Genomic DNA, 55,191 nt, shown 5'->3' on the forward strand with positions numbered 1-55,191 from the left:
AGCGATACGCTGCAGATCCTGTTGCAGACTTTCGCCATCATGGGCAAAAGCATCAACCAGTTCGAGCTCAAGGAGGCCGACGTGGTGGTACGGCCCTCGCTCACGGGCCTGAAGAGTGCCGATTTTTCGGCCCGCCAGCGCGCCATCGATTCCGGCCGGGCCGCCATGCTGGCGGCGTTGCCCGCGCTCAAGGCCAGGCTGGAGGCCGGGGTGGCGTCAGCCCATTAGCAGGCGCTCCTGTTTTGATAGCTGTTTGCGCCCGCACTGCCTGGGCTGCAGGCCAATTGAAGCAAAAAAAAGCCCGGTCTTGCGAGCGGGCTTTGAACGGATCCGTGAAACTGAATTTCTGGAAGGATCCGAGGAGACAAGGGTTGCGACACCTCTTTACAGAGGTTGTCAGGGAAAGACGCCCTCAACGCGCTGGCGCCGGGCGTCCCTCCATCAGCGTTTCTTGGTTGCGGTCTTGGTGGCGTTCACGGCCGTTGCCGCCACGTTGTTGAAGTTGGCTTCGGCGATGTCACCGGCTTGCTTCACAGCCTTTTGCACCGAGTCGAAAGCGGTGTTGGCCGCAGCCACGGCGCTCTTCAGGGCGGCCACAGCGGTTTCAGAGCCGGCGGGTGCGTTCTTGGCGGCGCTGTCTACCAGGCCGGCAAATTTCTTCTGGGCTTCAGCGGCCTGATCTTCAAAGGTCTTGCCCAGTTCGGCGCCGGCAGCCGAAGCGATGTCATACAGGTGACGGCTGTAAGCGGCGGTTTTCTCGGCCAGGGGTTGGACCAGACCGGCTTGCAGGGCCAGCAGTTCCTGGGCATCTTTCGCGCCCAGAACGGCTTGCGTGTGGTTGGCGGTTTCAGCCAGGGCGGCCTTGGTGGCTTGCACGTTCAGTTCGACCAGTTTTTCAACGCCTTCAAAGGCTTTGTGGGTCAGACCAAACAGGGTTTCGATGTTGGCTTTGTGGGAGGCCATGATTTGTTCAGCGGTCAGCATTGAGAATCTCCAGATAGGAATAGGGGGTGGATCACGAAAAATGTTGCTTTGCCCTGAATTGCTGCACTGCAACATAATTCCAAGTATAGGGATTGCGCGCGCCATTGCAAGTGTTTTTTGTTGCACTGCACCATTTTTAGAGGTGAAGCCCTAGCCGGGACGCTTCGGATCACAATCCCTGGTGGCCTGCGGCTGGCCGCAGGCGCTGGTTTTTTTGGTTTTTTCGTAGGTATGGTACTTCCACGGTAATTTCTCTTGCAAGCTTTTTACGCCGACAACTTCGTTCTGCCATTGCCCCCCGGGCACCGCTTTCCCATGGGCAAATACAGGCTGCTGCGCGATCGCGTGGTGAATGAGCTGCCGCAGGTAAGCCTGGCCCAGGCGCCGGCCGCCAGCGATGGCGAACTGGCCCTGGTGCATACCCCCGAGTACATTGACGCCATTGCCCACGGCACCTTGCCCGCGCCAGCCCAGCACGAGATCGGGTTCCCGTGGAGCCCGGGCATGGCCGAGCGCGCACGCCGTTCGGCCGGGGCCACGGTGGCTGCGGCGCGGGCGGCGCTGGGCCTGAGCGCAGCGGCCCGGCCAGCGGGCATCGCCGCCAACATGGCGGGCGGCACGCATCACGCCTATGCGCACAAGGGCGGGGGATTTTGTGTGTTCAATGACGCGGCCGTGGCGGCCCGGCTGATGCAGGCGGAATGGGCCAGGGCCCACCGCCATGAGCGCAGGCCGCTGCAGGTGGCGGTGATTGATCTGGACGTGCACCAGGGCAACGGCACGGCCAGCATCTTCGCCAATGACCCGAGCGTGTTCACGCTGTCGCTGCACGGGCAAAAGAATTTCCCGTTCCGCAAGGAGGCCAGTGACCTGGACGTGGAGCTTCCCGACGGCTGCAGCGATGCGCCCTATCTGCAGGCGCTGGAGCATGCGCTGGACGAACTCGAGCGGCGCTTTGAACCGGGACTGATACTGTTCCTGGCGGGCGCCGATCCCTTCAAAGGCGATCGCCTCGGGCGTCTTTCGTTGAGCTTCGACGGCCTCGAAGCGCGTGACCGGCGCGTGTTTGACTGGGCCTGGCAGCGCCGCATCCCGCTGGCCTTTTCGATGGCCGGCGGCTACGGCGTGAACATCGATGAAACCGTGCAGGTGCAGATGAACACCTATCGCGTGGCGCTGGAATATTGGAAACGATGGAATCCCTGAAGGCTCATAGGCCTGACTGGCAAAATAGCGACCCATGACGTCATCGACCCGCCCGCAAGCCGAGCCCCGCAGCGCCTACAAGGTTTTCCGCGACATCGGCACACGCTGGTCCGACAACGATGTTTATGGCCATGTCAACAACGTCGTGTACTACGGCTGGTTCGACACCGCCGTCAACGGCCTGCTGATCGAGCGCGGCGCGCTGGACATCCATTGCGGCGGCGTGATTGGTCTGGTGGTGGAAACCGGGTGCAACTACTTTGCACCGCTGGCCTTTCCCGAGCCGGTGGTGGCGGGCATTCGGGTGGCGCACATCGGCGCGTCCAGCGTGCGCTACGAGGTGGCGCTATTCCCGGGCGACGAAAAGCAGCCGTGCGCGGCCAAGGGCCATTTCATCCATGTCTATGTCGACCGCGCCACGCACCGCCCGGCGCCCTTGCCCCCTCAATTACTTTGTGTACTGGAGACCTTGACATGAAGCCAGCTGGTATTTCTTCCACCCCGGTTGTTGCCGGCGACTTTGCCGCCGTGGATGCCTCGGGCAGCGTGTTTGCCCATCCCGTCAATCCGGTGGACCACGCGATAGAAAGCCGCCAGTCCATGCGCGAGTTCCTGCCGGCGCCGGTACCCCGCGCCACCATAGAGCATCTGCTGGAAGTCGCCAGCCGCGCGCCCTCGGGCACCAACACCCAGCCCTGGAAGGCCTATGTGCTGCAGGGCGCCAGCAAGGAGCGCCTGGTCGAAAAAGTCTGCCGGGCCCACGATGCCTTGCGCGCCAACCCCGAACTGGCCGCCGAGTACAAAGAGGAATACGACTATTACCCTGAAAAATGGGTATCCCCCTACATAGACCGGCGCCGTGAAAACGGCTGGGGCCTGTACGGCCTGCTGGGCATCACCAAAGGCGACAAGGACAAGATGCATGCGCAGCACCAGCGCAATTTCCGCTTCTTCGATGCGCCGGTGGGCCTGATGTTCACGCTGGACCGGGTCATGGGCCGCGGCAGCCTGCTGGACTACGGCGCCTTCCTGCAAAACTTTATGGTCGCCGCGCGCGGCCATGGCCTGCACACCTGCCCGCAGGCGGCGTGGAACGGCTTTGCCAAAATCATCCTGCCGCATATCGGCGCCGCCGGCAACGAGATGCTGGTCTGCGGCATGTCGCTGGGTTATGCCGACGAAGCAGCGCTGGTCAACACCTTTCGCACGCCGCGTATAGCGGCTTCCGAATTCACGACCTGGCTAGATTGAACGCGTGACCTTTTCCCTTGTCCAGCTTCTGGGCGGGCTGTCTTACGCCACCACGCTGTTCCTGATGGCGGCGGGGCTGACGCTGATCTTCGGTGTCACGCGCATCGTCAATTTCGCGCATGGCAGTTTCTTCATGCTGGGCGCGCTGTTCACGGCGCACTGGGTCACCGACTGGTTTCCGGCCTGGGGCGAGAGCGGGCCGTTGTACCTGCTTGCTATTTTTTTGGGAGCTGTCTGCGCAGGACTGGCGGGCGCTGTGGCCGAATTCTTTCTGCTGCGGCGAATGGCCGGCGCGCCCGAGCTGTACCAGCTGGTGGCGACCTTCGGTCTGACCCTGGCGATGCATGACGCGATGCAGTGGGGCTTTGGCCCCGACGAGGTGTTTGCGCCGCGTTTTCCGGGGCTCAAGGGCTCGCTGCCTGTCGGTGACGAGTTCTTTCCGGTCTACCAGCTGGTGATGATCGGGCTGGGCCCGCTGGTCTGGCTGGGGCTGCACCTGCTGCTGCGCAAGTCTCTGTTTGGCCGGCGCCTGCGCGCCGCCACGCAAGACCGCGGCATGCTGGCGGCGCTGGGCGTGAATCCCAAGCCGCTGATGCTGGGCGCCGTGGTGCTGGGCTGCGCGCTGGCGGGTCTGGGCGGTGCCTTGCAGTTGCCGCGCGAGCCGGCGCATCTGCAGATGGACATGAATGTAATCGTGGAGACCTTTGTGGTGGTCGTCACGGGCGGTTTGGGCAGCATAGGCGGCGCCTTTGTCGCGGCCTTGCTGATAGGCCTGGTCCATGCCTTTGGCATCAGCCTGTTTCCACAGGCCACCCTGGTGCTGGTGTTTCTGACCATGGCGGTGGTGCTGGTGTTCAGGCCGCAGGGGCTCAATGGCCTGCCCGCCGCCGCACTGCAAGGTCCGCGCGAAGCGGCGCAGAAATTTCGTGGCCTGCGCCTGGGCTGGGCGTGGCTCGCCTGCATGGCCCTGGCGATGCTGCTGCTGGCCGGCGCGGCCTGGTGGGGCGGGCCTTACTGGCAAACGCTGGCGGCCGACGCGCTGATCTTGATGCTCTTCGGCATCAGCCTGCAGGCCATGATGGCTTTGGGGGGCCTGGTCAGTTTTGGCCATGCGGCTTTTTTTGCGCTGGGCGGCTACGGCGCCGCGCTGTCGCACAGCCTGTGGGGCGCCTCGCTGCCGCTCGCGCTGGCCGCGGGTTGCGCGGCCGCGCTGGCGGTGGCGGCGGTGTTTGGCGCGGCGGTGGTGCGCAGCAGCGGGGTCTACCTGGCCATGCTGTCGCTGGCCCTGGCGCAGGTGATCTGGGCCGGTGCGACCCAGTGGGTCAGCCTCACGGGCGGCGACAACGGCCTGATTGGCCTCACGCTGGTGAGCGAGGAGGGCCGGCCGCTTTTTTATGCGCTGCTGGTGCTGCTGGCGCTGCTGGCCGTGCTGGCGCTGCGCTGGCTGGGCCGCTCGGTCCTGGGCGCGGCCTTGCAGGCCGGGCGTGACGCGCCCCTGCGTGCGGCGGCTTCCGGCCTGTCAGTGGGCTGGCTCAAGTACCGGGTTTTTGTCGAAAGTGCGGTGCTGGCTGGGCTGGCGGGCGGCCTGTTTGCCGCGCACAAGGGCAATGTCTTTCCGTCCATGGCGGCCGTCTCGACTTCTGTGGATGCCTTGCTGGTGGTGCTGCTCGGCGGCGTGCACCAGCTCTGGGGGGCGGTGGTGGGCAGCGCCGTGCTGAGCTATCTGGGGGCCGAACTGGGCCGCGAGGTGACTTACTGGCGCGGCCTGCTGGGCCTGTTCATCATGCTCATCATGGTGGCTTCGCCGTCCGGTCTGCTGGGCCTGCTGTCCCGCGTCGGCCGGTCGCGCCCGGCGGCCCCTGGCGCCGCTGCGCCACAGGGAGGGCGCTGATGCTGAAGGTTCAGGAGGTGGTCAAGCATTTCGGCGGCATCCACGCGGTGGATGGCGTGAGCTTTGAGGTCTCGCCAGGCGAGTGCGTGGCGCTGATAGGCCCCAACGGTGCCGGCAAGTCCACCTGCTTTGCCTGCATTGCGGGCCAGTATCCGCTCACGGCCGGCCATATTCTGTGGCAGGGCCAGCCCCTGGAAAAGCTGGCGCCGGCAGCCCATTTGCGGCACGGCGTGGCACGTACCTTTCAGGTGGCGCAAGTCTTTGAGGCGCTCACGGTGCTACAAAATGTGCAGCTGGCGGCGCAGGCCAGCCGGGGGCTACGGGCTATTTCAGCCTTTAAATTGCTGGATGCGCAGGCGCGCGAGCCGGCCCATGCGCTGCTCGAGAAAACCGGCTTGCAGGCGCTGGCGGATCAAGACGCGCTGAGCTTGCCCTATGGCGCCAAGAAGCGGCTGGAGCTGGCCATGGCCCTGGCGGCCAGCCCGCAGTTGCTGCTGCTGGACGAACCGGCGGCCGGGCTGGCCGAGCAGGAGCGCGCCAGCCTGATGCAGCTGGTCAGGCAGCTGGCAGGGCAGGGCATGGCCGTGCTCTACACCGAACACAACATGGACGCCGTGGCCGGCGTGGCCGACCGCGTGCTGGTGCTGATTGAAGGGCGGCTGGCGGCGCAGGGCTCGTTTGAAGCCATCTCGCGCGACGCCACGGTGCGCAGGCGCTATCTGGGCGAAGGGGCGGCGCATGCTTGAAGTCGAAAAGCTCAACGCCTTTTACGGCCCGGCGCAGGCCTTGTTCGACGTGTCGCTGCGAATCGGGCCGGGCGAACTGGTGGTGCTGCAAGGCCTGAACGGCGCCGGCAAGTCCACCCTGCTCAAGGCGCTGATGGGGCTGGAGCTGCGCGCCGAAGGCCGCATCCGCTACCAGGCCGCGGGCGGCGCAGCGGCCATTGAACACTGGGAAACCCACCGGCGCGCGCGCGCCGGCCTGGGCTATGTGGCCGAAGACCGCCGGCTGTTCAGCGCGCTCACGGTGCGCGAAAACCTGCTGGTGGCGGCCGGCCGGGATGCCGCGCAGCGCGAGGCCAGGGTGCTGGATATGTTTCCCGTGCTCAAGGCCCTGCTGAAGCGGCCGGCGGCCCACATGAGCGGTGGCGAGCAGCAGATGCTGGCCATTGCCCGCACCTTGATGACCCATCCCCGCGTCCTGCTGCTCGATGAGCCTTGCGAAGGCATTGCGCCGGTGCTGGTGGAGTCCATCCGCGATGCCTTGCTGTCGCTCAAGCGCGAAGGCCTGGCCATGCTGGTGGTCGAGCAAAATCAGACGCTGGCCGCGCGTGCCGACCGCTTGCTGTGGCTGGTTGCGGGTAAAGTCAGGGGTTCGAGAGAAAGCCCGTAATTAATTTTCACGGTGCTGCGTTTTATTCGATTTTCATTTCATTTTCAGAAGGACATTGCCATGACCACCACCACCCCATCCGGACTGCAATACGAAGACACCGTTCTGGGCACGGGTGCCATCGCCAAGGCGGGGCAATATGTCAAGGTGCACTACACGGGCTGGCTGTACAACGACGGCGTGCAGGGCGCCAAGTTTGATTCCAGCAAGGACCGCGGCCAGCCTTTCGAGTTCTCGCTGGGCGCGGGCCAGGTCATCAAGGGCTGGGACGAGGGCGTGCAGGGCATGTCGGTCGGTGGCACGCGCCGCCTGATCATCCCGGCCGCGCTGGGCTACGGCGCCCGCGGCGCGGGCGGCGTGATTCCTCCCAACGCCACCTTGCTGTTCGAAGTGGATTTCCTCGGCACCTGAGCCGCCTGAAAAAGCCAGGCCCGCACGGGGCCTGGGCACCTGATCACCCACCACGGGCCTCAAGCGTTCACCATGATCATCACCAGCCTGCTCGACACCGACCTGTACAAATTCACCATGATGCAGGTGGTGTTGCACCAGTTCCCTGGCGCCGAGGTGGAATACAAATTCAAGTGCCGCAACGCCGGCGCGCCCGGCCTGGGCGACCTGGCGCCCTATGTGAGCGAGATTCGCGAAGAAATCCGCGGCTTGTGCCAATTGCGTTTTCAGGATGCCGAGCTGGCTTACCTGAAGGCCATGCGTTTCATCAAGAGCGACTTTGTCGATTTCCTGGGCATCTTCCGGCTCAATGAAAAGTATGTGAGCATCACGGCCCTGCCTTCGGGCGAGATCGAGGTCTCGATCAAGGGCCCGTGGCTGCACACCATCCTGTTTGAAATCCCGGTGCTGGCGATCATCAACGAGGTCTACTTTCGCAACACGCAAAAGCAGCCCGATGTCACCGAGGGCCGCAAACGCCTGGATACCAAAATCCTTGAACTGCAGGCCGCTGGGCTGGGGGAACTCAAGATCGCCGATTACGGCACGCGCCGGCGTTTTGGCAAGGCCTGGCATGAGGAGGTGCTGCGCACGTTGATTGCGCGCCTTGGTACCGGCGTGACCGGGCAATTGGCCGGCACCAGCAACGTGCTGTTCGCCATGAAGCTGGGCCTGATACCGCTGGGCACCATGGCACACGAGTACCTGCAGGCCTGCCAGGCGTTGGGTCCGCGTCTGCGTGACAGCCAGGTGTACGGTTTCGAATCGTGGGCCAGGGAATACCGGGGCGATCTGGGCATAGCGCTGTCGGATGTGTACGGCATGAGCGCCTTTTTGCGTGATTTCGACATGTATTTCTGCAAGCTGTTTGATGGCGCGCGCCATGACAGCGGCGACCCCTTTCAGTGGGGCGAGCGCATGCTGGCGCACTACGCGAAAAACCGGGTTGACCCGAAAACCAAGACGCTGATTTTTAGCGACGCGCTGACCGTGCCGCGCACCATTGAGCTGTATCAGCAGTTCAGGGGGCGCTGCCAGCTGGCCTTCGGCATAGGCACCAACCTGACCAACGACCTGGGCTACGAGCCGCTGCAGATCGTGATCAAGATGGTCCGCTGCAATGGCCAGCCGGTGGCCAAGCTGTCGGACACACCATCGAAAAACATGTGCGACGACGAGAAATACCTCGCCTACCTGCGCCAGGTATTTGAGATTGCATGAGCCGCCTCATGACGGTCCCGGCCTGGGGCCGCTTCAAACAGGAGCGGAAACATTCGTGAGGTCTGTACGACGGGCCGCCGCACTGGCGCTGCTTTTTTTATCGCCCGGCCTGGCCCTGGCGGCTGACTTTGACGGCAGCCGCCTGTCGGCCGCGTGGGGCGTTCCCTTTGCCGGCATCCTGCTGTCGATTGCCGTCATGCCCTTGCTGGCACCGTCTTTCTGGCACCACCACTATGGCAAGGTGGCCGCCGGCTGGGCGCTGGCTTTCTTTGTGCCGTTCGCGGTGATTTACGGCGGCGCTGCGGCCTCCGCCAGCCTGGTGCATGCCCTGCTGGCCGAATACATTCCCTTCATTGTCCTGCTGACCGCGCTTTTTACGGTGGCGGGCGGCATTCATATCCGCGGCAACCTGCACGGCAGCCCGGCCCTGAATACCGGCATTCTGGCCCTGGGCGCGGTGCTGGCGAGTTTCATGGGCACCACGGGGGCATCGGTGCTGATGCTGCGCCCCCTCATCCGGGCCAATGACAACCGGCTGCACAAGGCCCATGTCATCGTGTTCTTCATATTTATCGTCTCCAACGCCGGCGGCTCGCTCACGCCGCTGGGCGACCCGCCGCTGTTTCTCGGCTTCCTCCTGGGCGTGGATTTTTTCTGGACCGTCGGGCACATCCTTCCGGAAACGCTTTTTTTGCTTGGCAGCCTGCTGCTTGTTTTCTTTGCGCTCGACAGCTGGTTTTTCCGCCGCGAGGGCGTGCTGCCTGTCGATCCGACCCCGGATACCCGCCGTCTGGGGTTTGACGGCGCCGTCAACTTTGCGCTGCTGGCGGCGGCAGTGGCCTTGGTGCTGCTCAGCGGCTTCTGGAAGTCGCCACTCGGCTTCGAGCTGATGGGCACCGAGGTCGGGCTGCCGGGCCTGGTGCGCGATGTGGGCCTGGTGGCGGTCACGCTGCTCTCGCTCAGGATCACGGCCGCCAAGGTGCATGCGGACAACCAGTTCTCATGGGGGCCCATGGTCGAGGTGGCCAAGCTCTTTGCCGGCATCTTCCTGACCATCGTCCCGGTGATTGCCATGCTCAAGGCCGGCGTCAACGGCCCGTTTGGCGCGGTGGTGTCCGCCGTGACCCGGCCCGATGGCCAGCCCGACCCGGCCATGTATTTCTGGGCCTGCGGCCTTTTGAGTTCCTTTCTCGACAACGCGCCGACTTACCTGGTGTTCTTCAACACCGCGGGGGGCGATTCGGCCACGCTCATGACGACGCTGGCGCCGACGCTGGCGGCGATTTCGGCCGGCGCGGTGTTCATGGGCGCCAACACCTATATCGGCAACGCGCCCAACCTCATGGTCAAGGCGATTGCCGAAGACCGCGGCATCAGGATGCCTGGATTTTTTGGCTATATGGCCTGGTCCTGTGCCATTCTGGTGCCGCTTTTCATTTTCATGACCTTTATCTGGTTTTAATAACGCTGTTTCACATAACGTCTGGACATTTATGAGCAAACCTAAAATTCTGATCGCACGTGCCATCTTCCCGGAGGTGATTGCACGCCTTGAGCAATATTTCGAAGTGGAATCCAACCAGAACGATGAGAGCTGGTCCAGGGCGCAACTGATGGAGCGCCTCAAGGACAAGGACGGCGTGTTCACCACCGGCACCGACCGGATCGATGGCGAGGTGCTGGCGGTGGCGCCCAGGCTCAAAATCTGCGCCAACATGGCGGTGGGCTACAACAATTTCGACATCGATGCCATGACGGCTGCCGGTGTCCTGGGCACCAATGCGCCCGATGTGCTGACCGAAACCACGGCCGATTTCGGCTTTGCCCTGTTGATGGCCACGGCCCGCCGGGTGACCGAGAGCGAACACTACCTGCGCGCCGGCAAATGGACGCGCTGGAGCTACGACATGTTTGCCGGTTCCGACATTCATGGCGCCACCCTGGGCATTCTGGGCATGGGCCGCATCGGCCAGGGCATTGCCAGGCGCGGCGCGCATGGTTTTGGCATGAAGGTGATTTACCACAACCGCTCGCGCCTGGAGGCCGGCCTGGAAGCCGAGTGCAGGGCCAGCTACGTCAGCAAGGACGAGCTGCTCAAGACCTCCGACCATCTGGTGCTGGTGCTGCCCTATTCGCCGGCGTCTCACCACACCATAGGCGCGGCCGAGCTGGCGCTGATGAAGCCCACCGCCACCCTGATCAACATCGCGCGCGGCGGCATTGTGGATGACGCGGCGCTGGCCGCGGCCCTGCGCAACAAGACGATTGCGGCGGCGGGCCTGGATGTGTTCGAGGGCGAGCCCAAGGTTCATCCCGATCTGCTGACGGTGCCCAATGTGGTGCTGACCCCTCACATCGCCAGCGCCACGATGCCGACGCGCCTGGCCATGGCCAGCCTGGCGGCCGACAACCTGATCGCATTTTTCACGGGAAAAAGTCCTCTGACGCCCCTGAATCCTGCGGTATTAGCTAGCAAATAAATAGCAAATTAAATAGCAAAGCATTCATGGATTTCTGGTTGATGATGGCCATGCTGGTGGCCAACCTGTTGTTGCTGGTCTGGCTGCTGCTGCGCAAACCGCCTGAACCTGCCGAATCCCCCGAGAAGGGGCGCATGGAGTTGCTGGCCGGCATGGCGGCGGGCCACGACAAGGTGGAGCGCGAGTTGCGGCGCGAGATCGGCGAGAACTCGCGCAGCAGCCGGCAGGAGTTGGCCGGCACGTTTGCCACCTTCCAGCAAACGCTGGTGCAGCAGAGTGCCGAGGCCATTCGCACGCAAAACACGCAGATCGATGCGTTTTCACAGCAACTCACGCTGCTGCAGAAAACCCTGTCGGACACCCTGACCACGCAGCTGCAATCGGTCAGCGAATCCAATGCGCGCCGCATGGGCGAGGTGCGGGAAACGCTGGAAAAGCAGCTGGCGCAGTTGCAGCAAACCAATTCGGCCAAGCTTGACGAGATGCGCAAGACGGTTGACGAGAAGCTGCAAACCACGCTGGAAACCCGTCTGGGCCAGAGCTTCAAGCAGGTGGCTGACCGGCTGGAGCAGGTGCACAAGGGCCTGGGCGAGATGCAAACGCTGGCACAAGGCGTGGGCGACCTCAAGCATTTGCTGACCAACGTGAAGACGCGCGGCATTTTTGGCGAGGCGCAGCTGTCGGCCCTGCTGGAGCAGGTGTTCACCGTCGACCAGTATGCGGCGCAGGTGGCGACGCGGCGTGGCAGCAAGAGCCTGGTGGATTTCGCCATCAAGCTGCCGGGCCGCTCCGATGCGGGCGAGCCGCTGTGGCTGCCTATCGATGCGAAATTTCCCAATGAAGATTACGAGCGCCTGCTGGATGCGCAGCAGCGCGCCGACGTGCCGGGCGCTGAAGCGGCGGGCAAGGCGCTGGAAATGCGCATCCGCCTGGAGGCCAGATCGATCTCCGAAAAATACATAGAGCCGCCTTACACCACGGACTTCGCCATCCTGTTTTTGCCGACGGAAGGCCTGTACGCGGAAGTGCTGCGCCGCCCCGGCCTGATGGAGAGCCTGCAGCGCGACCACCGTGTCACGCTGGCGGGGCCGACGACCTTGCTGGCCATGCTGACTTCCCTGCAGATGGGTTTCAGGACGCTGGCGCTGGAAAAACGTTCCAGCGAAGTCTGGCAGGTGCTGGGTGCGGTGAAGACCGAGTTTGGCAAGTTCGGCGACGTGCTGGCCAAGGTCAAGTCGCAGACCGAGACCGTGCTCAATACGCTGAGCAGCGCCGAGCAGCGCAGCCGCGTGATGGGCAAGGCCTTGCGCGATGTCGAGGCATTGCCGGAAGCCGATTCCGCACTCCTGATTCCTATGGACAAAGAACTGGACTGAACTTGAACCGCGCCGCATGACCCGTGAATTGGCCCGCCTGATCCTGGCGCAGATCTGTCTGCATGCCTGCATGGCCGGCACGCGCATGACAGCGCCCTTGCTGGCGCTTCGCGAGGGCTACAGCCCGGCGGCCGTCGGGGTGCTGCTGGCGCTCTTCGCGCTGACCCAGGTCTTTCTGGCCTTGCCGGCCGGCCGCTTTGCGGACCGGAACGGCCTGCGGCGGCCCATCAGCTACAGCGTGGTGGCGGCGGTGGCGGGCGCGGGCGCGGCGGTGGTCTTCCCGGTGTTTCCGGTGCTGTGCCTGGCCGCGTTGCTGACGGGCGGCGCCACGGGCGCGGCCGTCATTGCCCTGCAACGGCATGTCGGGCGTGCGGCGGTCGGGGCGCTGCAGCTCAAGCGGGTGTTCAGCTGGCTGTCGATTGGCCCGGCGATTTCCAACTTTATCGGGCCGTTCACGGCCGGGCTGCTGATTGACCACGCCGGCGCCACCTGGGGCAGCCTCTGGGGTTACCGGGCGGCTTTTCTGCTGATGGCGGTGTTGCCCCTGGCCAGCTGGTTTCTGGTCCGGCGAACCCGTGAGCTGCCACCCGTGATTGCCGCCAACGGCAGCCATGCGCCCAAGGCCTGGGACCTGTTGCGCCAGCCGACCTTTCGCCGGCTGATGCTGGTGAACTGGTTTTTGTCGTCCTGCTGGGATGTGCACACCTTTGTGGTGCCGGTGCTGGGCTTTGAGCGGGGCATCAGCGCGTCGGTCATCGGTTTCATACTGGGCGCCTTTGCCATGGCGGCGGCCGTCATCCGCATGCTGATGCCGCTGGTGGCGGCGCATCTGCGCGAGTGGAAGGTGCTGGCCGGTGCCATGCTGTCTACCGCGGCGCTTTTCGCGGTCTACCCTTTCATGCCCTCCGCGCTGACCATGGGCATGTGCTCCGTGCTGCTGGGGTTTGCACTGGGCACGGTGCAGCCCATGATCATGAGCATGCTGCACCAGATCACGCCCGAAGCGCGTCATGGCGAAGCGCTGGGGCTGCGGCTGATGGCGATCAATGCATCCAGCGTCATCATGCCGATGCTGTTCGGCTCGGCTGGCGCACTGGTGGGTATTGCGGGCGTCTTCTGGGCGACAGGCGCTCTGGTCGGCGTCGGCTCGCGCGCGGCATGGCTGCTCAAGGACAGCCTGTCATCCCATGGCGGGCACGCAGAGCCGCACTCGCCTCATTAGTGATCAGCGGAAGGCCACAATTTTCCGCCGGGCCGCCCCAAGGAAAATTAGCCCCCTCGGGGGGCAGAGAGCTCGCGCGTTGTGGGCGAACGTGGGGGCCATTTCAGCGCCGGGCCGCCCCAAGGAAAATTAGCCCCCTCGGGGGCAGAGAGCTCGCGCGTTGTGGGCGAACGTGGGGGCCATTTCAGCGCCGGGCCGCCCCAAGGAAAATTAGCCCCCTCGGGGGCAGAGAGCTCGCGCGTTGTGGGCGAACGTGGGGGCACCAGTTCTTAGAGTTGGTAAAACTTCCGGATGGCATCCCAGGCCGACTGGGGGTCGTCGACATATTCGAACAGCTTGAGATCACCAGGCGATATCGCGCCTTCTTCGATCAGCACGTCAAAGTTGACCAGGCGTTTCCAGTAGTCGGAGCCAAAGAGAATGATGGGCACGGGCCTGGCCTTGCCGGTCTGCACCAGCGTGATGACTTCAAACAGCTCGTCAAGCGTGCCAAATCCCCCCGGAAAGGCCACCAGCGCCTTGGCACGCATCATGAAGTGCATTTTGCGCAATGCGAAGTAGTGGAACTTGAAGTTCACCGATGGCGAGACATAGGGATTGGCCGACTGTTCGTGCGGCAGTGCAATGTTGAGTCCTACGGTGAGGGCGCCCATCTCGTACGCACCACGGTTGGCCGCTTCCATGATGCCGGGGCCGCCTCCGGTGCAGATGAACAGCTGCTCGGCCGTTGGGCGCGGCTTGCTGTAGGTGGCCACCAGGCGCGCAAACGCTCTGGCCTGCTCGTAATACCGGGCGTTGCGCATGTGGCGGCGGGCCAGCGCCAGCGCCGCTTCATCGCCGCTTTCCTCCGCGGCTTTGAGCGTTGCTGCGGCCTGCTCGGGTGCGGGAAAGCGTGCGCTGCCAAACACCACGACGGTGTTTTCGATGCCCTGCTCGTGCTGGTCAATCTCGGGTTTGAGCATCTCCAGCTGGAAGCGGATGCCGCGTGTCTCACGGCGGAGCAGGAACTCCGGATCGGCGAAGGCGAGCCGATAGGCATCTGCCTGTAACGGCGATCCGTTGCTGGAGTGGGATTGCAGTTCCGCCCATGCATCTGCCAGGCGGTTGGTGGATAGGTCTTGAGTTTGGTCCATGCGCCATTGTCAACCATGGACGGGCTGCGTGGCACAGCGGGATGCGCTTCAGCCGGCATCCCGCAACAGCAGGTAACAGCCATGCCGTGTGTACGGCAAGGGGTACGGCAGCAGGGAGCCCCAGAACAAAAAAAGCCCCCTCGGGAGGGAGCTTTTTTCGGGGGGCAGGGCGCGCCTGAGCGGGCCCTTTGAGGGGCGCCTAGACGCGCTTGCGGTATTCGCCGGTGCGGGTGTCGATTTCAACGACATCGCCTTGGGCCACGAAAATAGGCACACCGATTTCAAAGCCGGTGGCAATCTTGGCGGGCTTGAGGACCTTGCCGGAGGTGTCGCCCTTGACGGCAGGCTCGGTCCAGGTGATTTCGCGCTGCACGCTGGTGGGCACTTCAACCGAGATGGCCTTGCCGTCATAAAACACGACTTCCAGTTCCATGCCGTCTTGCAGGTAGTTCAGCGAGTCGCCCATGTTTTCGGCTTCGACTTCGTACTGGTTGTACTCGGTGTCCATGCAGATGTACATCGGGTCGGCAAAGTAGGAATAGGTGCATTCCTTCTTGTCCAGAATGACCTGGTCCATCTTGTCGTCGGCCTTGAACACGACTTCGGTGTTGAAGTTGGCGATCAGGCTCTTGAGCTTCATGCGCACGGTGGCGGAGTTGCGCCCGCCGCGGCTGTATTCGGTCTTGAGCACGACCATGGGGTCTTTGCCGTTCATGATGACGTTACCGGCGCGGATTTCTTGAGCGATTTTCATAGCAGTTTTGACTAGGGTGGACCGCTAAACGGGTGCAGGGATGTGCAGGTTCTGCGGCGGGTTGTGTGAGCGGGTATGCGCTTTGTCAGGCAGGCAAATCCGCTGAGCTCTTGATTTTAGCGTTTTTTTGCCACAAAGCCGAGCAGGCGGGTACTCAGGTCGTCCTGGGCCATCAGGCGGGAGCGGGCTGCCAGTGCGCAGGCCTGCCAGGCGGCCAGGTCGAGGGCCGTTGCGGGGCTTGGTTCCGGGGCAGGGGCCGGCGCTGGCCCGGTGTTCCAGCGGGTGTGAAAGACCCTGAGCGAGGGCGGGGCATCCAGCATGTCCAGAAAGGCCTGCAGCTTGGCCAGATGGGCTTCGTCCTCTTGCGGGTAGATGTGCCAGACAAAGGGCTTGCCGGCCCAAAGCGCCCGCAGCACCGAATCCTCACCCCGCACGAAATTGAGGTCGCAAGCCCACAGCAAATGGTCAAACTCCTGCTGCGTCAGCAGGTTCAGGTATGAAATTGATAGCTGCTTGCGTCCGTCCAATAAGGGCTGGAGGCCTTTTTCATTATTTAAAACGGCTTTCACCGCCTTTTCGGCCCGTCCGGCCGCCACCAGCAGGCGCACGGGCTCGCCATCCAGCCCGTGCGCGGCCCATTGCGCCAGGAGTTCGGACAATGCCGCGGGCTCGTAGCAAAACAGCGAGACCAGCTTTTCGCCGTTCCAGGGGATGTGTTGCGCGGCCAGCCAGCCGGCGCGGTCAAAGCGCGCCTGCCGTCCGGCCAGGCCGGGCTCGCGCAGCAGGCCGCCGGTGGCGGCCGTGAAGCCGGGGTAGAAAAACCACTTGGTCCAGCCGGCGGCGGGGCCGCTCATCACGGGCGAGGGCATGGCATGGCAGCGCTCGACATAGGGCTCGGCCGACAGGTATTCGAGGTTGATCCACACGGGTTTTATGCCTGCAGCCCATTCCTTGCGGGCGCAAAATGCTATGAATTCAGGAGCAATTTCACAGCCGAAGGCCTCCACCATCACGTCCGGCGCCTGTTGCTCCAGGCCCGCGGCAACCAGGTCCAGCGGCCCGGTCCAGGGCAGGACGCGCACGCCTTCGCAGCCGGCAGGGGCCATCCAGCCCAGCGCCGACGCGTCATCGACCCACAACCGCACCTGCTGGCCGCGCCCGGCGAGGTCGGCGGCCAGGCGCCAGCACACGCCGATGTCCCCGAAGTTGTCGATAACCTTGCAAAAAATGTCCCAAACGCGCACGGCAGCCATGCGGATATTGTGACGCCAGCACGGCGGGCGCCATGGCGCCGCCGGTTTCCATACTCTGTCTGCCGGTGAATATTGCCCGAACCACCGCTACCCCTTCGAATGGGCATTGGTGAACGGCTTGCCCGTGGCTATGCTGTAGGCCCCACGCCATGCCCGGTGCGGCAGGAGAGGCCCATGACACCCAGGCAACTGATCGTTTGCTGCGACGGCACCAACAACAACCTGACCGGCGGCAGCCACGACACCAACGTGACCAAGCTTTGCGATTTGCTGGCGCCGGAGGCCAGCGGCCAGCTTCTTTACTACGACCCAGGCGTGGGCAACCCGGGCCAGCTGCCCGGGGCGACGGCGTCGGACAACTTCAGCCGCCGCTATGAGCGGCTCTACGGGTTGGCTTTTGGCAAGGGTATTTACGAAAACATCGCCGAGGCCTACCTGTTTCTCATGCGCCACTACCAGGCCGGTGACCAGATTTTCCTGTATGGCTTTTCGCGCGGCGCCTTCACCGCGCGCAGCATTGGCGGCCTGGTTACGCAGTTCGGCCTGCTGCGGCCCGAAATGGAGAGCATGGTGCCCACGCTCCTGCATGTCTATTTCTCCGACAGGGAAAAGGGCAAGGGCGAATACCAGCGAATCCGGGCCCAGATCAGCGAGCTGTTTTGCGCCAGCGACGCGAGGCTGGCCCCGATCTGGTTTGTCGGCGTGTGGGATACGGTGGCGTCCGTGGGCGCGCCTTTCCTCAGCCGCACCATCACCGCCTCGCCCACCATCGTGGGCAAGCGCTTCCACCATGTGCGCCAGGCCCTGGCGCTGGACGAATACCGGCGCTCTTTCGAGCCCCGTCCCTATTACATCGACCCGGCTTTCGACTACGCGGCGCATGGCCAGAGCATCCGGCAGCTGTGGTTTTCAGGCGCGCACTGCGACGTGGGCGGCGGCTACATCACGTCGGCCGCGCGGCTGTCCAATGAATCGCTGCAATGGATGCTGGAAGAGTCCGTGGCATGCGGGTTGCGCCTGCCGGCGAACTTCCTGGCGGCCTCCGGCGGGGTGGATGCCCAGGCCGTTCTGAAAGTGCAGCGGGCGGCCGGTTTGCCTTCCTTCATGGCCGTGCCCCGGGTGCACAGCGAAACCTTCGAGACACCCCTGTGGGCACTTGCGGGGCTCAGGCTGCGGGATACTCATGCGGTGGGTGACCCGGGCGGCCCCATGCTGCCTGCGCACCCGGTGGAGCACCCCTGCGTGGCACAGCTGGGTCTTTCCTTTCCGGCCGACACGGTGTGGGCCAAATCCCGTTCACCCTTGCCGCTTGTCGTCGCGGCGGTGTTCCTGCTGGTTTTCTGGTCGGCCGCAGGCGGGCTTTTGAGCGGCGCCATCGACCCGGGCACGATGTCCCTGTGGCAGTGCCTGCTGGCGCTGGTCACCGCGCTGCCCGAGGCGGCCGTCGCCAACCTGGTGCTCGCGCACTGGCAACTCGGGTGGTGGCTGTCATGGGCTTACCCCACAGAGGCGCTACCGGCTTTTGGGCGTGTGGCAGGCGCACTGCTGGCTGACCTGGGCCTGATCGCCGCGTATGGCTACATCATCTCGCGCGGGATCACCTGGGCATTTGCGCGCGTGGCCGGGCTGCGCCGGGCCTCACAGCGGCCTTCGCTCGCGCTCAACCTGCTGGGAATGAGTGGCCTGTTCACGGTGGCCGCCGACCTCACGGAAAACATGCTCACGCTGCTGCTCGTCAGCGGCTTTCCCAGCACCCTGCTTCCGCAGGCGGAACTGCTGGTGGGGCTGGCCATGACGGCCGCGGCGCTGGCCAAGTGGACCGGGCTTGCAGCTTGCGGCGCTCTGTGGGCATGGGGTGTGGGGAAGCGCCGGCGCACCTGGCAAGCCGCGACGGTAAGAGGGTAAAGCCCGGCCTCAGGCGGGCAGCGGGCACGCCGTATCGGGGCGCGCGGCAAAATAGGGCTTATGTCCCAAAACCTGAGCACCGTACATACGCCCGAGCTGCTGGCCGAAGTGGCAGCGTTGCCCGCACTGCCGGGGGTCTACCGCTATTTCGACGCCGAAGGCGGTGTGCTCTACGTCGGCAAGGCGCGCAACCTCAAAAAGCGGGTGACCAGCTACTTCCAGAAAAACCACGGCGGCACGCGCATTGGCCACATGGTGAGCAAGATAGCCCGCATGGAAACCACGGTGGTGCGCTCGGAGGCCGAGGCGCTGCTGCTGGAAAACAACCTGATCAAGGCGCTGAATCCGAAATACAACATCCTGTTTCGGGACGACAAGAGCTATCCCTACCTCAAGTTGACGGGCACCAGCACCGCGCAGGCGGAGGGCCCGCCGGCGCAGGTCTTCCCGCGCATCGCCTACTACCGTGGTGCGGTGGAGAAGAAGCACCGCTACTTCGGCCCCTATCCCAGCGCTTGGGCGGTGAAGGACACCATCTTGCTGCTGCAGAAAGTCTTCAAGCTGCGCACCTGCGAAGACACGGTGTTCAACAACCGCACCCGGCCCTGCCTGCTGTACCAGATCAAGCGCTGCTCCGCGCCCTGCGTGGGCCATGTGTCGGCCGAGCAGTATGCGTTGGACACCGCCAATGCCGAGCGCTTTTTGCAAGGCCAGGCGCAGGACATCCTGACCGAGCTTGAAAAGAAGATGCTGGCGCACGCCGACAAGCTGGAGTTCGAGCAGGCCGCCGAACTGCGCAACCAGATGGCCGCGTTGTCCAAGGTGCTGCACCAGCAGTCCATGGAAATTGGCGGCGACAAGGACGTGGACATCCTGGCGGTGAAAGTGCAGGGCGGCAAGGCCTGCGTCAACCTGGCCATGGTGCGCGGCGGCCGGCATTTGGGCGACAGGGCTTACTTCCCCACGCATGTCGAAAATGCCACCGATGCCGCGACACTGGATCTGGAGATTGAGGAAGCGGGCACAGGCGAGGGCACGCCTGCCAGGCCGCAGCCAGGCGGCAAGTCCCTGGAGGCCCTGGTGCTGGAAGCCTTCATCGCCCAGCACTACATCGACGTGCCCGTGCCGCCCACCCTGGTGTGCAGCGAGCCGGTGGACAAGGCGTTGATCGATGCCCTGGCCGCCCAGGCCGGCAGCAGGGTCACGGCCCTTCACCAGCCGCACGAACAGCGCCGCATCTGGCTGGAAATGGCGCAAAAGAATGCCGGCCTGCAGCTGGCGCGGCTGCTGGCCGAGCAGGGCTCGCAACAGGCGCGCACGCGTGCGCTGGCCGAAGCGCTGGACCTGTCCCTGGACAACCTGGATGCCCTGCGCATCGAGTGTTTCGACATCTCGCACACGGCGGGCGAGTCCACCCAGGCCTCCTGCGTGGTGTTTCACGGCCACAAGATGGTCAACAGCGAATACCGTCGCTACAACATCGAAGGCATCACGCCCGGCGACGATTACGCGGCCATGCGCCAGGTGCTGACGCGCCGCTACACCAGGCTGGCCGAGGCCGCACGCAATGGCGACGCCAGGTTGCCCGACCTGGTGCTGGTCGATGGCGGCAAGGGGCAGGTTTCCATGGCGCGCGAAGTGTTCAGCGAGCTGGGCCTGGACCTGGGGCTGATTGCCGGTGTTGAAAAAGGCGAGGGCCGCAAGGTCGGGCTGGAGGAACTGGTGTTTGCCGACGGCCGCGACAAGGCCTACCTGGGCCGGGACTCGGCCGCGCTGATGCTGATTGCGCAGATCCGCGATGAGGCCCACCGCTTTGCCATCACCGGCATGCGCGCCAAGCGCGCCAAGGTGCGTGTGGGTGGCAGCAAGCTGGAAGATATTCCGGGCATAGGCCCCAAGCGGCGCGCCAGCCTGCTGCAGCGCTTTGGCGGCATTCGCGGCATCGCGTCGGCCAGCGCCGAAGACATCGCCATGGTCGACGGCATTTCCAAAGACCTGGCCGAAGAAATTTACCGGGCCCTGCATTGAGTGTGCAGACGCTCGCCGGCTCGGTCAGGCGAGACGTTTTTGTACAACGAACCCAGGCATTTTGGCCTGCGCGGACAGGGCAGGGGACGGCTCATGCCAAAATCGCGCTCATGTTTCTGACCATCCCCACCTTGATGACCTGGACCCGCATTGTTGCGATTCCGTTGATCGTGGGGGTTTTCTATCTGAATATCGCCCCGGCCGAACGCAACCTGATTGCCACGCTGATGTTCGTGGTCTTCGCCGCGACCGATTGGCTGGACGGTTTTCTGGCGCGCAAGCTGAACCAGACCTCCTCGTTTGGCGCCTTTCTCGATCCGGTGGCCGACAAATTCCTCGTGTGTGCCTCCCTGCTGGTGCTGGTGCATTTGCAGCGCGCCGATGTGTTTGTGGCGCTCATCATCATTGGCCGCGAGATTGCGATTTCGGCGCTGCGCGAATGGATGGCGCAGATCGGCGCCGCCAAGAGCGTGGCCGTGCACATGATCGGCAAGGTCAAAACCACGGTGCAGATGATTGCGATTCCCTTCCTGCTGTTTGACGGCAGGCTGTTCGGGCTGGTCGACACCCATGTATGGGGCACCTGGCTGATCTGGCTGTCGGCGATTCTGACGGTGTGGTCCATGGTTTATTACCTGCAAAAAGCCATTCCGGAAATTCGCGCGCGGGCCAAATGAATCTTTGCTGAAGTGGTCAGTTCTTGAGTTCCGTACATTCCTCCAGCGCCCCGGTTCCCTTCATGATTCGGGCGATGCCCGCCGTGTTCGTGCTGATCTGGAGCACCGGCTTCATCGTCGCCAAGTTCGGACTGCCTTATGCGCCGCCGCTGACCTTTCTGGCGATTCGCTATTTCTTCTCCATCGTCTGCTTCCTGGTCTGGATCATGCTGGCCCGAGCCTCCTGGCCGCGCGGGCGCGCGCAGTGGCTGCATCTGGTCGTGACAGGGGTGCTGATGCATGGCGGCTATCTGGGCGGTGTCTGGGTGGCCGTCAAGGGCGGCATGGGCTCCGGCCTCACGGCGCTGATCGTGGGCTTGCAGCCGGTGCTGACGGCGCTGTGGATTTCGTGGGCGGCGCCTTCCGGCGGTTCCGGGCAAGCCCAAGTCACCGCACGGCAGTGGACAGGGCTGGTGCTGGGCCTGGGTGGTTTGCTGCTGGTGGTCGCGCGCAAATTTGGCACGGGCAGCGAGGTCACGGCGCTGACCCTGGCTTGCGCGCTGTTTGCGCTGCTCTGCATCACGGTGGGCACGCTTTACCAGAAGCGTTTTGTGCAGCCTGCCGATGTGCGCAGCGCCAATGCCATCCAGCTGGGCGCGGCCCTGTTGTTGACCTTGCCGTTGGCCTTTCTGGAAAGCGAAGCCATTGTCTGGAACGCCCCATTCATCGGCTCCATGGCCTGGTCGGTGCTGGCGCTCACGCTGGGCGGCAGTTCGCTGCTCTATCTGCTGATCCAGCGCGGAGCGGCCACCTCGGTGACCAGCTTGCTCTACCTGGTGCCGCCCACCACGGCCCTGATGGCCTGGCTGCTGTTCGGCGAACCGATCACGGCAGCGACCATCGTGGGCACGGCGCTCACGGCGCTGGGCGTGAGCCTCGTGGTGCGGTCCGCGAAGCCGCGGGTGGCGTAGTCCTCCAGGGCGCGTCCTGAAACTGCGCGAGCAGAAAATCGATGAGCAGGCGGATACGCCGCGGCGAGTCCGTGCGGTAGGGCGCCAGCCAGTGAATGTCGGCGTCGGGCATGGCGTAGCCCGGCAGCACGCGCACCAGTTGGCCTGACGCCAGCTGGGGCGCAATATCCCAGAGGCTGCGCAGCATGATGCCGCGGCCCTCCACGCACCAGTCGCGCACCAGCTCACCGGAGTTGCTCGACAGCGGCCCATGCACGCGCACCCGGGTGGGTGTTTTGTCGCGGTCTTTGTGCAGGGTCCATACATCAAAACGCTGGCCCGCATTGCCGTTTTCACGCACGATCAGGCAGGCGTGCGTCTGCAAGGCTTCCACGCTTGAAGGGGCGCCATGCTGCCTGATGTAGCGGGGTGAGGCCACCAGCACGCGCTGGTTGCGCGCCAGCCGGCGCGACACCCATTGCGCGGCCTGCCGGCCTTCCACCTCCCAGAGCCAGATGGCACCGTCATATCCTTCGAGCACAAGGTCTGGCAGTTGCTCGGTGAGCTGCAACTGGATCTCGATGCGTGGGTAGCGTTCCTGAAAGTTCGCCAGCGCAGGCCCCAGCCACAAGCGCCCGAATCCGAAGGTGGCCGCCAGCCGGATCAAGCCCGTGGGCTCGGCCTTGCGTTCCTGCAACTCGGCTTCCAGCGCGGTAAAGCCCTGCAGCAACACCAGCGCGCGTTCGCACACGGTCTCGCCCTCGGCGGTCGGGCTGACGCGCCGCGTGGTGCGCTGGAACAGACGCTGGCCCAGTTGTGCTTCCAGCGCGGCCAGGCGCTTGGTCACAACGGGCGGGGCCACATCGAGGCTGAGCGCGGCGGCGGACAGGCTGCCGTGATCGCGTACCGCCAGTACAAGCTCCAGGTCGCTGCGTTCCATTCATGCCCTAAAAGAAATAATTGATTGCCGGATTATTGCTTGAATCGAGCTTCTGGGTGCGACAAAATCTGTGAAGAGTACACAGAGGCAAGGGTTCACGTCATGGAAAGAAAAGCAAGGCGGATAAATGTTTGATGGATTTGCGTCATGCGATATCGAAGGTCCCGCCGGTAGGCTGCGCTCCTTGCGTGGCGGGCAGGGCGCGCCGCTGTTACTGCTGCATGGCCATCCGCAATCCCATGTGATGTGGCACGCGGTGGCGCATGAGCTGGCCGAAATGTTTACCGTGGTCATGATGGACTTGCGCGGCTACGGGGATTCAGCCCGGGTCGGCAGCGATGCGGAACACCAGGCCTATTCCAAGCGTGCGATGGCGCTCGATGCCGTGGCCGTGATGCGCCACCATGGATTCGAGCAGTTTCAGGTGCTGGCCCATGACCGCGGTGCACGGGTGGCGCACCGGCTGGCGGCCGACCATCCCGAAGCGGTTCAGCGGTTGATGCTGCTGGACATTGCGCCCACGCTGGCCATGTATGACAACACGTCGGATGCTTTTGCGCGCGCTTACTGGCACTGGTTCTTTTTGATCCAGCCGCCGCCATTGCCGGAAGCCCTGATCGAGTCGGACCCGGTGCGCTATGTACGCAGCGTGATGGGCAAGCGCCATGCGGGGCTGGCGGCCTTTGCCCCGGCGGCGCTGGCGGAGTACGAGCGCTGCGCGCAGATTCCGGGCACAGCCATGAGCATCTGCGAGGACTACCGCGCATCCGCCACGATTGACCTGGTGCACGACCGGGCCGATGTCGCGGCGGGGCATCGCCTGGCACAGCCGCTGCGCGTGTTGTGGGGGCAGCATGGCGCGGTGGGCCAATGCTTTGACGTGCTGGGTCTCTGGCGGGAACGCGCCAGCGACGTGTCGGGGCGCGCCTTGCCCTGCGGCCACTACATTGCGGAAGAAGCGTCAGCGCTGCTGCTTGCCGACGCCCTGAATTTTTTCAAAACCTGAACCAAAGGAACTCAATCATGAGCATGAACACAAGCAAGAACATCGGCAAGAAACGAATTGCAGTCATCGCGGGTGACGGCATTGGCAAGGAAGTGATGCCCGAAGGCATCCGCGTGCTGGAGGCGGCGGCCGACAAATACGGCATCGACCTGCAGTTCGATCATTTTGATTTTTCAAGCTGGGACTATTTTGAAAAGCACGGGCAGATGATGCCCGACAACTGGAAAGACCAGATCGGCGGACACGATGCGATTTACTTCGGCGCGGTGGGCTGGCCCGACAAAATCGCCGACCATGTGTCGCTATGGGGTTCGCTGCTGCTGTTCAGGCGCGAGTTCGACCAGTACATCAATTTGCGTCCCGCACGCCTGATGCCCGGCATCATCGCGCCCGTGGTCAGGCGTGATGGCCGTCCACGCCAGCCGGGTGAAATTGATTTTTACATCGTGCGAGAAAACACAGAGGGCGAGTACTCCAGCATTGGCGGCAAGGCTTTCCCGGGCACGGATCGTGAGTTTGTCTTGCAGGAGTCGGTGTTCACGCGTATCGGTGTGGACCGCGTGCTGAAGTTTGCATTTGAGTTGGCGCAGTCACGGCCTAAGAAGCATCTGACCAGCGCCACAAAATCAAACGGCATTTCCATCTCCATGCCTTACTGGGATGAGCGCGTGGCCGAGATGGCGAAGAACTATCCGGCGATTCAGCTGGACAAGTTTCATATCGACATCCTGACGGCGCACTTCGTCCAGCGCCCCGATTTCTTCGACGTGGTGGTGGCCAGCAATCTGTTTGGCGACATTCTCAGCGACCTCGGGCCCGCCTGCACCGGCACCATTGGCATCGCACCCAGCGCCAACCTGAATCCGGAGCGCAAGTTCCCTTCGCTGTTCGAGCCCGTGCATGGTTCGGCACCGGACATTGCCGGGCGCAATATCGCCAATCCCATCGGCCAGATCTGGTGCGGTGCCATGATGCTGGAGTTCCTCGGACACAAGGAGGCGCACGACGGCATTCTTGCGGCGATTGAGAAGGTATTGCAGCCCGACAGTGGCGCACCACGCACGCCGGATCTGGGCGGCCTGGCTGGCACTGCGGATCTTGGCAAGGCCGTGGCAGCGGCTCTTGCGCAGGGCTGAAGGCATTTGCTGACGCATGAAAAATACATGTCGCGTGAGCGCTCTGGCCGAGAAGCCGCAAAAAAGGGACTAGAATCCGCGTCCGCACGTTGTAAAAACATGCTGCTGTATTGACAGCTAAGACGTCCATGGCTCTAATGGCATCAGCAGAGAACCTGCGCATGCCGCTCCCGCTGACACTTCCATCACTGTGTCCCGGGAGATATTTTTTAGAGACAACCAGATTAACTTTTTATCAACGAGGGGCTCCTTGTGAACAAGACTGAACTAATCGAGCACATTGCCAAACATGCTGACATTTCCAAAGCTGCCGCTACGCGCGCACTGGAGTCAACCATTGGTGCTGTGAAAACCACCCTGAAAAAAGGAGGCTCCGTGTCTCTGGTGGGTTTTGGCACTTTTGCTGTCGGCAAACGCGCTGCCCGTACGGGTCGTAATCCGCGCACCGGCGATGCGATTAAAATCAAGGCTGCCAAGGTTCCAAAGTTCCGTCCGGGCAAAGCACTCAAGGATGCTTTGAACTGATATAAAGGTTTCAGGTGGGGTGCTTAGCTCAGTTGGTAGAGCAGCGCCCTTACACGGCGTAGGTCGGCGGTTCGAGCCCGTCAGCACCCACCACCCACCCATTGAAAAAAGGCGAACAAGGTTCGCCTTTTTTTTTGTTGGGTCCATTCGACAGTCGTACAGGAAATTCGAGATGTTTGATTTCATTCGCAAGCACACCAAAGTCACGATGGGGTTGCTGTTTTTGCTGATTGTCCCGTCCTTTATCCTGGTTGGCCTTAACAGCTATAACCGCTCCAGGGAAAACGGAGTGACTGTTGCCAAGGTGGACGGCAAGGACATCATCCAGTCGGAATGGGATCGGGCACACCAGAGCGAAGTCGACAGACTGCGCGCCTCCATGCCTACGCTGGATGCCAAGCTGCTGGATTCACCGGAAGCACGCTACGCCACGCTGGAACGGCTGGTGCGTGAGCGCGTGATCGCCGCCGCGGCAGAGAAATTCAAGCTCAGCACCAGCGACCAGCACCTGGCGCGCGAGTTGCAGCAAAGCCCTGAAATTGCATCCTTGCGCCGGCCGGATGGCTCGCTCGACATGGAGCGCTATCGCCAGCTGCTGGGCAGCCAGGGCATGAGCCCGGAAATGTTTGAAGCCAATGTGCGCGCCGATCTGTCGAAGCGTCAGGTCCTGATGGGCATTGCTTCCAGCGGGCTGGCTTCCAACGCCGCCGCCGACCTGGCGCTTAATGCTTACTTTCAGAAGCGTGAAGTTCAGCTGGCTCTTTTCAATGCCGCCGATTTCGCTGCCAAGCTGAGCCCGACGGATGCCGATCTGGAGCAGTTCTATAAAGCCCACGAAAAGCTCTTCCAGGCCCCCGAGCAGGCCAGCATTGAATATGTGCTGCTTGACATGGACAGTGTGAAGAAAAGCCTCACCGTCAACGAAGCCGACCTCAAAACCTATTACGAACAGAACGCCCAGCGACTGAGCGGTGCCGAAGAGCGCCGTGCCAGCCATATCCTGATTGCCTCGCCCAAGTCGGCGCCGGCAGCCGAGCGTGAAAAGGCCAAGGCCAAAGCGCAGGAGCTGCTCGCGGCCGTCAGGAAGGCCCCGGATACCTTTGCCGATGTGGCGCGCAAGAATTCACAGGACCCCGGTTCCGCCTCCAACGGTGGCGATCTCGATTTCTTTGCGCGCGGCGCCATGGTCAAGCCGTTTGAGGATGCGGCCTTTGCCCTGAAAAAAGGTGACATCAGCGATGTGGTGGAGTCCGATTTCGGCTATCACATCATCAAGCTGACCGATATCAAGACGCCTAAGCAGCGCAGCTTTGAAGAAATGCGGCCCGAGCTGGAAGCCGACCTCAAGAAGCAGGAAGCCCTGAAGAAATTTTCTGAATCCGCCGAAGCGTTTACCAACGGCGTGTACGAACAGTCCGACAGCCTCAAGCCGGTTGCTGACCGTTTGAAACTCGACATCAAAACCGCAAGCCGTGTGACGCGCCAGCCTGCCGCGGGTGCTGCCGGCGTGCTGGCCAGCCCGAAATTCCTCAACGCGCTGTTTGCCCCCGATGCGATCGAGAAAAAACGCAATACCGAGGCCGTCGAGGTGGCGCCCAGCCAATTGGCTTCGGGCCGCATCGTCCAGTACGCGCCCGCGCACACTCAGCCTTTTGCGGAAGTCAAGGACATCGTCCGCCAGCGCTGGCTGGCACAGCGGGGTGCAGAGGAAGCCCGCAAGGAAGGCAGCGCCAAGCTGGCCGCCTGGAAGGCCGCGCCGGCGTCTGCCGCGTTGTCTGCCCCGGTACTGGTATCACGTGACCAGGCGCAGAAGCTCCCGGTGCAGGTTGTGGATGCGGCGCTGCATGCCGATGTGGGCGCTTTGCCGGTGTTTGCCGGCGTGGATCTGGGCCCCCAGGGCTATGCCGTTGTCAAGGTAAGCAAGGTCGTGCCCCGCGATGCGCCGGCCGAAGCGGTTGCCAGGCAGGAGCGCAACCAGTACGCGCAGTGGTGGACGTCTGCCGAAAACCTGGCTTATTACAACGGGCTGAAGGAACGCTTCAAGGCGGAAATCCTGGTGTCCAAGCCCGTGGCCGGCAAAGTAAATACAGAAGAAAATGTGACAACGCAGTAACCGGTGCGGCTTTACCGCTATAATGCAGGGCTCCGGTGGCTGTAGCTCAGTTGGTAGAGTCCAGGATTGTGATTCCTGTTGTCGTGGGTTCGAGCCCCATCAGCCACCCCAGTATCTGAAAATCCCGCGTGTCATTTGCACGCGGGATTTTTTTTGCCCATGAAGCTTTGGCGCGCTGGGGTGCTTATCCCGTATGCGGTTTTGAATGAGCCCTTTCTCAGGTGACAAATCGCCGGGCTTGGGAAACAATTGGAAGCCGCCGCGAGTGGTGCCGGTGGAATATCCATCAAACAAGCCTGACGCCCTGTTTCCGATGACCGGCTTGAAATTGCCGACTTCTTGTGACCGAGGCCGCTGAGCCGCAGAAAGACCCGCTTTTATGCTCATTGCCTCCGCGCTACCCAGGATAAAGTGCTATCTGCTGGGCCTGCTGGCCGCCTCATGGGCGGTAACTGCCCCGGCGGCCGAGTCCTGGCTGACCATTGCGGGGGAGCCGGCCAACCCCGACAGTCAGTACATCCAGGTCAATCCGGTGCTGATCGATATCAAGGGTGACCTGCGCGTGATTCCCGTTCGTATCAATCGGGCGACGATTTGGAGCAGTCCCGAGGGCATACAGTTCCGCTCGGTGGAGACCGAGGTCCTGATTAACTGCACCGAACTAAGCGCCCATTATTTGAAGGCTGCTTTCTACGCGGAGCCGGATTTTCACGGCGAGCCCTTCAAGGTCCAGACTTACGCCAAAGACGATATCCAGCCCATGATGTTCAAGGACATTGGCGACAGCCCGAATGTACGCATCATCAAGGCGGCATGCGGCGCAAAAAATGTGACGAGCAATTAGGATAAACAGGCCCTGGGCGCCCCAAAGGCGCCGGCTCATTTGCCGAAGGGGCCCGCCAGCCGCCGCGCTCAGGGCGCTGGTTCGTTCACCATCACCAGCTTGCCCATCACGCCACGCGAGCCCATGTGGGCATACGCGGCCTTGAGCTCCGCCATGGGCATGGTGCGGTCAATCACCGGTTTGATCTTGCCCTGGGCGTACCAGCCGGCCAGCTCGGCCATCATGGCCGCGTTGGCCTGGGGCTCGCGCCTGGCAAAGTCGCCCCAGAACACGCCGACGATGGAGGCGCCCTTGAGCAGCGTGAGGTTCAGCGGCAGCGACGGAATGGGGCCGGAGGCAAACCCCACCACCAGGTAACGGCCACGCCAGGCGATGGAGCGAAAGGCCGGCTCGGTGAAGTCGCCGCCGACCGGGTCATAAACCACGTCCGGGCCCTTGCCGTCGGTCAGGACCTTGATCTCGTCGCGCAGATTTTGCCGGCTGTAGTTGATGCTGGCGTCCGCGCCTATGGAAGTGCACAGGGCGCATTTTTCATCGGTCGATGCGGCGGCAATGACGCGGGCGCCGGCCGCTTTGGCAATCTGGATGGCGGCGGTGCCCACGCCGCCCGCAGCGCCCAGCACCAGCACGGTTTCACCGGCCTTGAGCTGCGCCCGGTCCATCAGCGCGTGCCAGGAGGTGGCGTAAATCATGATGAAGGCGGCGGCATCCACTGGGGGAAAGCCGGCGGGCAGGGGCATGCACAGGGCCGCCGGCGCGATGGTGTGGGTGCCAAATCCGCCCGTGCCCGACAGGCACGCGACATGCTGGCCGACCTTCAGATGCTTCACGCCTTCACCCACGGCCTGCACCACGCCGGCGTATTCAGAACCCGGCACAAAGGGCAGCGGCGGCTTGATCTGGTATTTGTTCTGCACGATTAGCAGGTCGGGGAAATTGAGACTGGCGGCCCGGATCTCAATGAGTACCTCGCCCGCTTTGGGTTGCGGCGTCGGCAATTCTTTCCAGGTCAGGGCGTCTACGCCGGTGGGATTTTCACAAAGCCATGCTTGCATGGGATGTCTCCAAAAAAATAATGGGCAAAGTAGGGCCAACAAGATTCAGTTGGCATCATAGGCACAGCGGCCGCGCCGAGGCCATCCGGGCCGCCGCGGCCTGTCGCGGCCGTGACCGTAGAATCGCCTCATGAAAATCCTGATCTGCAACGATGACGGTTACCAGGCCTCCGGCATCATTGCCCTGTATGAAGCGCTTAAAACCGTTGCCGATGTCGAGGTGGTGGCGCCCGAGCAGAACAACAGTGCCAAATCGAACGCACTGACCCTGCATTCGCCCATGTACGTGCAGACGGCCGCCAACGGCTTTCGCTACATCAATGGCACGCCCGCCGACTGCGTGCACATTGCGCTTACCGGCCTGCTGGGTTACCGGCCAGACCTGGTGGTTTCCGGCATCAACAACGGCGCCAACATGGGCGACGACACGATTTATTCCGGCACGGTCGGGGCGGCCATGGAAGGCTATCTGTTTGGCATTCCGGCGATTGCGTTTTCGCAAACCGAAAAAGGCTGGGCCCATATCGACGTGGCGGCCCGGCGCGCGCGCGCGCTGGTGCAGCAGCTGATGCCTTCGCTGGAAACGCTGGCCGAAGGCGCGCAGCCGACCGTGGCGCCCTGGCTGCTCAATGTGAACATCCCGAATCTGCCGGACGAACAACTCCAGGGCTTCAAGGTGGCGCGCCTGGGGCGGCGCCATGCGGCCGAGCGCGTGATCACGCAGACCAGCCCGCGCGGTGAAACCATGTACTGGATAGGCGGCGCCGGGCCCGCCAAGGAGGCGGGCGAGGGCACCGACTTTTACGCGACGAGCCAAAAATTCATCTCCATCACGCCGCTGCATGTGGACCTGACCGATCACGAGCGGCTGCCCTACTGGGCGCAGACCGCCGCCAGGCTGACCCAGGCGCAGCAGTAACGGCCGCCGCATGAAGTCCCCGCTCAAGCCACCGTTCAACCCCACGGCCAAGGTGCCCGCGGCGGGGCCCCGGCCGGCGTTTCCGGTCCGCCTCAAGCCGGAGGCGGGCGTGCCATCTGCTACGAAATTGGTAGCTGCCTCCGCCCGTTCTTCGGGCGCTGCAGGCAAAAATGACTTGAAGATTCCCTCAAAAACCGCGGTGCCCGGCGGCGTGGGCCTGGATTCGCAGGCCGTGCGCGCCCGCATGGTGCACAAGCTGGCGGCGCAGGGCGTGGCCGATGCGCAAGTGCTGGCGGCCATGGGCCGGGTGGAGCGCCACCGTTTTGTCGATACCGCGCTGGCCAACCAGGCCTATGAGGACACCAGCCTGCCTATCGGCCTGGGCCAGACCATTTCCAAACCCAATGTCGTGGCGCGCATGCTGGAATTACTGCGGCAGGGCGCCGCGGGGAAATTGGGACGGGTGCTGGAGATAGGCACCGGCTGCGGTTATCAGGCTGCCGTCCTCAGCCATCTGGCCACCGAGGTTTACAGCATCGAGCGCCTGCGCGGCCTGCATGACAAGGCCAGGGAGAACCTGCGGACTTTGCGCTTGCCCAATGTACATCTGCTTTTTGCGGATGGCATGATCGGCTATGCCAAGGGCGCGCCCTATGCGGCCATCATTGCGGCGGCGGGCGGCGAGGCCATTCCGGCCGCCTGGATAGAACAACTCGCCCCGGGTGGCCGCCTGGTCGCTCCCCTGCAAACGGCCGGGGGGGCGCAGGCACTGGTGGTGGTGGATAAAACATCGCAGGGCATTCGGCAGACTTTGCTGGAAGCCGTCCACTTTGTGCCTTTAAAATCGGGTACTAGTTGAGAAGCTCACCTGGCCAGAAAAAAAACCGGGATCAGGCCAAAATTGAAGACGAAAGAAGCAATGAACCAAACCACACGGTCGAACAGCGTGGAATCTCTAGTCATCTCCGGCGCGGGGCAGAGCGCCCGCCTGGCGCGCCGTTGGGCGCTGCCCTGTGCGCTGGCCGCCGTCATGCTGCTGGCGGCAGGCTGCGCCTCACGCCAGGGCAACGCTCCAGTGGAAGATCGCGGCACCGGTCAGTCGCGGCCGCTTCCCACGGCGGTCGATAACGGCACTGTCAAGCAACTCCCGGGGTTTGAAAATGCCGGCAAGGCCGGCTACTACACCGTCAAGCCCGGCGACACCATGATCCGCATCGGACTGGACAGCGGCCAGAACTGGCGCGACATCGTGCGCTGGAACGGCCTTGAAAACCCCAACATCATTGAAGTGGGCCAGGTGCTGCGCGTGGTGCCGCCCGTCAGCGAAAACACGCAGGTGGTGACGCGGCCCGTGTCATCGGGCTCCGCAAGCACGGCACCGGTCCAGGCGGCCAGCGCGGCGCGTCCGGCGTCGGCGCCGGCCAGCAGCAACCCGTCGCCCGCTCCGGCTCCTGCAGCGGCTCCAACTCCGGCACCGGCACCGGCTCCTGCACCCGTTGCCGCCCCGGCGCCGACCGGTGATGAGGATGTGGCGTGGATCTGGCCCGCCCATGGCACGCTGCTTGCGGGCTTTGACGAGGCCAAGAACAAGGGCCTGGATATTTCGGGCAAGGCCGGTGATGCCGTGCTGGCCTCCGCCGATGGCCGGGTGGTCTACGCCGGTGCCGGCCTGCGCGGTTACGGCAACCTGGTCATCCTCAAGCACAACAACACCTTCCTGACGGCCTATGCGCACAACCAGACCCTGCTGGTCAAGGAAGACCAGACGGTCAAAAAAGGCCAGAAAATCGCCGAGATGGGCAACAGCGATGCAGATCGCGTGAAGCTGCATTTCGAGATCCGCCGCCAGGGCAAACCGGTCGATCCGGCCAAATACCTGCCGGCCAAATAAGCGCCAGGCATTCAGGACCCAGGAGTCCGGCCTTGACCGGGCTCTTTTTTATGGGTGCGGGATTTTTGATTTTTTTCAACCGAATTGGCCTCCGACCCTTGGTTGATGGGCGCTGGTAGCTATTAATTTTGTAGTGGCTCGGGCGCTCAATCGGACTGCAAAATTTCGTCGTAGCCGCGTCCCCTGAACTCCAGCAAATCCAGCCCGTGACCAAAAGGGTCGGCCAGCCCGGCAATGCGTCCCCAGGCGCGGTCTGCCACCGGCATTTCCATCACGGCACCGTGCCGTAGCAAGCGCGCGATGGCTGCCTCGATGTCTTCGACCACGAAGTCCAGGTGCACGGGCGTCCAGTGGCGCCGGTAGTCGCGGGTGCCGGGACTGCCGGCGACGGGGTGGGTCCCGGCCGCGTTGAAGAGCAGGTCAAGCGGGCTGCCGGCGCCCAGCAGTTCGACGAAATCGCCGTTGAAGCGGCGGCCCACGCGCAGCCCCAGGCCCGCGGTGTAAAACGTGACGGCGCGCGCCATGTCGTCTACGTCAATGCAGATGCGCATCTCCATTGCTCATTCCTTTCGTGTCGCCCAAAAAATGCCAGTGCAGCCTGAGACAATTGGGGATGACCGAAGAAACCCAGAAACCACAGACCGCTGTGGCAGAGTACCCGATTGATTGGCTCACCGTGGAGTCGCTCGACATTGAAGCCCAGGGCATCGCCCACCGGGCCGACGGCAAGGTCGTGTTCATTGAAGGAGCCCTGCCGTTCGAGCAGGTGAGCGCCAACGTTTACCGCAAGAAAAGCAGCTTTGAAAAAGCCACGCTGATGGCGATTCGCCGCGAGTCATCGCAGCGGGTGCGCCCGGAATGCCCGCACTTTGGCATGCACACGGGAGCCTGCGGCGGCTGCAAGATGCAGCACCTGCATGTTGGCGCCCAGGTGGCCGTGAAGCAGCGCGTGCTCGAAGACAACCTCCGGCACATCGGCAAGGTCATGGCCGACAACCTGCTCAGGCCGATTGAAGGGCCGGCCTGGGGTTACCGCTACCGCGCGCGCCTGTCGGTGCGCTATGTGCGCAAAAAAGGCACGGTGCTGGTCGGTTTTCATGAGCGCAAGAGTGCCTACGTGGCCGACATGAGCGAGTGCCATGTGCTGCCCAGGCATGTCAGCGACATGCTGCTGCCGCTGCGCGAACTGATTGGCAGCATGGACGCCAGGGAAACCATTCCGCAGATCGAACTGGCCTGTGGCGACGCGGTGACGGCCATGGTGCTGCGGCACATGGAGCCGCTCAGCCAGGGCGATCTGGCCCGCTTGCGGGCCTTTGCCGCGGCGAATGCCGGCGTGCAGTGGTGGTTGCAGCCCGGCGGGCTGGACACCGTCGAGCTGCTGGACGAGGCCGTGCAGGAGCTGAACTACGCGCTGCCGGAATTTGACATCGTCATGCCCTTCAAACCGACCGATTTCACCCAGGTCAATCCGCACATCAACCAGGTGCTGGTGTCGCGTGCGCTGCGGCTGCTGGATGTGCAGCCGCATGAGCGGGTGATTGACTGGTTTTGCGGCCTGGGCAACTTCACGCTGCCGCTGGCGACGCGCGCGCGCGAGGTGCTGGGCATTGAGGGCAGCGAGGCGCTGGTCGCTCGCTCACGCCAGAATTTGGAGAGAAACAAGGCTGCAACCCAGTGTCGGCCTGCGCTGGCAGCTACAAAATTCGCAGCGAGAAACCTGTTCGAGATGAGCCCGGGCTTGCTGGTCAAGGATGGCCGGGCGGATAAATGGCTGGTCGATCCGCCGCGCGAAGGGGCGTTTGAGCTGTTCAAGTCGCTGGCGGCGCTGCACCAGCAGATCGTGACCGGCGTGCCCTGCGACGATGGCGGCCAGCAGCAAAGCCTGGCGCTGGGCGACTGGACGCCACCGCAGCGCATCGTCTACGTCAGCTGCAACCCGGCCACGCTGGCGCGCGATGCGGGGGTGCTGGTGGAGAGCGGCGCCTACCGCTGCACGGCCGCCGGCGTGGTCAACATGTTCCCGCACACGGCGCATGTGGAGTCGATTGCGGTCTTCGAGCGAGCATAAAAAAAAAGGCCCCAAGGCCCTTTTTTATGGCGTGCAGCAAACCTCAGTCGCGCTCGCCGCCGAAGATACCCAGCAGCGCCAGCAGGCTCTGGAAGATGTTGATCAGGTCGAGATAGATGGCCAGCGTGGCACTGATGTAGTTGGTTTCGCCGCCGTCTATGACCTGCTTCAGGTCATAAAGCAGGTAGGCGCTGAAAATCGCAATCGCCAGCGTGCTGATGACGGCCATGCCCATGGTCGACGCGACAAAGATGTTGATGATGGACGCCACCACCAGCACCAGCACGCCCGCAAACAGCCATTTGCCCATGCCGCTCAGGTCGCGCTTGATGACGGTGGCCAGGCTTGCCATGACGAGCATCACGCCCGCGGTGCCGGCAAATGCTGTCATCACCAGCGAGGCACCGTTGCTGAAGCCCAACACCATGGCAATCAGGCGCGACAGCATCAGGCCCATGAAGAAGGTGAAGCCCAGCAGCACGGGAACGCCAGCGGCCGAGTTCTTGGTCTTTTCAATGGCGAATATGAAGCCGAAGGCGCCGGCCAGAAACACGACCATGCCGAGTCCGCCGGAGAGCGAGCGGGTGATGCCTGTTGCAACGCCCAGCCAGGCGCCAAGCACCGTGGGCAGGAGGCTCAGCGCCAGCAGCCAGTAGGTGTTGCGCAAGACCTTGTTGCGCTGCTCGACGGAGATCGCCGGCTGGCCATAGTCGAGGATTTGGACGTTGTCATTCATGTGCATCATCTCCATAGAGTCCGCGAAGGCGGGAGTCATTGACCATTCTAGGGGGCATCCCTGCTTTTTCAATCAGGCCGCAGGGCCTACCTCCTACTATTTGTAAGGATTCTATAAGCCAATTTGGGGGCAATCGGCCCTCGGACAAGGCCCAAACTTGCGTATGCTCAACATCTTTGCCAATAAAACCGAAAGACCATGAAATCAAAAGCCGTGCTTGAATCCGCCGACGTCAAAGTCATCGCCGCCGCTGCGGAAGCCGAGGCCCTGAAGAACAACTGGGCCGTGACCATTGCCATCGTCGACGACGGCGGTCATTTGCTGCACCTGCAGCGCCTGGATGGCGCGCCACCTATCTCCTCCCACATCGCCCCGGCCAAGGCCAATACGGCCGCCATGGGCCGCCGCGAGAGCAAGATTTATGAGGACTTGATCAATGGTGGCCGCACGTCCTTCCTGTCGGCACCCTATATCCAGGGCATGCTCGAAGGCGGCGTGCCTGTGGTCAAGGACGGGCAGTGCATTGGCGCTGTCGGTGTCAGCGGCGTGAAGTCCACGGAGGATGTGCAGATTGCGCGTGCCGGCATTGCCGCGATCGGCCTGTGAGCGGGCACTGAGCAGGCGCCGGTCCGGCGCTTGAGCAGACATGAAAAAGCCGACCCAGTGTCGGCTTTTTTGGGGGCAGGGGGCGGCAAGACCGAAACACATGACGCGGGCTTGAAAAAAAGCCTGGCTAAACGACCCGAAAGAGTCTGTGGCTGGCTAAAAACGACCTTGGGAGCTGGCTAGCCCCGGATCGCCCCACGATGAAACCGCTGAATGTGCTGAGTGCCTTTTGGGGACGGAGGCTGCCTATTTGGTCAGGATCAATTTGCCAAGGCGCGTGGCCTGCAGGCGGTAGGTGGCGCCGTTGTGGTTGATCTCCACGGCTTTCTGGCCACGCAGGATTTCGGTGCTGTCGACACATGCGGCGGGGCTGCCGCTGCTGACATGGCCGCCGACGGCAGCCGCTGAATCGGCCGCAGCAGGGGTAGCGCGGGTGGGCAGACGCAAGGTATTCGAGATAGGCAGCGCGATGGACATGATGCTTGAACCGGTTGGTTGAGCTGGTTAAAATTCAATAAGCGAATGATAACCATTCTCATTTAAAAATCAAGCGGTTTTTTCACTGAACTTGCGTGGGCCGGATTTTTTTTAAATGACCGGCCCAAAAAATCGCAAGCGGGCCGAAGCCCTCAGTGTTTAGGCTCGGTGATGAAGCCAATTTTGCGCAGGCCTGCTTGCTGCGCCGCTGCCATGGCTTGCGCCACGCGCTCGTAGCGCACGGATTTGTCGCCGCTGATATGCAGATCCGGCTGGGGTTCCAGTGCCGCCGCCGCCTTCAGCCGCGGCGCCAGTTCCTCGTCGCCAATCCGGCTGTCATTGAGGAAGTAGCGGCCCTCCGCATCGACAGCCAGGCGAAGCGTTTCCGGTTTGATGTTTTGCTGTTCGTTGCTCACCCTCGGCAGGTCGATATTGACCGAATGCTTCATCACCGGGACCGTGATGATGAAGATGATGAGCAGTACCAGCATGACGTCGACCAGCGGCGTCATGTTGATCTCGTTCATCACCTCATCGCTGTCGTCTTGGGTTCCAAAGGCCATGATTAGCTGCCTTTTTTCATGGCCACGACGTTGGTGGAGCCCGTACCCGTCACGCGGGCGCCAGTGACAAAATAGGCGTGCAGGTCGTGGGCAAAGCGGTTCAGCTTGCCAAGAACCGACTTGTTGCCGCGCACCAAGGCGTTGTAGCCCAGCACCGCGGGAATGGCCACGGCCAGACCGAGGGCCGTCATGATCAGGGCCTCACCCACGGGACCGGCGACCTTGTCGATGCTGGCCTGGCCATTCAGTCCAATCGCCAGCAGGGCGTGGTAAATGCCCCAGACCGTGCCGAACAGGCCGACAAAGGGCGCGGTCGAGCCCACCGACGCCAGCACCGCCAGCCCGGACTGCATCTTCGCCGTGATGTCGTCGATGGAGTTGCGCAGGCAGCGCGTCACCCAGTCGCTGACGTCGAGGCCGTCATGCAGCTGGGGCTTGGTGTTGCCGTCCTTGTGAAGCACGTGGGCGGTGGCCTCACGGCCCTCCAGGGCCAGCAGCCGGAAGGGGTTGCTGGGGTCTTTGCCGAACTTGGACAGGCCATCGGCGAAGTCGGCGCTGTGCCAGAAACTTTCTGTGGCTTTGGCCTGGCCCGAGAGTTGGCGCAGATCTAGCGCCTTGAGGATGATGACCATCCACGAGGCCAGCGACATGCCCAGCAACAGAAGGGCAACGCCGCGCGTCACGATATCGCCTTGAGACCAGACGTTGGCCAGGCCGAATTGGTTTTCCATTTAACTGCTCCAGAGAATTATTCAAGGACAAAATTGACAGGCACGTTGAACCACATTTCCTCGGCCACGCCGCCGCGTTTACCGGGCACGTAGCGCCATTTGAGGACAGTATTCAAAGCCGCCTGGTCCAGTCGCTCGTAGCCGCTGGATTTGTTGATTTCCGCCTTGTGCGCCAGGCCATCGACGCCAATCAGAACGCGAACGAGGACCTTGCCTTGCTCATTCAGGCGTTTGCTCATGGGCGGGTAGGGCGGGCGGGGGTTTTGCAGATATTGGGCATCGCTGGACGGCAGCTGAAAGGCGGGAGCCGCTGGGGCTGCCGGTGCAGCCGCCACGGGGGTAGCTGGGGCCGGCGGGGGCGGTTCAGGCGGTGCGATCACCCCGGTGGGGGTGTTGGGGGAAGGCGTGGGGTCGGCGATGGCCAGCGGTTGCACCTTCACGGGCGCTTTGGCCACGGCCTTTTTCTGCACCGCAGGGGTGGGTGGCGCCGGGGGGACTGGCTCCACTTTGGGGGCGGGCGGCTGGATAAACTCCGCCAGCACCTCGGCCGGTACCAACAGCTCGGCGGTGTGCAAGAGCAGGCCGCTTTGCAGCACCCAGATAAACCCGACATGCAGCGCGACCACCGCAAGGGCAATCAGGGCATTGCGGCTGAGGGGCTTGGGTGATGACGGGACAATTGGCCGAGGGGGCGTGCTGGAAAGGGCTGTGGCATTCATGGGCGAATCGATAGGGGGCGCATGGCCACAAGCGTGCCACAAATGCAGTTGGAGTTATCGGCGAAAGATCCACCAGGCACAGCCGATCACGAGGACCAGGCTGACGGGGAGTGCTGCGACTAGGGTTGAGAGGTGTTCCACGAGCTGCCTTCCTGGGTTGGGATGGCTAGCTTGATGTTGGCCGTGGGGCAGGTGGCGCTGCATTGCGCCACCACATCGCGGGCACAACCTTCGCATTGGCCGCACTGGGTGGCGACGCCGAGTTCGAACTGGATATCGTCAAAGTCCATCCCTGCACGGGCATGGCGGGCAATTTCACGGTCAGAGATTCGGCGGCAGACACAGACGATCATGGATTGGCTTGGCTGGTTAGTGAACTGAGTGAATCAGTGTTTGAATTATAAATGCGAATCCATCGCATTTGCAATTGATTCACCCTTGCCGCGTTGTGGATTGCGCCAACGGCTCAGTCGGGCCTGAAGAGCAGTTCCGGCGTGGCCTGTGCCAGTGTGGGACAGCCACAGAGCGCCATGGCAATTTCGAGCTCGTCGCGCAGCAAGCGCAGCACATGCGCCACACCGAGCGCGCCGGCGTTGGCCAGGCCATAGGCATAAGGGCGCCCCAGCAGTACCGCACTGGCGCCCAGTGCGATCGCCTTGAGCACGTCCGTGCCGCGGCGTATGCCGCCATCAACCAAGATAGGCATGGCGCCGTCCAGTGCCTTCGCAATGCGTGGCAGCACGGCGGCGGTGGCCGGTACGGTGTCCAGCGTGCGGCCACCATGGTTGGAGACGATGAGGCCGGCCAGCTGCAGCGCGGCGGCCTGCCGCGCATCGTCGGGGTGCAGCACGCCCTTGAGGAGCAGGGGAAGCCGGGTATTGGCCATGAGCCACTCAATGTCGGACCAGGTGGGCGCCATCGTGAGCAGCCCGTCAAACATGGCGCTTTGTCCGGGCTGCAGCGTGATGTGCGGCGCGGGAGGCAAATTCTGCAGGTTGACGGCAGAGATCCCCTCGGGCAGGCGAAAGCCGGCCCGTCGCTCGCGATCGCGGGCGCCACTGCTGGGGGCGTCCACGGTCAGGACCAGTGCTTCAAAGCCGGCGTGCTCGGCACGCTGGATCAGCTCACGGGTGAAGCCGCGGTCGTGCGGCATATAGAGCTGAAACCACAACGGGCCACGATGGGCCTCGCCCAGATAGGCGCTGGCTAGCGTTTCAAGCGGCATGCTGGCCTGGGTGCTGAGCACCATGCCGGCGCCTTGCGCGGCCGCGGCATAGGCGCTGGCCAGTTCCCCATCGGGGTGTGCCATGCGCTGGAAGGCCACGGGCGCGAGCAGGATGGGGTGGGCCAGCGTGCGGCCCAGGAGTTCGATGCGCGTGTGTCCGCCTGCCATCTGGCGAAGCACACGGGGGTGTAGCAGGCAGTTGTCCCAGGCGCTACGGTTGGCCCGTAGCGTGATCTCATCGGCCGCGCCGCCGCTGAAATACGCCCAGGCGTTGTCGTCCATGCGCGTGCGGGCGTGGGCTTCATGGTCTGCGAGCGTGACGACCCCGGGCGGGATCACGGCCAGCGCGGGGATGCTGCTCACGTGTCAGCCCAGAAGCGCAGCAGGTTGTGGTAGGTACCGGTGAGGCCAATCACGCCGCTGTCCGTTTCGCCGACCGTGCTGCGCAGGTGCCGCAGGTCGTTGTCCATATTGAACAGCAATTGCCGCTGCTCCAGGCTGCGCACCATGCTTTCAACCCAGAAGAAGCAGGCGAGGCGGTGGCCCCGCGTGACGGGTTCCACCCGGTGCACGCTGGTGCCGGGATAGATCACCATGTCCCCGGCCGCCAGTTTGATGCGCCGCTCACCGGAAGGGTCTTCAATGACCAGTTCGCCACCATCGTAGTCTTCCGGGGCAGACAGGAAGAGGGTGCAGGAGACGTCGCTCCGTACGCGCCCCGCACCACTGGCGAGGTAGCGCACGGCGCTGTCGACATGCTTGCCAAAGCTGTTGGCATCGCCGCCATAGCGGTTGACCAGCGGTGGCGAAATATGTTTGGGCAGCACGGCCGAGAAGAAGCTGGGCTGGCGCTCCAGGCCGGCAAGCACCATCGCCTGCAAGAGCCGGGTTTCTTCACAGGCTTCGGGAAGCTGCTGGTTGTTTTTGACCTGGGCGGATTGCTCGCCAGAGGTCGCTCGCCCGTCGCCCCAGGGCGCGCGGGCCAGGATGTCACGCGCCCGACCGACCTGGTCGGGCGTCAACACTTCATGAACGGATAACAGCATGAAGTGATGATACGGTTAGAAGCGGGTCCCGACCGTGAACTTCACGGTGCGGGGCGCACCTGAGATCGAGAAGCCCGGGTACAACTGGTCGCCGTACAACTTGTTGGTGATGTTGGAGATGTTCAGTTGCGCATAGGTGGCTTCCGTGAAGCGGTACTCGGCCATGACGTCGGCGACCATATAGCCTGCGGCACGTGCCGTCAGTTGCGCCGCACCCGTGTTGCCTTGCAGTGCGTATTTCTGGCTGGCACCCGTCAGACCGCCGGCGACGCGCAACTGAGGCGTGGCCTGGTAGCTGATCCAGGCGCTGCCGCTGTGCTTTGGCGTCAAACCAACGCGTGAGCCGACGATGTTCTGGACGGTGCTGCCCGCCTGGTCGATTTTGGCCACGGGCGTGAACGCATAGGACAGATAGACCTCCCACTTGGGTGAGAGGCGGCCGACGACGTCCAGCTCAAGGCCTGCGGTGTGACGCTTGCCGGATAGCAGGAAAGAGTTTGCGGCAAAGTCCGCGTCCGTCGTGCGTTCGTTGTACTTTTCCGTATGGAACAGGGCTGCGCGCGTGGATAGCTTGCCGTCGAGCCAGTCGAGCTTGGTGCCAAGCTCGATGTTGCGGCTCTTCTCTGGGGGCGTATTCGCGTTTTGAGGGGTGACGAACTGGTAGGTGTCTGCGGAGGTATTGAAGGACGTACTGTAGGACAGGTGGTAGGAACTGGTCGGGGTTGGCTGGTAAAGCACCCCCGTGCGGTAGCTGAACATGCCGTTCGACAGATGCGTGTTGGTCACGCTGCTGACGGCGGCGCCGGTGTAGGCCGTCTGACTGAAGTCGCCCTTGAAGGTATCGTAGCGAATGCCCCCCAGCAGTTTCCAGTCTGGCGCCACCTGAACCAGGTCTTGTGCGTAAATGCCCAGTGAACTCGATTTATAGCTACTGATGTCGCGCCACGTAGGGCTGACTGCCAGTGTGGTGCCATCATCCGGCGTGCCCACGGTGGTGTTGCCCTTGTTGAAGTTGGGCGCCACGTTGCCGGAGCCAAAGCGGTTGGCCTTTTCGCTGGAGGCGTCAACACCGGTCAGGATTTCATGCTTCAGGCCAAACCAGCTGGCCTTGTTGCTGTAATCGCTCTGGAAATAGGTGCCGTCATACTGGTCTTTGCGAGGCGTCAGACCTGCGCGGGTCAGGACGGTGCTGCCATCCAGATTGGCTGCGGCGGCTGCCGGATTTTGAAAGCCAGCGGTCGTTCCCCATTGGGCCCGGTCGAAGGTGCCTGAACGCACCTGGCTGCGCAATTCCCCGCCATCGTCGAAGCGGTGGGTGTGCTTGAGGGTTCCGTAAGTGGCCTTGCCGTCAAGAAAGTCGCTCTTCGTGCCGTAGAAATTGCCCGGTCTGATGTTGGGGACGTTGCCATTGAGGTAGCGAATACCGGCTTGGGGAATGTTGTCTACATTCAGATGGAACAAGCCAACGCTGAACTCGTCACGGGTGCCTATGCCCCAGCGATAGGTGGGCGCAATGCCGTATTTGTCGATGTTCGCGCCACCGTTGTCGGCCTTGTTGGCCATGACGTTGATGCGCAGTGCCGCCTCGTCACCCGTTTGAATGTTGAAGTCGCCGGTGGTGCGGACGTAGCCCCTGGAGCCAACCGTCGCCTCCACGTCATGCTGATCGATCAACATCGGCTGCTTGGTCACCTGATTCACCACGCCGCCCGTGGAACCGCGGCCAAACACCATGGAGGCCGAGCCACGCATGATTTCGATGCGGTCGTAGTTGAATGCGTCGCGATCGTACTGGGAAGGATCCCGCATGCCATCGATCAGCAGGTCACCCACGGTGGCGACCGGGAAGCCGCGCAGGCGGATGTCCTGGTCGGTGCCATTTTCGGTGGCTGAAAAGGTGATGCCGGCGGTCAGGTGAAGCGCTTCCTTCAGCGTGTCAATCTTGCGATCTTCGAGCAGTTTTCCCGTGATCACACTGATGGACTGGGGAATGTCGCGGATATCTTGCGTACCCTTGCCAATGCTGGTTTTCTTGGTCTGAAGTGTGTCTTTTCCCTCCGGGGCTTCGGCTTTTTCCTTGACCGTCACCGGTGCGAGGGTTTTTTCAGTAGGTGCGGGCGCGGTTTGAGCCCAGCCACTGACCGACGCGGCCAGCATGAGCGCGCCCAGGGGCAGCAGGGCCTTGTCGGACGATGCGGGTTGGCTGGTGATGGCGGCTGTCAGGGATGAGGCATTGTCAACGCTGCGACGGGACTTTTTGCTGCGCGCAGGGCGTGCGTAAGGGTGTGCCAAGAGGGGCTCCAAGCGTGATCCGGCCTTGTCGGCGGCGGACCTGGTTTCAGAAAATAGCTTGGCTGTGCTCGAAACAATCCTTCGGAACGCGAGTTGGCTGGCCTGTAAAGTTAGTCTTCGAGTGTATCTTAAATGCGAATGATTCGCATGTGCAAATCATCGAAAATCACACGCATAGCGCCCTGAATTGCGCTTCTTGTGGCATGAGCCATGGCCAATTGGGGCCAGAAACGACGACGGGGCCTCAAAGGCCCCGTTGTTCGGTGCAGCGCTTTGGCGCTGCCTGGGTTGTCGGCTCAGCCGAGTTCGCCCATCTGGCTCTGCAGGTAGTTCTGCAGGCCCACCTTGCCGAGCAGCTCGATCTGGGTTTCCAGAAAGTCGATGTGCTCTTCGGTGTCGTCCAGAATGCCTTGCAGCAGGTCGCGTGAGACGTAATCGCGCACGCTTTCGCAATGGGCGATGCCGTCCTTGATCGTGGCCTGTGCGCCGACTTCAAGTTGCAGGTCGCAGTTCAGCGCTTCCGGCACGTCTTCGCCGATCATCAGCTTGCCCAGGTCCTGCAGATTGGGCAGGCCGTCGAGCATGAAGATGCGGTCCATCAAGCGGTCGGCATGCTTCATTTCGCCGATGGATTCCTCGTATTCCTTCTTGGCCAGCTGGCCCAGGCCCCAGTGCTTGTACATGCGGTAGTGCACAAAATACTGGTTGATGGCGGTCAGCTCATTCTTGAGTTGAGCCTGCAGGTGGGCAATGACTTGTGCGTCGCCTTTCATACGGAATCCTCTTTGTAGTTTTGAATGCGCATATTGTCTTCAGGCGCACGGTAATGGGCAAGTAAAAAACATGACCCTTCAGATCTGTTCTGAGGGCGAATGGGAGTGATAGGCGTTCTTGTTCGTGGCGTTGAAGCGTCTGGCCGACATCAGATCAAGAGGCGCTGCGCTTGTCGCACTGAACCGGCTGAAGCTGGCGTCCCCAGACCGCTGATCCCTGAGTGTTGAAATGCCTTGATTTTTCAAGAAAAAGCTTGCTGGCCCTTATTTATTGGGCGCAAGAAGCTATTGAAAAGATAGCGATTCTGTTCCTTTAATACTCCAGCCGTTCCGGCCGGATTTCCTGCAGGATGGTCGTGGCGATCTCTTCGATGGACTTGGTGGTGGTCGACAGCCAGCGTATGCCTTCGCGCCGCATCATGGCTTCGGCCTCGTGGATTTCGTTGCGGCAGTTGGCCAGGCTGGCGTAATTGGAATTGGGCCGGCGTTCGTTGCGGATCTGGCTCAGGCGTTCGGGCGCGATCGTCAGGCCAAAGATTTTCTTGCGGTGCGGCACCAGGGCCGGCGGCAGCTGGCGGCGCTCAAAGTCTTCCGGAATCAGCGGATAGTTGGAGGCCTTGAGGCCGTACTGCATGGCCAGGTACAGCGAGGTGGGTGTTTTGCCGCTGCGGCTCACGCCGACCAGGATCACGTCCGAGCTCACCAGGTCGCGGTTGCTCTGGCCGTCGTCATGGGCCAGCGAGAAATTGATCGCCTCGATGCGGTCGTCGTATTCCTTGCTTTTGGAGGCATCCGAAAAGCGGCCGACCCGGTGGTTGGATTTGATCCCGAGCTCGCTTTCCAGCGGCGCCACGAACATGCCGAACATGTCCAGCAGCATGCCGTTGCACTGGGTTTTGATGACTGCCAGGATGTCCATGTTCACCAGCGTGGTGAAAACAATGGGGCGTTTGCCCTCGAGTTCCCCCGTGTGGTTGATCTGCCGGACCGCCTGGTGGGCCTTGTCCACGCTGTCGATAAACGGCAGGCGCACATGCCGCGGTTTGAATTCGAACTGGGCCAGGATGGCGTTGCCAAAGGTCTCGGCGGTGATGCCGGTGCCGTCGGAGATGAAAAACACGGTGCGTTGGGACATGGTGGGCTGTTCAGGCGGGTAAAAGGCCAGGGCAGGCGCAGCGGGCGGCTGCGCTCTACAATTGCCGCAATTATCCAGATTGTCATGCCATGCCCCGCGCCAACCCCTTAAAACAACAACAAGGTTGCATGCCGCGCATGGCTAATACCCCCGTTTTTAAACCTCCCGGAGTATTTTCATGTCCAAGCTGTTTGAGGCGACCGCCCTGGTCGTGCCGTTTGAAAACCTGAGGATGACAGACGTCGAGGCCGTTGGCGGCAAGAATGCCAGCCTCGGCGAGATGATCTCTCAGCTCCCGACCGGGCCTGAGGGTGTTCGCGTGCCCACGGGCTTTGCGACGACAGCGCACGCCTTCCGCGTGTTCCTGGCCCATGACGGCCTCGATAAAAAAATCAATGCGGTGCTGGATGCGCTCGATACCGACGATGTGCGCGCCCTGGCGGAAGCCGGCGCCAGGATTCGGGGTCTGGTCGAGGCCCAGCCTTTCCCGTCCGACTTCGAAAAAGCCGTGCGCGACAGCTTTGCCAGTTTAAGCGCCGGCAATGCCCAGGCCAGCTTCGCCGTGCGCTCGTCCGCCACCGCCGAAGACCTGCCCGATGCCTCGTTTGCCGGCCAGCAGGAAACCTTTTTGAATGTGGTCGGCATCGAGGACGTGCTGCACAAGATGAAAGAGGTGTTTGCCTCGCTCTACAACGACCGCGCCATCAGCTACCGCGTGCACAAGGGTTTTGCCCATGCCGACGTGGCTTTGTCGGCCGGCGTGCAGCGCATGGTGCGCAGCGACCTGGGAGCGGCCGGCGTGATGTTCACCATCGACACCGAAAGCGGTTTTGAAGACGTGGTCTTCATCACCTCCAGCTACGGCCTGGGCGAGACGGTGGTGCAGGGCGCCGTGAACCCCGACGAGTTCTATGTGCACAAGCCCATGCTCAAGGCCGGCCATCGCGCCGTGATCCGCCGCAACCTGGGCTCCAAGCTGCTGCAGATGGAGTTCACCACCGCCGATGAGAAGAAAGCCGGCGGCAAGCTGGTCAAGACCACCGACGTACCGACCGAAATGCGCAACCGCTATTCGCTGAGCGACGCGGATGTCGAGCAACTGGCGCGCTACGCTGTCATCATCGAAAAGCACTACGGCCGTGCAATGGACATTGAATGGGGCAAGGACGGCACCGACGGCCAGCTCTACATCCTGCAGGCGCGCCCCGAAACCGTGAAGAGCCAGTCCAAGGGCAAGGCCGAGCAGCGCTACCAGCTCAAGGGCACCGGCACCGTGCTGGCGGAAGGCCGCGCCATCGGCCAGAAGATAGGCACCGGCCCGGTCCGTATCGTGCACAACATCAGCGAGATGGACCAGGTCCAGCCCGGCGACGTGCTGGTGACCGACATGACCGACCCGAACTGGGAGCCTGTGATGAAGCGCGCCAGCGCCATCGTCACCAACCGCGGGGGCCGCACCTGCCACGCCGCCATCATTGCGCGCGAGCTGGGCATTCCGGCAGTGGTCGGTTGCGGCGACGCGACCGAGCAGCTCAAGACCGGCATGCTGGTCACCGTGAGTTGCGCCGAGGGCGACACCGGCAACATCTATGACGGCCTGCTGGAAACCGAAGTCACCGAGGTGCAGCGTGGGCAGATGCCGCCCATTGACATCAAGATCATGATGAACGTGGGCAACCCGCAGCTGGCGTTTGACTTCTGCCAGGTGCCCAACCACGGCGTGGGCCTGGCGCGGCTGGAGTTCATCATCAACAACAACATCGGCGTGCACCCCAAGGCCATCCTGGACTACCCGAATGTTGATGCCGACCTGAAGAAGGCCGTGGAAAGCGTGGCCCGCGGCCATGCCTCGCCACGCGCGTTTTACGTCGACAAGGTGGCCGAAGGCGTGGCCACCATTGGCGCGGCCTTCTGGCCCAAACCGGTGATTGTTCGCCTGTCTGATTTCAAGTCCAACGAGTACCGCAAGCTGATTGGCGGCTCGCGCTACGAGCCGGAAGAAGAAAACCCCATGCTGGGCTTTCGCGGTGCGGCACGCTACATCAGCGCCGACTTTGGCGAGGCCTTCGCCATGGAGTGCGAAGCCATCAAGCGCGTGCGCAAGGACATGGGGCTGACCAATGTGGAAGTCATGGTGCCGTTTGTGCGCACGCTGGGCCAGGCCAAGCGCGTGACTGAACTGCTGGCCCAGCATGGCCTCAAGCGCGGCGAGAAGGGCCTGCGCATCATCATGATGTGTGAGGTGCCCAGCAATGCCGTGCTGGCCGACCAGTTCCTTGAGTACTTTGACGGCTTCTCCATCGGCTCGAACGATTTGACCCAGCTCACCCTGGGCCTGGACCGCGACTCGGGCCTGGAGATCCTGTCCAAGGACTTTGACGAACGCGACCCGGCCGTGAAGGCGCTGCTCAGCCAGGCGATTGCGGCCTGCAAGCGTCAGGGCAAATACGTGGGCATTTGCGGCCAGGGCCCCAGCGACCATCCTGACTTTGCGCAGTGGCTCAAGGAGCAGGGCATTGGTTCGATCTCGCTCAACCCTGACACGGTGATCGATACCTGGAAGCGTCTGGCAGGCTGAGCGTCTCAGCGTCAACCGAGGGAAAACCCCGGCTGACTTGATTTTCTGGCGTGAGCAATTGGCAGGTCCTCGGATGACAATCGGAGGACCTGTTTTCATTTGCGTCTGATGAGCCATGCTTGCTGTTGCCACCACTGTCAAACTGCTTGCTGAAATTGCGCTGCTGGCACTGCTGGGCCAGTGGCTGCTTGGCCTGCTGTCTGGCGCTGCCCGGGAGGGCAACCCGGTCTATTGCTTGCTGCAGTTGGTGGGGCGCCCCTGGGTGCGTGCCGCGCGCTGGCTTGCGCCGCGCGTCGTGCTGGACCGCCACCTGCCGCTGGTGGCTTTTTTGCTTCTGCTATTGATCTGGTGCGCGGCTGCCGTCGCCAAGGTCGGCATTTGCCTGCAAATAGGTGTGGCCTTGTGCAAATGAGGCTGGCGCTGAATTACCGGGTGTTAAGGATGCAGGCCGTGCTGCTTCTGGTCTGCGGCAACAAATCGGGCGCATTGCGCCGGTTTGAGCGGATGCTGCAGCTGCGTCCCACGGACCGTTATGCGCTTGCCAGCCGTGCCCATCTGCAGGTGGCGCTGAATCAGCCTGAAGACGCCATTGCCTGCCTGCAGCAACTCACCGGCCTTGCTCCTGATGGGCCGCAAGCGGCGGCGGCCTGGTTCAACCTCGGTTATGTGCTGCAGCAAGCCGGGCGCCACGATGATGCAGGGCCCGCGTTTCAACGCGCGCTGGTGCTTGACCCGTCTATGGATAGGGCCTGGTACGGCTTGGCACTGGTGCTGATGCAGCAGCGGCAGTTTCGTGAAGCGGTGGAGGCTCTGAAAAAAAACACGGCCCTGCAGCCCATGAGCCCCTATGGCTGGTACCGGCTGGCGCAGGCCAGGCTGGCGCTGGGGCAAACCGACAAGGCCCGCGGGGTCATCGAACACCTGCGCCAGTTTGAACCCGGAGTCGCTGCGCTGCTGGAACGTGAAAACGGGCTGGGCCAGGTTGACTCCAGTGATGAGGCTGTCGTCAGGGCGGTACCCGATGCAGCCCACTGAGAGCCATCGCCGCTACTGGCGCAAAAACCTCGTCGTGACGGCGGTGCTGCTGCTGATCTGGTTTGCCGTCACTTTCGGGGTGAGCTACTTTGCCCGCGCGCTGAGCTTCACTTTTTTGGGCTGGCCTTTCAGTTTCTGGGTGGGCGCGCAGGGCGCCTTGCTGGTGTATTGCCTGATCATCGGTTTTTATGCCTGGTACATGAACCGCCTTGATATTGCGCACGACGTTGCCGACGAAGAAGACTGAGCCATGGCCGGTTTTTTTGGTTCGCGCGAAGGCACCAAGCTCTCAAGTCAGCAGTTCAAGGCCCAGCTGAATCGCGTCTACCGCTGGTACACGCTCGGTTTCGTGCTGTTTGTGGCCGTGCTTGCGGTGGCCGAGCGCATGGGCCTGCCGCGCTTGTGGATAGGCTTCACGTTTTTGATGGCGACCATAGGCCTTTATGCGGCCATCGGTGTCATGAGCCGCACCACCGACGCCGCCGAGTATTACGTCGCAGGCCGGCGCGTGCCGGCCGTCTACAACGGCATGGCCACCGGGGCCGACTGGATGTCGGCGGCCTCGTTTATCGGCCTGGCGGGCACGCTTTACCTCACCGGTTATAGCGGCCTGGCCTTCATCATGGGCTGGACGGGTGGCTATTGCCTGGTCGCCCTGGTGCTGGCGCCTTACCTGCGCAAGTTTGGCCAGTTCACCATCCCCGACTTTCTGGGTGAGCGTTATGGCGGGCACTTGCCGCGGCTGATTGGCCTGGCCGCTGCGATTCTGTGCTCATTCACCTACCTGGTGGCCCAGATTTACGGCGTGGGCCTGATCACGTCCTACCTCACGGGCGTGGCGTTTGAGCTCGGAATTTTTCTCGGCCTGGGCGGCATTTTGGTGTGCTCGTTTCTGGGCGGCATGCGCGCCGTAACCTGGACCCAGGTGGCCCAGTACATCATTCTGGTTGTGGCTTACCTGATTCCGGTGGTCTGGCTGTCGGTCAAGCAGACCGGCGTTCCGGTGCCGCAACTGGTGTACGGTTTTCAGCTGGAAAAGGTCACCGCCAAGGAAAAAGAACTGAGCACCGACCCCAGGGAGCTGCAGGTCCGCGAGCTGTTCCGGCAGCGCTCCGAAGCGCTGGCTGAAAAGCTCAAGCATCCCGCCATCTCGCTGGCGGCCGACAAGCTGGCCGCCAACCAGCGCATGGATGCGCTGAAGGGCGGCAACGCTTCTGCGGCGGAAATTTCGGCGGCAGGCAAGGTACTGGCGGCCATGCCCAGGGATGAGGCCGCGGCCAGTGCGGCCTGGATGGCCGCCAAAGCCGCGGCAGACATCAAGACCCTGCCGCTCAATGGCATGCCCCCCCATGCGGCGCAATTTGCCGGAGACCCCGATGGAACGGCCCAGGAAAAGGAGCTTTACAACACCTCACGCCGGAATTTTCTTGCCCTGATCTTCTGCCTCATGGTGGGCACCGCGGCCTTGCCGCACATCCTGATGCGTTACTACACCGTCCCCAGCGTCCGGGAGGCGCGTCAGTCCGTGACATGGTCGCTGTTTTTTATCTTCCTGCTGTATTTCACGGCGCCTGCGCTCGCTGTGCTGGTGAAGTATGAAATATTCACGGTGCTGGTCGGGACGTCGTTTGACCAGCTGCCCGCCTGGGTCCAGCGGTGGAGCCGGATAGACCCGGCGCTGCTGTCGGTGGCCGATGTCAACCAGGACCATATCCTGCAGCTCAATGAAATCACCATAGGCGGCGACATTGTGGTGCTGCTCGCGCCCGAGCTGGCCGGGCTGCCGTATGTCATTTCCGGGCTGGTCGCGGCGGGGGGCCTGGCGGCCGCCCTTTCCACGGCGGACGGCCTGCTGCTGACCATTGCCAATGCGCTGGGCCATGACCTCTATTACAAGATGATCGACCCCAACGCCTCGACCGTGAGCCGGGTGACGGTGTCCAAAATCCTGCTGCTCATGGTCGCCTTGCTGGCCGCATATGTGGCGGCCCAAAAACCTGCGGACATCCTGTTTTTGGTATCGGCGGCCTTTTCCTTTGCCGCGGCTTCCTTTTTTCCGGCGCTTAGCCTGGGTATTTTCTGGAAGCGTGCCACGGGCATTGCGGCGGTGCTGGGCATGGTGTCGGGTTTGGGCGTGACCTCTTATTACATGTTCACCACCCAGCCCTGGTTGCGCGCCACCTTTGGCATCACGTCACCTGTTCAGCTGTGGTGGGGCATAGAGCCCATTTCCGCAGGCCTCTTCGGCGTGCCGGTGGGTTTTGCCGTGATCGTGCTGGTGAGCCTGATGACCCCGCCGCCCAGCCAGAAGGCCCAGGCGCTGGTGGAACATATCCGTTATCCCGACCTGAAGAGCTTTTAAAACTAACTTTAAGTCGCCCCGCGGACCGCCGGTTGGGCTTTTGGCGCCCCAGCCTGTGATCAGGCTATAATGATGGGCTTCGCCTTGCTGCACCCTTAACGACGCTGGGGCAGCTTTCATTCAACCAAAAGGAGAGTTTATGCGTCACTACGAGATCGTCTTGCTGATCCACCCGGATCAAAGCGAGCAAGTCCCAGCCATGCTGGAACGTTACAAGGGCATGATTACCGCCGGCGGTGGAAAAGTGCATCGTGTTGAAGATTGGGGCCGCCGCCAGCTGGTGTACCTGATCCAGAAACTCGCCAAAGCCCACTACCTCTGCATCAACATCGAAGCCAGCCAGGCCGTGATGGAAGAAATTGAACATGCGTTCAAGTTCAACGATGCCGTGCTGCGCCACCTGACCGTGGTCAAGAAGAAGGCTGAAACCGGCCCGTCCCTCATGATGCGCAACGTCGAGAGGGAAGAAGCCCGTAAAGCCCAGCAGCAGGAGTTTGCGGCGTAATTCGCCCAACCAGCTGTTGAACGCTTCGCTGCCGTGCTCCAGTCCCCGCAGTGAACCACGTTGAACTGACCGCCTGTATCGCCGAGGCCAGTCCTCTTCGCTACACGCCCGCCGGCATCCCCGCCGTCAATTTCGTCCTCGAACACGAGTCCGAAATCGTCGAAACCGGGGTCAAGAGGCAAGTCAAGTTAACGATGCGAGCCGTTGCTTTCGGATCACTGGCTGAACAGGCTGTTCAGCTGGCCCTAGGCAAGGCTTTCAGGTTTACCGGCTTTCTGATCAATGCACGCACCAGCAAAAGCGTTGTTTTTCATATTCAAGCAATCGAGCAAGTACTGAACCCCATTTAAGGAGTCCATCATGGCCGGACCAAAACGTTTCAACAAAGACAAGCGCCCCAAGCGCAATACCCAATCCCTGCTGTTCAAGCGCAAGCGTTTTTGCCGCTTCACAGCCGCTGGCGTTGAAGAGATCGACTACAAGGACATCGACACCCTGCGCGATTTCGTAGCCGAAAACGGAAAAATCATCCCCGCACGCCTGACCGGCACGCGCGCGATTTTCCAGCGCCAGATCAACACCGCCGTCAAGCGCGCTCGCTTCCTCGCGATGCTGCCTTACAGCGACCAGCACCGTAGCCTGTAAGGAGAGCGACCATGCAAATTATTCTGCTCGACAAAGTCGTGAACCTGGGCAACCTGGGCGAAGTCGTCAAAGTCAAAGACGGCTACGCACGCAACTTCCTGATCCCTTCCGGCCGCGCCCGTCGCGCCACGGCAGTGGCCATCAAGGAGTTCGAAGTCAAGCGCGCTGAACTTGAAAAAGCCGCCGCCGCCAAGCTCGCTGAAATGCAAGCCCAGGGCGAAAAGCTCGGCGGCACCACCGTCAAGCTGACGCAAAAAGCTGGCGTTGACGGCCGTCTGTTTGGTTCCGTGACCAACCATGACATCGCTCATGAGTTGACCAAGCAAAACTTCCCGGTTGCCAAGTCGCAAATCCGCATGCCTAACGGCCCGCTGAAGACCGTGGGCGACCATGCTGTCAGCGTGGCGCTGCACACCGACGTGACGGTTGACATCACGGTCACGGTTTACGGCGAAACCGCTTAAATCGGGATTGTGTTGTCCTGAAAAGCCGCTCTCTGGAGCGGCTTTTTTCTTGGGGCAACGGTTTGAGCGCTTATGCACATCTCCAGGCCGCATTTCCACTGAATTTCCCCCGCTTATCCACAGACTTGTCCTCCGCATTCCCAGCGTGCCGGCGTAGTATTTAGCTCTCTCTCAAGGAACCCATGTCTGCCGTACTTTCCACCTATGACGATCCAGGCTACAGCCCCGACCGCCAGATCGCCCAGTTGCGTATTCCGCCGCACTCCATTGAAGGTGAATCCAGCGTCCTGGGGGGCTTGTTGCTCGACAACGGTGCCTGGGACCGCGTGGGCGACCTGCTGTCGGACAAGGACTTCTACCGCCACGAACACCAGCTGATTTATGCGGCCGTGGGCGCGCTGATCAACGCCTCCAAGCCGGCCGACATCATTACCGTTTACGAGCACCTGCAAAACCTTGGCAAGGCGGACGAAGTAGGGGGCTTGAGCTACCTCAACGCGCTGGCCCAGTACGTGCCCAGCGCCAGCAACGTGCGCCGCTATGCCGAGATCGTGCGGGAGCGCTCCATTCTGCGCAAGCTGGTCTCAGCCTCTGACGAGATTGCCACGGCGGCCTTCAGTCCGCAGGGCAAGGCGGTGGCGACCATTCTTGACGAAGCCGAGCAGAAAATCTTCAACATCGGCGAGCAGGGCTCCCGCTCGCAGCAGGGCTTCCAGAGCATGGACACCCTGGTGGTGGACCTGCTGGATCGCGTCACCGAGATGTCGGAAAACCCGCAGGACGTCACCGGCGTGCCCACCGGCTTTGTCGACCTTGACCGCATGACCTCCGGCCTGCAGGCCGGCGACCTGGTCATTCTGGCGGCGCGCCCGTCCATGGGTAAAACCGCACTCGCCATTAACATCGCCGAGCATGTCGCCTTGAATGAAGGCCTGCCGGTGGCCGTGTTTTCCATGGAAATGGGGGCCTCCCAGCTGGCCGTGCGTATCGTGGGCTCCATCGGCCGGATTGACCAGGGCAACCTGCGCACCGGCAAGCTCACCGACGAGGAGTGGCCGCGCCTGACCGAGGCGATTGAAAAGCTGCGCACCATCTCGCTGCACATCGATGAAACTGCCGGCCTCACGGTCAGCGAGCTGCGCGCCAACGCCAGGCGCCTGGCCCGCCAGTGCGGCAAGCTGGGCCTGATCGTCATCGACTATTTGCAGCTCATGAGCGTGTCCACCGGCATGAGCGATGAAAACCGCGCCACCGCCGTCGGCGAAATTTCACGCGGCCTGAAGATGCTGGCCAAGGAGCTGCAGTGCCCCGTGATTGCCCTGTCGCAGCTCAGCCGGGGTGTCGAGTCCCGCACCGACAAGCGCCCCATGATGAGCGACCTGCGCGAGTCCGGCGCCATCGAGCAGGACGCAGACATCATCATGTTCATCTACCGCGACGAGTACTACACCAAAGAGGCCTGCAAGGAGCCCGGCGTGGCCGAGGTCATCATCAGCAAGCAGCGTAACGGCCCGACCGGGACGGTGAAGCTGGCCTTCATGAACCGGATTACCAAGTTTGAGAGCCTGGCGAGCGGCGCCCACGGGGATTATTGAGGCGCACTGCCTCACCGCGCCTGCTTCATGCGCCGCGGTACGATAGTTCCTCTTTTAACCTTGCGCTGGGGCGTCAGCCCGATGGGCGGCCCCACCCATGCTTGCCTCAAAACCGCGCTGACTGTCGAGCACGCCGTGCGACATTTCCAGCGTTAGAAAATATTCCCTTATGAACAAGAATTTCCTGCGGGCCGCCCTGGTGCTGGGCCTGCTGTCGGCCATTGGCCCCTTCGCCATCGACATGTACCTGCCGGCGCTGCCGTCCATAGGCCAGAGTCTGGGCGCCTCCATGGGGGCCGTGCAGGCCAGCCTGATGGCGTTCTTCATCTCCATGGGCATAGGGCAAATCATCTATGGGCCGGTCTCTGACATGGCCGGCCGCAAGCCGCCGCTGTATTTCGGCCTGCTGCTTTTTGCGGCGGGCAGCATTGGCTGTGCGCTGGCGCCGGACATCCAGACGCTGGTGCTGCTGCGCTTTGTGCAGGGGCTGGGGGCTTGCGCCGGCATGGTGGTGCCGCGCGCGGTGGTGCGGGATCTGCACACCGGCCACAACGCGGCGCGGCTGATGTCGCTGCTGATGCTGGTGTTCAGCGTCTCGCCCATCCTCGCGCCGCTGGCGGGCAGCCTGCTCATCGAGTGGTTCGGCTGGCGCAGTGTGTTCTGGGCCGTGACGGTTGCTGCGGCGCTGGGCCTGCTATTGCTGGCTTTCAGCCTGCCCGAGACGCGGCCGGCGGCGAGCCGCGCTAACAGCAGCTTGCGCAGTGCGCTCGCGGCCTACGGCGTGCTGCTGCGCGACCGCCATTTCATGGGGCTGGTGTTCATTGGCGCCTTCGGAATTTCCAGCTTTTTTGTCTACCTGGCGAATTCCTCGTTTGTGATGATCAACCACTATGGGCTCACGCCGCGCCAGTACAGCCTGGTTTTCGCGGCCAATGCCGCCTCCTTCATAGGCGCTTCGCAGTTCACGGGACGACTCGCTGCGCGTTTTGGCCTGGTGGCTGTGGTGAGGGTGGCCGTCGCCGGTTATGCGGCGGTGATGGCCCTGCTGTTGC

56 protein-coding genes and 2 tRNA genes (2 of these 58 running past the window's edge) are annotated in these 55,191 nt (G+C 62.7%); 40 read left to right on the plus strand and 18 right to left on the minus strand.

The window, feature by feature from the left end; translation table 11 throughout:
- Positions 1-228: the 3' end of a patatin-like phospholipase family protein gene (locus PJE01S_RS06450; RefSeq protein ID WP_068832549.1), read on the plus strand. Its footprint begins 663 nt before the window's first position; only the last 228 of its 891 coding nucleotides appear in the window; its start codon lies beyond the left edge, outside the window; it ends in the stop codon at positions 226-228.
- A gap of 213 nt (positions 229-441) precedes the next feature.
- On the opposite strand, the gene PJE01S_RS06455 is transcribed toward PJE01S_RS06450, so the two are convergent.
- Positions 442-984 carry a phasin family protein gene (locus PJE01S_RS06455; protein ID WP_068832340.1) on the minus strand — a complete coding sequence of 181 codons (543 nt, stop codon included), beginning with the start codon at positions 982-984 and terminating at the stop codon, positions 442-444.
- A gap of 255 nt (positions 985-1,239) precedes the next feature.
- On the opposite strand from PJE01S_RS06455, the gene PJE01S_RS06460 reads away from it, so the two are divergent.
- The 12 genes from PJE01S_RS06460 (at position 1,240) to PJE01S_RS06515 (ending at position 13,473) form a co-directional block, all read left to right on the plus strand.
- Positions 1,240-2,190 carry a histone deacetylase family protein gene (locus PJE01S_RS06460; protein WP_068832341.1) on the plus strand — a complete coding sequence of 317 codons (951 nt, stop codon included), beginning with the start codon at positions 1,240-1,242 and terminating at the stop codon, positions 2,188-2,190.
- A 34-nt stretch (positions 2,191-2,224) separates the two neighbouring features.
- Entirely contained in the window at positions 2,225-2,668 is a 444-nt protein-coding gene (locus tag PJE01S_RS06465; protein ID WP_068832342.1) for an acyl-CoA thioesterase, read from the plus strand.
- Complete coding sequence (locus PJE01S_RS06470) at positions 2,665-3,441, plus strand: nitroreductase (RefSeq protein WP_084389397.1); 777 nt, start codon at positions 2,665-2,667, stop codon at positions 3,439-3,441. Before PJE01S_RS06465 ends, PJE01S_RS06470 begins: the two co-directional genes overlap by 4 nt.
- A gap of 4 nt (positions 3,442-3,445) precedes the next feature.
- Positions 3,446-5,332: an ABC transporter permease gene (locus tag PJE01S_RS06475; RefSeq protein WP_068832343.1), complete on the plus strand. Its 1,887-nt coding sequence runs from the start codon at positions 3,446-3,448 to the stop codon at positions 5,330-5,332.
- Complete coding sequence (locus tag PJE01S_RS06480) at positions 5,332-6,078, plus strand: ABC transporter ATP-binding protein (protein ID WP_068832344.1); 747 nt, start codon at positions 5,332-5,334, stop codon at positions 6,076-6,078. The genes PJE01S_RS06475 and PJE01S_RS06480 overlap by 1 nt, the downstream gene beginning before the upstream one ends.
- A complete protein-coding gene (locus PJE01S_RS06485) occupies positions 6,071-6,724 on the plus strand; it encodes an ABC transporter ATP-binding protein (protein ID WP_068832345.1) in 654 nt (217 codons plus the stop codon). The genes PJE01S_RS06480 and PJE01S_RS06485 overlap by 8 nt, the downstream gene beginning before the upstream one ends.
- Positions 6,725-6,784: 60 nt before the next feature.
- Positions 6,785-7,135: an FKBP-type peptidyl-prolyl cis-trans isomerase gene (locus PJE01S_RS06490; protein WP_068832346.1), complete on the plus strand. Its 351-nt coding sequence runs from the start codon at positions 6,785-6,787 to the stop codon at positions 7,133-7,135.
- Positions 7,136-7,207: 72 nt separating this feature from the next.
- On the plus strand, positions 7,208-8,395 hold the full coding sequence (gene pncB, locus PJE01S_RS06495) for a nicotinate phosphoribosyltransferase (protein WP_068832347.1): 1,188 nt from the start codon (positions 7,208-7,210) through the stop codon (positions 8,393-8,395).
- Positions 8,396-8,450: 55 nt separating this feature from the next.
- Positions 8,451-9,857: a sodium:proton antiporter gene (locus tag PJE01S_RS06500; protein WP_068832348.1), complete on the plus strand. Its 1,407-nt coding sequence runs from the start codon at positions 8,451-8,453 to the stop codon at positions 9,855-9,857.
- A 31-nt stretch (positions 9,858-9,888) separates the two neighbouring features.
- A complete protein-coding gene (locus PJE01S_RS06505; RefSeq protein WP_068832349.1) occupies positions 9,889-10,875 on the plus strand; it encodes a 2-hydroxyacid dehydrogenase in 987 nt (328 codons plus the stop codon).
- A gap of 26 nt (positions 10,876-10,901) precedes the next feature.
- Positions 10,902-12,251, plus strand: coding sequence for a DNA recombination protein RmuC (gene rmuC / locus PJE01S_RS06510; RefSeq protein ID WP_068832350.1), 1,350 nt, complete (start codon positions 10,902-10,904; stop codon positions 12,249-12,251).
- Positions 12,252-12,267: 16 nt separating this feature from the next.
- Positions 12,268-13,473 (plus strand): MFS transporter, encoded by a 1,206-nt coding sequence (locus PJE01S_RS06515; protein ID WP_068832351.1) that lies wholly within the window; start codon positions 12,268-12,270, stop codon positions 13,471-13,473.
- Positions 13,474-13,742: 269 nt separating this feature from the next.
- Here the strand turns inward: PJE01S_RS06515 and PJE01S_RS06520 are convergent, their stop codons facing one another.
- The 3 genes from PJE01S_RS06520 to earP all read right to left on the minus strand — a co-directional run bounded on the left by PJE01S_RS06520 (position 13,743) and on the right by earP (position 16,613).
- The gene (locus PJE01S_RS06520) at positions 13,743-14,606 is read right to left on the minus strand and encodes an LOG family protein (protein ID WP_068832352.1); all 864 of its coding nucleotides are present in this window, start codon (positions 14,604-14,606) and stop codon (positions 13,743-13,745) included.
- 199 nt (positions 14,607-14,805) lie between these two features.
- Entirely contained in the window at positions 14,806-15,360 is a 555-nt protein-coding gene (efp, locus tag PJE01S_RS06525) for an elongation factor P (RefSeq protein WP_068832353.1), read from the minus strand.
- A gap of 116 nt (positions 15,361-15,476) precedes the next feature.
- Positions 15,477-16,613, minus strand: coding sequence for an elongation factor P maturation arginine rhamnosyltransferase EarP (earP, locus tag PJE01S_RS06530; protein WP_068832354.1), 1,137 nt, complete (start codon positions 16,611-16,613; stop codon positions 15,477-15,479).
- A gap of 174 nt (positions 16,614-16,787) precedes the next feature.
- Between earP and PJE01S_RS06535 the strand changes: the two genes are divergently transcribed.
- The 4 genes from PJE01S_RS06535 to PJE01S_RS06550 all read left to right on the plus strand — a co-directional run bounded on the left by PJE01S_RS06535 (position 16,788) and on the right by PJE01S_RS06550 (position 22,173).
- Positions 16,788-18,518, plus strand: coding sequence for a T6SS phospholipase effector Tle1-like catalytic domain-containing protein (locus tag PJE01S_RS06535; protein WP_068832355.1), 1,731 nt, complete (start codon positions 16,788-16,790; stop codon positions 18,516-18,518).
- Between the two features lie 60 nt (positions 18,519-18,578).
- Entirely contained in the window at positions 18,579-20,546 is a 1,968-nt protein-coding gene (uvrC, locus tag PJE01S_RS06540; protein ID WP_174548523.1) for an excinuclease ABC subunit UvrC, read from the plus strand.
- Positions 20,547-20,656: 110 nt separating this feature from the next.
- The gene (gene pgsA, locus PJE01S_RS06545) at positions 20,657-21,223 is read left to right on the plus strand and encodes a CDP-diacylglycerol--glycerol-3-phosphate 3-phosphatidyltransferase (protein WP_068832356.1); all 567 of its coding nucleotides are present in this window, start codon (positions 20,657-20,659) and stop codon (positions 21,221-21,223) included.
- 62 nt (positions 21,224-21,285) lie between these two features.
- Positions 21,286-22,173, plus strand: coding sequence for a DMT family transporter (locus PJE01S_RS06550; RefSeq protein WP_068832357.1), 888 nt, complete (start codon positions 21,286-21,288; stop codon positions 22,171-22,173).
- On the opposite strand, the gene PJE01S_RS06555 is transcribed toward PJE01S_RS06550, so the two are convergent.
- Positions 22,118-23,092 (minus strand): LysR family transcriptional regulator, encoded by a 975-nt coding sequence (locus PJE01S_RS06555; protein WP_068832358.1) that lies wholly within the window; start codon positions 23,090-23,092, stop codon positions 22,118-22,120. The two genes, PJE01S_RS06550 and PJE01S_RS06555, sit on opposite strands and share 56 nt — an antisense overlap.
- Positions 23,093-23,219: 127 nt before the next feature.
- Here PJE01S_RS06555 and PJE01S_RS06560 point away from each other — a divergent pair, with 127 nt between their 5' ends.
- The 7 genes from PJE01S_RS06560 to PJE01S_RS06590 all read left to right on the plus strand — a co-directional run bounded on the left by PJE01S_RS06560 (position 23,220) and on the right by PJE01S_RS06590 (position 28,716).
- Complete coding sequence (locus PJE01S_RS06560; protein ID WP_068832359.1) at positions 23,220-24,098, plus strand: alpha/beta fold hydrolase; 879 nt, start codon at positions 23,220-23,222, stop codon at positions 24,096-24,098.
- A 41-nt stretch (positions 24,099-24,139) separates the two neighbouring features.
- On the plus strand, positions 24,140-25,234 hold the full coding sequence (locus PJE01S_RS06565) for a tartrate dehydrogenase (RefSeq protein ID WP_281178574.1): 1,095 nt from the start codon (positions 24,140-24,142) through the stop codon (positions 25,232-25,234).
- Positions 25,235-25,486: 252 nt separating this feature from the next.
- The gene (locus tag PJE01S_RS06570; RefSeq protein WP_007874140.1) at positions 25,487-25,759 is read left to right on the plus strand and encodes an HU family DNA-binding protein; all 273 of its coding nucleotides are present in this window, start codon (positions 25,487-25,489) and stop codon (positions 25,757-25,759) included.
- 17 nt (positions 25,760-25,776) lie between these two features.
- A tRNA-Val gene (locus PJE01S_RS06575) sits at positions 25,777-25,852 on the plus strand.
- Positions 25,853-25,931: 79 nt separating this feature from the next.
- A complete protein-coding gene (locus PJE01S_RS06580; RefSeq protein WP_068832361.1) occupies positions 25,932-27,872 on the plus strand; it encodes a SurA N-terminal domain-containing protein in 1,941 nt (646 codons plus the stop codon).
- 35 nt (positions 27,873-27,907) lie between these two features.
- Positions 27,908-27,983 (plus strand) — tRNA-His (locus PJE01S_RS06585).
- 268 nt (positions 27,984-28,251) lie between these two features.
- Complete coding sequence (locus PJE01S_RS06590; protein WP_068832362.1) at positions 28,252-28,716, plus strand: surface-adhesin E family protein; 465 nt, start codon at positions 28,252-28,254, stop codon at positions 28,714-28,716.
- Positions 28,717-28,784: 68 nt separating this feature from the next.
- Here the strand turns inward: PJE01S_RS06590 and PJE01S_RS06595 are convergent, their stop codons facing one another.
- Positions 28,785-29,771, minus strand: a complete 987-nt coding sequence (locus tag PJE01S_RS06595; protein ID WP_068832363.1) for an NADPH:quinone oxidoreductase family protein — start codon at positions 29,769-29,771, stop codon at positions 28,785-28,787.
- A gap of 130 nt (positions 29,772-29,901) precedes the next feature.
- On the opposite strand from PJE01S_RS06595, the gene surE reads away from it, so the two are divergent.
- The 3 genes from surE to PJE01S_RS06610 all read left to right on the plus strand — a co-directional run bounded on the left by surE (position 29,902) and on the right by PJE01S_RS06610 (position 32,581).
- Positions 29,902-30,690 (plus strand): 5'/3'-nucleotidase SurE, encoded by a 789-nt coding sequence (gene surE, locus PJE01S_RS06600; protein ID WP_068832364.1) that lies wholly within the window; start codon positions 29,902-29,904, stop codon positions 30,688-30,690.
- Positions 30,691-30,700: 10 nt separating this feature from the next.
- Entirely contained in the window at positions 30,701-31,549 is an 849-nt protein-coding gene (locus tag PJE01S_RS06605; RefSeq protein ID WP_068832365.1) for a protein-L-isoaspartate(D-aspartate) O-methyltransferase, read from the plus strand.
- 171 nt (positions 31,550-31,720) lie between these two features.
- The gene (locus tag PJE01S_RS06610; protein ID WP_068832552.1) at positions 31,721-32,581 is read left to right on the plus strand and encodes a peptidoglycan DD-metalloendopeptidase family protein; all 861 of its coding nucleotides are present in this window, start codon (positions 31,721-31,723) and stop codon (positions 32,579-32,581) included.
- A gap of 146 nt (positions 32,582-32,727) precedes the next feature.
- Here PJE01S_RS06610 and PJE01S_RS06615 read toward each other — a convergent pair whose 3' ends face one another.
- A complete protein-coding gene (locus PJE01S_RS06615; RefSeq protein ID WP_068832366.1) occupies positions 32,728-33,138 on the minus strand; it encodes a VOC family protein in 411 nt (136 codons plus the stop codon).
- 56 nt (positions 33,139-33,194) lie between these two features.
- On the opposite strand from PJE01S_RS06615, the gene rlmD reads away from it, so the two are divergent.
- The gene (rlmD, locus tag PJE01S_RS06620) at positions 33,195-34,652 is read left to right on the plus strand and encodes a 23S rRNA (uracil(1939)-C(5))-methyltransferase RlmD (RefSeq protein ID WP_068832367.1); all 1,458 of its coding nucleotides are present in this window, start codon (positions 33,195-33,197) and stop codon (positions 34,650-34,652) included.
- Between the two features lie 43 nt (positions 34,653-34,695).
- Here the strand turns inward: rlmD and PJE01S_RS06625 are convergent, their stop codons facing one another.
- On the minus strand, positions 34,696-35,388 hold the full coding sequence (locus tag PJE01S_RS06625) for a Bax inhibitor-1 family protein (RefSeq protein WP_068832553.1): 693 nt from the start codon (positions 35,386-35,388) through the stop codon (positions 34,696-34,698).
- Positions 35,389-35,586: 198 nt separating this feature from the next.
- Here PJE01S_RS06625 and PJE01S_RS06630 point away from each other — a divergent pair, with 198 nt between their 5' ends.
- Entirely contained in the window at positions 35,587-35,994 is a 408-nt protein-coding gene (locus PJE01S_RS06630; protein ID WP_068832368.1) for a GlcG/HbpS family heme-binding protein, read from the plus strand.
- Between the two features lie 246 nt (positions 35,995-36,240).
- Here the strand turns inward: PJE01S_RS06630 and hemP are convergent, their stop codons facing one another.
- From hemP to ppsR, 10 genes are all read right to left on the minus strand, one after another.
- Positions 36,241-36,471, minus strand: coding sequence for a hemin uptake protein HemP (gene hemP / locus PJE01S_RS06635; protein ID WP_068832369.1), 231 nt, complete (start codon positions 36,469-36,471; stop codon positions 36,241-36,243).
- Positions 36,472-36,623: 152 nt separating this feature from the next.
- Positions 36,624-37,034, minus strand: a complete 411-nt coding sequence (locus PJE01S_RS06640; protein WP_068832370.1) for an ExbD/TolR family protein — start codon at positions 37,032-37,034, stop codon at positions 36,624-36,626.
- Positions 37,035-37,036: 2 nt separating this feature from the next.
- The gene (locus PJE01S_RS06645; RefSeq protein WP_068832371.1) at positions 37,037-37,765 is read right to left on the minus strand and encodes a MotA/TolQ/ExbB proton channel family protein; all 729 of its coding nucleotides are present in this window, start codon (positions 37,763-37,765) and stop codon (positions 37,037-37,039) included.
- Between the two features lie 17 nt (positions 37,766-37,782).
- Positions 37,783-38,484, minus strand: coding sequence for an energy transducer TonB (locus PJE01S_RS06650; protein ID WP_068832372.1), 702 nt, complete (start codon positions 38,482-38,484; stop codon positions 37,783-37,785).
- A gap of 119 nt (positions 38,485-38,603) precedes the next feature.
- Positions 38,604-38,837 carry a (2Fe-2S)-binding protein gene (locus tag PJE01S_RS06655; protein ID WP_068832373.1) on the minus strand — a complete coding sequence of 78 codons (234 nt, stop codon included), beginning with the start codon at positions 38,835-38,837 and terminating at the stop codon, positions 38,604-38,606.
- Between the two features lie 113 nt (positions 38,838-38,950).
- The gene (locus PJE01S_RS06660; protein ID WP_068832374.1) at positions 38,951-40,072 is read right to left on the minus strand and encodes an alpha-hydroxy acid oxidase; all 1,122 of its coding nucleotides are present in this window, start codon (positions 40,070-40,072) and stop codon (positions 38,951-38,953) included.
- On the minus strand, positions 40,069-40,755 hold the full coding sequence (locus PJE01S_RS06665) for a Fe2+-dependent dioxygenase (RefSeq protein ID WP_068832375.1): 687 nt from the start codon (positions 40,753-40,755) through the stop codon (positions 40,069-40,071). The genes PJE01S_RS06660 and PJE01S_RS06665 overlap by 4 nt, the downstream gene beginning before the upstream one ends.
- A 15-nt stretch (positions 40,756-40,770) precedes the next feature.
- On the minus strand, positions 40,771-43,047 hold the full coding sequence (locus PJE01S_RS06670) for a TonB-dependent receptor (protein ID WP_339374662.1): 2,277 nt from the start codon (positions 43,045-43,047) through the stop codon (positions 40,771-40,773).
- A gap of 296 nt (positions 43,048-43,343) precedes the next feature.
- A complete protein-coding gene (gene bfr / locus PJE01S_RS06675; protein ID WP_068832376.1) occupies positions 43,344-43,820 on the minus strand; it encodes a bacterioferritin in 477 nt (158 codons plus the stop codon).
- 313 nt (positions 43,821-44,133) lie between these two features.
- Entirely contained in the window at positions 44,134-44,955 is an 822-nt protein-coding gene (gene ppsR / locus PJE01S_RS06680) for a posphoenolpyruvate synthetase regulatory kinase/phosphorylase PpsR (protein WP_068832377.1), read from the minus strand.
- A 178-nt stretch (positions 44,956-45,133) separates the two neighbouring features.
- On the opposite strand from ppsR, the gene ppsA reads away from it, so the two are divergent.
- From ppsA to PJE01S_RS06735, 11 genes are all read left to right on the plus strand, one after another.
- Positions 45,134-47,533 carry a phosphoenolpyruvate synthase gene (ppsA, locus tag PJE01S_RS06685; protein WP_068832378.1) on the plus strand — a complete coding sequence of 800 codons (2,400 nt, stop codon included), beginning with the start codon at positions 45,134-45,136 and terminating at the stop codon, positions 47,531-47,533.
- A gap of 115 nt (positions 47,534-47,648) precedes the next feature.
- On the plus strand, positions 47,649-47,945 hold the full coding sequence (locus tag PJE01S_RS06690) for a hypothetical protein (protein ID WP_068832379.1): 297 nt from the start codon (positions 47,649-47,651) through the stop codon (positions 47,943-47,945).
- On the plus strand, positions 47,942-48,568 hold the full coding sequence (locus tag PJE01S_RS06695; protein WP_068832380.1) for a tetratricopeptide repeat protein: 627 nt from the start codon (positions 47,942-47,944) through the stop codon (positions 48,566-48,568). Before PJE01S_RS06690 ends, PJE01S_RS06695 begins: the two co-directional genes overlap by 4 nt.
- Positions 48,555-48,815, plus strand: coding sequence for a DUF4212 domain-containing protein (locus PJE01S_RS06700; RefSeq protein ID WP_068832381.1), 261 nt, complete (start codon positions 48,555-48,557; stop codon positions 48,813-48,815). Before PJE01S_RS06695 ends, PJE01S_RS06700 begins: the two co-directional genes overlap by 14 nt.
- Positions 48,816-48,818: 3 nt before the next feature.
- Entirely contained in the window at positions 48,819-50,930 is a 2,112-nt protein-coding gene (locus PJE01S_RS06705; RefSeq protein ID WP_068832382.1) for a sodium:solute symporter family protein, read from the plus strand.
- A 139-nt stretch (positions 50,931-51,069) separates the two neighbouring features.
- A complete protein-coding gene (gene rpsF, locus PJE01S_RS06710) occupies positions 51,070-51,435 on the plus strand; it encodes a 30S ribosomal protein S6 (protein WP_068832383.1) in 366 nt (121 codons plus the stop codon).
- Between the two features lie 50 nt (positions 51,436-51,485).
- Positions 51,486-51,785: a primosomal replication protein N gene (gene priB, locus PJE01S_RS06715; RefSeq protein WP_068832384.1), complete on the plus strand. Its 300-nt coding sequence runs from the start codon at positions 51,486-51,488 to the stop codon at positions 51,783-51,785.
- Between the two features lie 10 nt (positions 51,786-51,795).
- Positions 51,796-52,080, plus strand: coding sequence for a 30S ribosomal protein S18 (gene rpsR / locus PJE01S_RS06720; protein ID WP_011483947.1), 285 nt, complete (start codon positions 51,796-51,798; stop codon positions 52,078-52,080).
- Between the two features lie 11 nt (positions 52,081-52,091).
- Complete coding sequence (gene rplI / locus PJE01S_RS06725) at positions 52,092-52,544, plus strand: 50S ribosomal protein L9 (protein ID WP_068832385.1); 453 nt, start codon at positions 52,092-52,094, stop codon at positions 52,542-52,544.
- A gap of 182 nt (positions 52,545-52,726) precedes the next feature.
- Positions 52,727-54,139 carry a replicative DNA helicase gene (gene dnaB, locus PJE01S_RS06730; protein ID WP_068832386.1) on the plus strand — a complete coding sequence of 471 codons (1,413 nt, stop codon included), beginning with the start codon at positions 52,727-52,729 and terminating at the stop codon, positions 54,137-54,139.
- Positions 54,140-54,308: 169 nt separating this feature from the next.
- On the plus strand, positions 54,309-55,191 hold the 5' portion of the coding sequence (locus PJE01S_RS06735; protein WP_068832387.1) for a multidrug effflux MFS transporter. It continues 314 nt past the right edge of the window; 883 of the gene's 1,197 nt are visible here — the first part of the coding sequence; it begins with the start codon at positions 54,309-54,311; its stop codon lies off the right edge, out of view.

This window comes from Polaromonas jejuensis NBRC 106434, assembly GCF_001598235.1.
GTDB classification, from domain to species: Bacteria; Pseudomonadota; Gammaproteobacteria; order Burkholderiales; family Burkholderiaceae_C; genus Polaromonas; species Polaromonas jejuensis.

Bases quoted from the DNA above. Each gene is read 5' to 3' on its own strand.
- PJE01S_RS06455 (WP_068832340.1), bottom strand. From the start codon at position 984: ATGCTGACCGCTGAACAAATCATGGCCTCCCACAAAGCCAACATCGAA.
- PJE01S_RS06465 (WP_068832342.1), top strand. From the start codon at position 2,225: ATGACGTCATCGACCCGCCCGCAAGCCGAGCCCCGCAGCGCCTACAAG.
- PJE01S_RS06470 (WP_084389397.1), top strand. From the start codon at position 2,665: ATGAAGCCAGCTGGTATTTCTTCCACCCCGGTTGTTGCCGGCGACTTT.
- PJE01S_RS06480 (WP_068832344.1), top strand. From the start codon at position 5,332: ATGCTGAAGGTTCAGGAGGTGGTCAAGCATTTCGGCGGCATCCACGCG.
- PJE01S_RS06485 (WP_068832345.1), top strand. From the start codon at position 6,071: ATGCTTGAAGTCGAAAAGCTCAACGCCTTTTACGGCCCGGCGCAGGCC.
- PJE01S_RS06490 (WP_068832346.1), top strand. From the start codon at position 6,785: ATGACCACCACCACCCCATCCGGACTGCAATACGAAGACACCGTTCTG.
- pncB (WP_068832347.1), top strand. From the start codon at position 7,208: ATGATCATCACCAGCCTGCTCGACACCGACCTGTACAAATTCACCATG.
- PJE01S_RS06505 (WP_068832349.1), top strand. From the start codon at position 9,889: ATGAGCAAACCTAAAATTCTGATCGCACGTGCCATCTTCCCGGAGGTG.
- rmuC (WP_068832350.1), top strand. From the start codon at position 10,902: ATGGATTTCTGGTTGATGATGGCCATGCTGGTGGCCAACCTGTTGTTG.
- PJE01S_RS06515 (WP_068832351.1), top strand. From the start codon at position 12,268: ATGACCCGTGAATTGGCCCGCCTGATCCTGGCGCAGATCTGTCTGCAT.
- PJE01S_RS06520 (WP_068832352.1), bottom strand. From the start codon at position 14,606: ATGGACCAAACTCAAGACCTATCCACCAACCGCCTGGCAGATGCATGG.
- efp (WP_068832353.1), bottom strand. From the start codon at position 15,360: ATGAAAATCGCTCAAGAAATCCGCGCCGGTAACGTCATCATGAACGGC.
- earP (WP_068832354.1), bottom strand. From the start codon at position 16,613: ATGGCTGCCGTGCGCGTTTGGGACATTTTTTGCAAGGTTATCGACAAC.
- PJE01S_RS06535 (WP_068832355.1), top strand. From the start codon at position 16,788: ATGACACCCAGGCAACTGATCGTTTGCTGCGACGGCACCAACAACAAC.
- uvrC (WP_174548523.1), top strand. From the start codon at position 18,579: ATGTCCCAAAACCTGAGCACCGTACATACGCCCGAGCTGCTGGCCGAA.
- pgsA (WP_068832356.1), top strand. From the start codon at position 20,657: ATGTTTCTGACCATCCCCACCTTGATGACCTGGACCCGCATTGTTGCG.
- PJE01S_RS06550 (WP_068832357.1), top strand. From the start codon at position 21,286: ATGATTCGGGCGATGCCCGCCGTGTTCGTGCTGATCTGGAGCACCGGC.
- PJE01S_RS06555 (WP_068832358.1), bottom strand. From the start codon at position 23,092: ATGGAACGCAGCGACCTGGAGCTTGTACTGGCGGTACGCGATCACGGC.
- PJE01S_RS06560 (WP_068832359.1), top strand. From the start codon at position 23,220: ATGTTTGATGGATTTGCGTCATGCGATATCGAAGGTCCCGCCGGTAGG.
- PJE01S_RS06580 (WP_068832361.1), top strand. From the start codon at position 25,932: ATGTTTGATTTCATTCGCAAGCACACCAAAGTCACGATGGGGTTGCTG.
- PJE01S_RS06590 (WP_068832362.1), top strand. From the start codon at position 28,252: ATGCTCATTGCCTCCGCGCTACCCAGGATAAAGTGCTATCTGCTGGGC.
- PJE01S_RS06595 (WP_068832363.1), bottom strand. From the start codon at position 29,771: ATGCAAGCATGGCTTTGTGAAAATCCCACCGGCGTAGACGCCCTGACC.
- surE (WP_068832364.1), top strand. From the start codon at position 29,902: ATGAAAATCCTGATCTGCAACGATGACGGTTACCAGGCCTCCGGCATC.
- PJE01S_RS06605 (WP_068832365.1), top strand. From the start codon at position 30,701: ATGAAGTCCCCGCTCAAGCCACCGTTCAACCCCACGGCCAAGGTGCCC.
- PJE01S_RS06610 (WP_068832552.1), top strand. From the start codon at position 31,721: ATGCTGCTGGCGGCAGGCTGCGCCTCACGCCAGGGCAACGCTCCAGTG.
- PJE01S_RS06615 (WP_068832366.1), bottom strand. From the start codon at position 33,138: ATGGAGATGCGCATCTGCATTGACGTAGACGACATGGCGCGCGCCGTC.
- rlmD (WP_068832367.1), top strand. From the start codon at position 33,195: ATGACCGAAGAAACCCAGAAACCACAGACCGCTGTGGCAGAGTACCCG.
- PJE01S_RS06625 (WP_068832553.1), bottom strand. From the start codon at position 35,388: ATGAATGACAACGTCCAAATCCTCGACTATGGCCAGCCGGCGATCTCC.
- PJE01S_RS06630 (WP_068832368.1), top strand. From the start codon at position 35,587: ATGAAATCAAAAGCCGTGCTTGAATCCGCCGACGTCAAAGTCATCGCC.
- hemP (WP_068832369.1), bottom strand. From the start codon at position 36,471: ATGTCCATCGCGCTGCCTATCTCGAATACCTTGCGTCTGCCCACCCGC.
- PJE01S_RS06640 (WP_068832370.1), bottom strand. From the start codon at position 37,034: ATGGCCTTTGGAACCCAAGACGACAGCGATGAGGTGATGAACGAGATC.
- PJE01S_RS06645 (WP_068832371.1), bottom strand. From the start codon at position 37,765: ATGGAAAACCAATTCGGCCTGGCCAACGTCTGGTCTCAAGGCGATATC.
- PJE01S_RS06650 (WP_068832372.1), bottom strand. From the start codon at position 38,484: ATGAATGCCACAGCCCTTTCCAGCACGCCCCCTCGGCCAATTGTCCCG.
- PJE01S_RS06655 (WP_068832373.1), bottom strand. From the start codon at position 38,837: ATGATCGTCTGTGTCTGCCGCCGAATCTCTGACCGTGAAATTGCCCGC.
- PJE01S_RS06665 (WP_068832375.1), bottom strand. From the start codon at position 40,755: ATGCTGTTATCCGTTCATGAAGTGTTGACGCCCGACCAGGTCGGTCGG.
- bfr (WP_068832376.1), bottom strand. From the start codon at position 43,820: ATGAAAGGCGACGCACAAGTCATTGCCCACCTGCAGGCTCAACTCAAG.
- ppsR (WP_068832377.1), bottom strand. From the start codon at position 44,955: ATGTCCCAACGCACCGTGTTTTTCATCTCCGACGGCACCGGCATCACC.
- ppsA (WP_068832378.1), top strand. From the start codon at position 45,134: ATGTCCAAGCTGTTTGAGGCGACCGCCCTGGTCGTGCCGTTTGAAAAC.
- PJE01S_RS06690 (WP_068832379.1), top strand. From the start codon at position 47,649: ATGCTTGCTGTTGCCACCACTGTCAAACTGCTTGCTGAAATTGCGCTG.
- PJE01S_RS06695 (WP_068832380.1), top strand. From the start codon at position 47,942: ATGAGGCTGGCGCTGAATTACCGGGTGTTAAGGATGCAGGCCGTGCTG.
- PJE01S_RS06700 (WP_068832381.1), top strand. From the start codon at position 48,555: ATGCAGCCCACTGAGAGCCATCGCCGCTACTGGCGCAAAAACCTCGTC.
- PJE01S_RS06705 (WP_068832382.1), top strand. From the start codon at position 48,819: ATGGCCGGTTTTTTTGGTTCGCGCGAAGGCACCAAGCTCTCAAGTCAG.
- rpsF (WP_068832383.1), top strand. From the start codon at position 51,070: ATGCGTCACTACGAGATCGTCTTGCTGATCCACCCGGATCAAAGCGAG.
- rpsR (WP_011483947.1), top strand. From the start codon at position 51,796: ATGGCCGGACCAAAACGTTTCAACAAAGACAAGCGCCCCAAGCGCAAT.
- rplI (WP_068832385.1), top strand. From the start codon at position 52,092: ATGCAAATTATTCTGCTCGACAAAGTCGTGAACCTGGGCAACCTGGGC.
- dnaB (WP_068832386.1), top strand. From the start codon at position 52,727: ATGTCTGCCGTACTTTCCACCTATGACGATCCAGGCTACAGCCCCGAC.